We start from the raw sequence: 57,671 nt of genomic DNA on the forward strand, positions 1-57,671 counted from the left end.
GCGGCGCAGCTCGGCCGTCAATGTGGCAAGCGGGCCCTCTTCGTGCGAAAGCGGATAGCTGTCCAGGTCGACATCGGCAAACAGCACGGCATCGTAGCCGCCAGGACGCAAAACCGACGCATCGGCAAGCGACACGAAGCGCACTTGTGCCCGTGGCGTGCGATCGACCTCGTAGGTCGCGTAATCGTAAGCGGTACTGCGCTTGTCCACCTTGGTTCGAACGCCGTCGAGAACCGGCACGGTCGCGGCCTGCGACACGTCGAGCGCGCGAGCATCATTCATAAGGATGTCGATGGCATGGCGCAGCAAAGCCGTCTCCGCCTGGCGACGGGCCTGGCCGTCAAGACCGCCTAGAGCGCGATCGGGCAGCGCCTCTGCAACGGCGAGCATGGCCTTGAGCGCCGTCACGGGTTTGTCGCGCCACAGCGCCTGAAACACGTCCGAGACCACGCATGGCACGTTCTTAAACCAGTTTTCTTCGCTGGCGGCCTTGCGGGCGCCCCTCACCTGGCCCTGCACGCTCTGCAGCAGGCTCTTGACGCCCGCAGTGGTCTTGCTGCGCGACAGGCGCATGTTCTTGTCGAAGCCGCGGGCGCTCGCGGCGTCAGTACCCGAAAGCGGGCTATAAATCCAGTCGGTAAGCTCTGGAGCGGGCCACCACTCGGTCTTGGAAGCGGTGCCCTCGTCGGCGGCTTTCATACGCTCGATCAGGTTGGCGAGCGCCGTAAACTGCCTGCCCGCGATGGACTGGGAAAACGCCGTGAACTCGGTCGTCTCGGACGCAATGTGACGCGCCGCCAGACGAGAGGCGAGCTCACCGAACAGCTGGGATGCCCGAGCAGAAACAACGAGCACGCGCACAGGGTCGGCGGGCGTTGCAGTAGCTTTATCGGCCTTGGACTCCTTGTGCGCTTTCACCAACTTATCGATGGCGTCCGCATAGACATGAGCACGGGCATGGGGGCCGGCGACCTCAATAAAGGCAGGCTGAGCGGCGGCCCCGCAAGCGACATCAGACGCGACGGCGTCCTCCCCCAGCGGCGCAATCTCAAACAGCACACCGCGGGCATCAAATGCCGTGGCAAGCTCCTCGCGCATCGCCGCCTGCTCGCGGTCAAGTAGCACGACGACCTCTCCCCCATTGTTCGCCACGGCAGACAGCAGCTCGAGCAGACCGTGCGTAAACGACGTGATACCGCGCACGCATACGGCGCGGGCGCACGCCGGCAGGCTATCGGCCAGGGCACCGGCCATAATGTCGGCTGCCTCGCAGGGCTCGACCATATCTCGACGGTCCAAACCGCCCGCGTAGGCACGCAAAAGCTCGAATACGCGAGCCTCGGCGTCGCTCTTGGGATCGGGACGGCAAACGTCGCCGCAGCAGCGCTCGGCACCCGTCCCCGCTACGCCCGGCAGCACATCGCGGGCCATGCGCGCGAGCATGCGCACCGTGCCCTGGCTGCGCGAAAGCGGCTGCAGGTCGGCATCATCGAGGCGCGTGACCATGTCCGAAAACAGCATCTGGCGCTGCAGGTTGTCGACGAAACCGCGCCCGTCGCCCAAAAGCTCCCAAAGCGAGCGAAGCCACGATGTGGGCGTCTTGTAGTCGATACCCAGCGAAACGCCGGCTTCCGCCGCATCATGACGGCACAGGTCGAGCTCGGCAAACGTTGGTGCCAGCAACACGGCACGCCCGTGACGGGCAATAAGGTCGGCAAGCAGCGCCGACTCGGCATCGCTCAAATCCGTGCCGGCATTGGTGGTATAGATTCGAACAGGCATGGTCCTCCGCTCAAACTGTTCGCAATAATCAATGCATCCATCCTACCCGCCCACGCGGACAGATTTGCCCCACGCCAACAGATTTGATCCCTTGGGGACGGAGGAAAATGGATCACAGTGGGGGTCAGTCTAACCCGGTGATCCGTTTTCCTCCGTCCCCAAGGGATCAAAAAACCGCCCCCGGAGGGACGGTTCTTCGTAATTCAATGTTGTCGCTGGCCTACTCGCCATCCTCCAACTTAATGAGGATCTTGCGGTAGCCACCGTACTCGCCGTTCAGCGCCTTTGAAACGCGGCTCACCGTGGTGGACGAAGCGCCGGTACGGGCCTGAACCTCAACATAAGGCTCGCCCTCGTCCAAATAGCGCGCAACCTGCAAACGCTGAGAAAGGTCGCAAATCTCGCGCGGCGTGCAGATATCGGTCAAAAACGCTTGGATATCCTTCTCGTCGTCCAAAAGGCTAAATGCGTGGACCAGCTGCTTGACATCAGGCTTGTCAAACATGTTCTCGATATTCATCGATCACCGCCAAACCCGCCAAAAGGCATCGAAGTTGATACTGACATCGGGCATCGTTCACCCGTTCTATGCAATAGGGCAACGCCTGTGGCTTTTGCCCGTAGCAGTGTAGCACACCACCAAACTAAAGCGACAAGACTCTCTGCCAGCGGCGCGTTTTTCAGGACGAACGCCGTTTAGAAACCATATGCGCACGTAAGCTCCACGAATATTTGAGACAATGGGCGCCCAAACACCGCGGCGCGCCCGCGCAACCATCCAGGTCGCCGCCGTAAGCCGCTTCACGCGACGCCAGCAATCCCGGCGCAAGAAAGGATTCACGCCATGCGCTTTATGCTTAACTGGCTCTTCACCTCGATCGCCATCGCGATCGCCACGTTCCTCGTCCCCGGTATCCAACCCTTCGGCTTTGCCGAGACCTGGGTCTGCTTTGCCTTTGTGGGACTGTTCCTGAACATTGTCGATTCGTTCGTCAAACCGTTCCTGACCGTCATCTCACTGCCGCTCACTATTATTACGCTTGGTGTTTTTCAGCTCGTAGTCAACAGCTTTATGCTCGAGCTGGCCAGCTACCTGTCGGTCAATCTGCTGGGCGCGGGCATCTCCATCGCCAGCTTTGGATCGGCCTTTATGGGCAGTATCCTGGTATCCATCACGCGCAGCATCCTCGACAGCATCGCCGAGGACTAAAACGGCCATTCCGGCCGTGCCCGTCTCAACAGCCCAAAACGAAGGCCGCCCATCGCAAAAATGGGCGGCCTTCTTATTTGTCAAGTCTCAAAGGGCGAGAGAATCTACCATTTCTACCCCGTCCCCAAATGGCAGGTGTGGGTTAGATGACGTAGTCGTAGCCATGGTTGGGAGCGACAAGTTGATCGAGTGTCACACCGTCGAGGTAGTCGTTGATGAGCTTGTCCAGGTTCTTCCACACGTCGAGCGTGGGGCACTCATCCGAGCGTGAGCAGCCCTTGCAGTCGCCATCCAGGCATGCAACCGGTGCCAGACTGCCCTCGGTCAGGCGCAGGATCTCGCCCACCGTGTACTGCTCGGGCGGGCGCGTGAGCACGTAGCCGCCGCCCTTGCCGCGCATGCCCGAAAGCATGTTGGCGCGCACGAGCGTAGCCAAGATGTTCTCGAGATATTTCTCGGAAATCCCCTGTCGCGCCGCGATCTCTTTGAGCGGGATGCGACCGGCCGCCTGGTGCTCGGCCAGATCGACCATAACGCGCAGGGCATATCTGCCCTTTGTAGAAACCAACATGTATAGTGCTGCCTTTCGGTCATTTAGTCCGTAGAAATTCTAGCCGAAAAATTGGTTTTGAAAATACCCGTTCCGGTCAAGATGGTTAATCAGCTCGTAATAATCTTCTATTTCCTATTGCATTACTAGGCTTTAGTGTCTAGTATGCTTCCCAACAGCTAAACGAACAACCTATAAGGTTTATGGGTTTAGCTGCTACACGCACCGTGAAACCACACGGCAACCAGCAACTTGAACACTTTGGAGGTTCACCATGAGCAAGGTTTACACGTCCATCGATCAGCTTATCGGCCACACCCCGCTCCTGGAGCTCACTCATTTTGAGGCCGACGAGGACCTCAAGGCTCGTGTGCTCGTCAAACTCGAATACTTCAACCCCGCCGGGTCAGTTAAAGACCGCGTCGCCAAGAACATGATTGACGAGGCCGAGAAGGCAGGCAAGCTCGTGCGCGGCGGCGACTACACCATCATCGAGCCCACGAGCGGCAACACCGGCGTCGGCATCGCCTCGGTGGCGGCCGCCCGCGGCTACAAGGTGATCATCACCATGCCCGAGACTATGTCCGTCGAGCGCCGCAAGCTTATGCAGGCATACGGCGCACAGCTCGTGCTCACCGACGGCTCCAAGGGCATGAAGGGCGCCATCGCCAAGGCTGAGGAGCTGCAGAAGGAGACCCCCAACAGCATTATCGCCGGCCAGTTTGTGAACCCCGCCAACCCCGCCATCCACAAAGCCACGACCGGCCCCGAGATCTGGGATGACACCGACGGCAAGGTCGACATCTTCGTCGCCGGCGTCGGCACCGGCGGTACCGTGACCGGCGTGGGCGAGTTCCTCAAGGAGCAGAACCCCGAGATTCAGGTCGTCGCCGTCGAGCCCGCCACCTCCCCGGTGCTCTCCAAGGGCCAGGCCGGCCCGCACAAGATCCAGGGCATCGGCGCCGGCTTTGTGCCCGACGTCCTCGACACCCGAGTCTACGACGAGATCATCCCCGTCGAGAACGAGGACGCCTTTGCCACCGGCCGCGCCGTGGGCCACAAGGAGGGCGTGCTCGTGGGCATTTCGTCCGGCGCCGCCGTGTGGGCCGCGCTACAGCTGGCCAAGCGCCCCGAGAACGAGGGCAAGACCATCGTGGCGCTGCTCGCCGATACCGGTGAGCGCTACCTGTCCACGGCACTCTTCCAGGGCTAGGGCCCGTCGCCCATAGGTTGAGCCCAGGGCGAACCGGTCTCCCCTCTCCCGGTAGCCTGAGCCCATCCCATCAGGGTGTCCCACGAGACGTCCGAACTTGCTACAATGTCTGCGGCGCGGAACCAGCCTCCCGCGCCGCTTTTCTTTTTTGGCCACATGCCACCAAGGAGAACCTCCCCATGCACAACAAGCGCGTGCTCGTCGCCATGAGCGGCGGCGTCGATTCCAGCGTGACTGCGTACCTGCTCAAAAGCCAGGGCTACGAATGCGTCGGCGCCACCATGCGCCTCACCTGTCCCGCGCCCGATCCCGTCACGGGCATGAGTAAGGTCGATCGCGACATCGCCGATGCAAAGGCCGTCGCCGAGCGCCTGGGGATACCCCACCATGTGCTCGACCTACAGCAGACCTTCGACCGCAATGTTATCGAGCGCTTCGTGACCGCCTACCAGGAGGGGCTGACGCCCAACCCGTGCATCATCTGCAACCGCCATATTAAGTTTGGCGCGCTGCTCGATGCGGCACTCGATATGGGCTGCGACTACATCGCCACAGGCCACTATGCCAAAACGAGCCAGGCGCCCGACGGCACCTGGCAGCTGCATCGCGGCGAGGACCCCAAAAAGGACCAGAGTTACTTTTTGTATTCGCTCACGCAGGAGCGGCTGTCGCGCACGATCTTTCCGCTGGCCGGGCTGGACAAAGAGCGCGACGTGCGCCGCATTGCCGCCGAGCAGTGCTTCATCAACGCCAAGAAGGCCGAGAGCGAGGACATCTGCTTTATCGCGGACGGCGACTACGCAGGCTATATCGAGCGCCGCTGCGGACATCCCGCTGCACCGGGCGACATTGTGTGGCGCGACGGCAGCGTGGTCGGACGCCATAACGGCGCGCTGCGCTATACCATAGGCCAGCGCAAGGGCCTGGGCGTCGCGATGGCGCACCCCGTGTACGTAACGGGCGTCGACGCCGTCAACAACACCGTGCATCTGGGCGAGGCAGAGGACCTGACCGCCGCGGCGCTCACGGCCAATGACTGGATCTGGAGCACCCCTGCCGATCGCATGGAGGCAGAGCTCACGTCCGGTGGCATTCGCGTAGGTGCCAAGTACCGCTACCGTCAGAAAGACCAGGCAGCGACCCTTACGCGCGGCGAAGACGGGCAAATGCTGCTGACTTTTGACGAGCCGCAGCGAGCCATCGCCCCCGGCCAAGCAGTCGTTATCTACCGCGGCGACATCGTCCTGGGCGGCGGCACCGTTACGGCAGCTATCAAGTAGTCCCATCCCCTTCATAAGTTGCGGTGAAATAGGGACTGTTTAAGCGTTTAAAACCGCCAAACAGTCCCTATTTCACCGCAACGCACAAGAGCGCCCCTGCCGGCAACGTTATACCGGCTAGGACGCTCTTAACTTGCCACGCGCTATAAATGCGTCTAGCGCTGAACGTAGGCGCGAACCAGCTCGTAGGTGTTGCGCACACCGTCGATGTGGCTGCGCTCGTAGTTGTGGCTCGCGTACACGCCGGGACCGATCAGACCGTGACGGATGTCGTAGCCGGCAGAAAGCGTGGCCTCAACGTCCGAGCCGTAATGCGGGTACACGTCGATGGCGTAATCAAGCTCGAGCTCGCGCGCGATATTGGATAGCGTGGTCACCAGGTCGTAATTGTACGGACCGCCCGAATCCTTGGCGCAGATCGAAACCATGCGCTCGGTGCAGCCTAGGTCGTCGCCCACGCAACCCATGTCCACGCTGATCATCTCGCGCGTGTCGGCCGGCACAAAGGCACCACCGTGGCCGACCTCCTCGTACACGGTAAAGAGCAGCGACACCTTGCGCGAAAGCGTCACCTCGCCAGCGGCGACGGCACGCGCCAAGCCCAGCAGAATCGACGCCGACAGCTTGTCGTCCAAGAAGCGACTCTTAATGTAGCCGCTCTCCGTCACCGTGGTACGCGGATCCATGGCGATGATGTCACCAGTCTGAATGCCCAGCTCAAGCACGTCGTCCTTGCTGTCGACATTCTCGTCGAGCAGGATTTCCATGTTCTTCTCGATGGTCTTGACCGGCTCATCGGCCACATGCGCCGAAGGCTCGGTGTTAAGAACCACGCCCGTGTAGACATTGCCGTCGCGCGTGTAGACGGTGCAGTTCTCTCCATCGGCCGTAGACCACTGGTGCCCGCCGAGCGTCGTGGGGCGCAGGCGACCATTGTCCTTAATGGAACGCACCATGGCGCCCAGGGTATCGACATGGCTCGCCAGTACGAGCGGCTCACCCTCGCCACCAAGCTCAACGAGCACGTTACCCTTATTGGAACGCTCGGGGCCAAATCCCATATCGCGCAGGGTCTCCATTAGATAATCAGTCGCCGCACGGGTATAGCCGGTAGGCGAAGCAATAGAAGTCAGCGTCTTAAGCTGTCCTGCGATATAGGAGAGCGTCTCCCCTAGAGAAGCATCAATATTAGAAGTCATATGCATCCTTCCAAGTAAAACTAAGACCGAGTCCCGATTTTAACCGTTCTGCACGTGCAATGCCCCAGGAGCCGAGCCGCCTCCAGACGTCCCCGCACCGGTTTTGTGCACGTGCACGGTTTACAATCCCAATCTTGCATAAATCCTATCGGTATTTGCATAGAAATGAGACATCTTTTTGCTTCGTCTCAGGGTGCCCCACCTTGGACCGTGCAAAAAACGGAGTATTCAGCACCGTGGGCCCCAACGGCCCCATCACGAACGACAAAATGAAGCGGTTACAACAGTGTTGCAGGTTGTCGCAAAGCAGAAACTCAGTAACAACCCCCTCCACTCATCGATAGCCCGCCCACAATGGCTGTCGATGGGCGCCTGCGGGCCACTCGGCCCATTCACAATGTTATGCATTTTTAAGAGCTTGCTGAATACTCCCAAAAATGCACGCTGGAAAGTGCACCACCTATCCGTAGCGGGCAGTACGCCTTGGTTTTGCCCGTCTCAGGACATTGACGCAGCACAAAAAGCCCCGCCGTGCGTAGCACGGCGGGGCCAGCGGCAAGTCAAAAGACCATACGCCTACGGGCGAAGGACCACCAAACTGGGTTAGGCAGCCGGGCAGATCTTCTTGAAGAGCTCGATGACGTCGTCGAGCGTTGCCTCGCGCGGGTTACCCGGGAAGCAGGCGTCGGCCATGGCGTCCTTGGCCAGGACCTCGATCTCGTCAGCCTTCATGGCCTCGCAGACGTGCGGGATGTTCACGTCGGCGGAAAGCTGCTTGACGGCGGCGATAGCGGCGTCGGCAGCCTCGTCGGTGCTCATGCCCGTGGTGTCAACACCCATGGCAACGGCAACCTTGGCCAGGCGCTCAGCGCAAACCGGCTTGTTGAACTCCATGGCAATCGGCAGCAGCATGGCGCAAGCGACGCCGTGCGGGGTGTCGTAGTGAGCGGACAGGGTGTGAGCCATGGCGTGGTCGATGCCCAGGCCAACGTTGGAGAAGCCCATGCCGGCGACATACTGGCCAAGGGCCATGCCCTCGCGGCCGGAGCCGGGCTGACCGGACTTGGCCTCGGCGACGGAGTCACGCAGGTTCTCGCTGATCAGCTTAATAGCCTCAAAGTGGAACATGTCGGAGAGCTCCCAGGCACCCTTGGTGGTGTAGCCCTCGATGGCGTGGGTCAGAGCGTCCATGCCAGTGGAAGCGGTCAGGCCGGCGGGCATGGAAGCCATCATGTCAGGATCGACGACGGCGACCTCGGGGGCGTCGTTGGTGTCGACGCACACGAACTTGCGGACCTTCTCGGGGTCGGTGATGACGTAGTTGATGGTCACCTCGGCGGCGGTACCGGCGGTCGTCGGCACAGCGATGGTGAACACGGCGTGGTTCTTGGTGGGAGCAACGCCCTCGAGGCTGCGGACATCGGCGAACTCGGGGTTGTTGATGATGATGCCGATGGCCTTGGCGGTGTCCATGGAGGAGCCGCCACCGATGGTCACGATAGCGTCAGCCTCGGCGGCCTTGAAGGCCTCGACGCCGTCCTTGACGTTCTGGATGGTGGGGTTGGGCTTGATCTCGGAGTAGAGGCTCCAAGCGATGCCGGCGGCGTCGAGCTCGTCGGTCACCTTGGCGGTAACGCCAAACTTGACCAGATCGGGATCGGAGCAGACGAAGATCTTCTTGTAGCCGCGACGCTGGAGCTCGCCGGGGATCTCCTTGATGGCGCCGGAACCATGATAAGAAATGGTGTTGAGAACGAAACGATTAGCCATTGATAGCCTCCCATCGTGTGCGGGGCGCCCATTACGCCCACGCTATGAGTCCCATCCTAACGCTTTTGAAACGAAAAACACGTGAGAACGTCAAATTTGTTAAAGCGTTTCAACAGATGATGAAAAATATTGCGGCAAAGGGACAGCCCCTTTGCCGCATTCGGTTACTTTCGACAGCCCTCTTTCCAAGCCTCGGCCGCAACCTTCCAGCGTAAGCGCAAGTCGCGCTCGCGGTCGATGAACATGATGGCAAACGCGACAAACAGCAGCAAGCTCGCCACGACGATGGCGTGCAGGCCCATGCGCTCAATACACCAGTTGCCCAACACGGCGCCAAACACAAAGGTAAAGATCACGCCAAAGTACAGCAGGCCGTTTTCCAAAAAGCCGCGCCTGTGGGTGATGATGTAATCGTCCACGTTTTGCAGCGCGTTGCGCAAGTTGCCGATGCACATGGTCGTAGCGATGCCGTGACCGTGGATCTTGCGGAAGCTCTCGACCTGCATACCGCAGGCAAACGAAGTGAGGCAGTTGGCGAGCAGGTTGTAACCGCCACCGGGGATAAAGCTCACGCCCAGCAAGATGACGGCTTCAAAGAACACCGTCACCTGGCGCCAGTGAATCACGCTGCCAAACCGTTCGTGTACCAGGTCGGCAAGCATAATGCCCACGGCAAACGACACCACAGGGAAGAAGTAGCGCCCCGCAAGTGCCCAATTGCCCTCCGAGATGCTCACGCCCACCAGCAAGATGTTGCCCGTCTGCGCGTTAGCGAAAACATGGTCGCGCCCAATGTACGAATACACATCCATAAAGCCGCCGGCGAGCGCCAGGATAATGCCCAGTTCGATGGACTCCGATATCTGTTTGGCACGCTGCATCGTCGTGCATCCTCCTTGTTGACGACCCTCTCGTGCGTTGGCGGAAACATAGCCGCCGTTCATACTGTAACCCATTGACAACATGGCGTGCGCGCGAGACGGCCCCTTCGACACGGGGATACACAGTCTGGAAACAAACGGCACCCGCATCGACACGCCGATCCGCCAGCCCATGTACTCCACCAGTCTTTTTAGCCCCGTCCCAAAAAGACTGGTTACAATTACGTGCAGCATACAAACACCGGGAGGGATCGTGGCAAAAAAGCCTCAGCACGCTCAGAATAACCAGCGCAGTCAGCAGGGCAAACAGGGCCAGCAGCAAAAGCGCGGCGGCAAGGCCCAGGGCGGCCACGCCGCTCATACCCCGGCAGCGCCCGCCCGTCCCTGGCGCCCGGGCCGCGATAAGTTCCTCCCCGTCAGCCGCGCCGATATGGATGCGCGCGGCTGGGACCAGTGCGACTTTGTCTACATCTGCGGCGATGCCTACGTGGACCATCCGAGCTTTGGCATGGCTATCATCAGCCGCGTACTCGACGCGCACGGCTACAAAGTGGGCATCATCTGCCAGCCCGACTGGACCGACCCCGCCAGCATCACTGTGCTCGGCGAGCCGCGTCTGGGCTTTCTCGTCAGCGCCGGCAACATGGACTCCATGGTCAACCACTATTCGGTGACCAAGCACCGCCGCCACACCGACGCCTATACCCCCGGCGGCGAGGAAGGTCACCGCCCCAACCGTGCCGTCACGGTCTACGGCAATCTCATCCGTCAGACGTTCAAGGACGCTCCCATCATTATCGGCGGCATCGAGGCGAGCCTGCGTCGCCTGGCCCACTACGACTACTGGCAGGATAAGCTCAAGCGCTCGGTGCTGCTCGACTCGGGCGCCGACATCCTCATCTACGGCATGGGCGAGCACGCAATCGTCGAGATCGCCGACGCGCTCGACGCGGGGCTGCCCGTCGATCAGATCACCTATATCAACGGCACCGTTTACCGCACGGGTTCGCTCGACGAGGTCTACGACTACGACCTGCTGCCCAGCTGGGACGACCTTACCGCCGACAAGCTCAACTACGCGCGCAGCTTTAACGTACAACAGCAGAATATGGACCCCATCACCGGCCATCGCCTGGTAGAGCCATATCCCAACAGCGTGTACGTGGTGCAGAACCCGCCGTCGGCAACACTCACCACCGACGAGATGGACGAGGTTGCCGAACTCCCCTACGCACGCGATTGGCATCCCGATTACGACGCAGCGGGCGGCGTGCCGGCCTTTGCCGAGATCAAGTTTTCCATTAGCTCCAACCGCGGCTGTTTTGGCGAGTGCTCGTTTTGCGCCCTCACCTTCCACCAGGGTCGCGTACTGCAGATGCGCAGCCACGATTCGATCATGCGCGAGGCCGAGCTGCTCACGCGCGATCCCGAGTTTAAGGGCTACATCAACGACGTGGGTGGACCGACGGCCAACTTTAGCCGTCCCGCCTGCGATAAGCAGCTCAAGCACGGCGTGTGCAAGAACAAGCGCTGCCTGTGGCCGAGCGTGTGCAAGAACATGGTGGTCGACGAAAGCGGCTACACGCAGCTGTTGCGCGACCTGCGCCAGCTGCCGGGCGTCAAGAAGGTCTTCGTCCGCAGCGGCATCCGTTTTGACTACACCATGGCCGATGCCTCGGACGAGTTTTTGCGCGAGCTGCTGGAGCACCATGTCTCGGGCCAGCTACGCGTGGCGCCCGAGCATGTGAGCGACGCGGTGCTCTCCGTAATGGGCAAGCCGAGCCGCGCCGTCTACGATGCGTTCTGTCGCAAATTTGAGCGCTTGAACCGCGAATACGGACTCAAGCAGTACGTAGTGCCGTATCTGATCTCGAGCCACCCCGGCTCGACGATGAAGGAAGCCGTGGACCTTGCCGAAGCCGTGCGCGACATGGGCTACATGCCCGAGCAGGTGCAGGACTTCTACCCCACGCCGTCCACCATGTCGACCTGCATGTACTACACTGGCGTGGATCCGCGCACCATGCAGCCGATCTACGTGGCGCGCGACCCGCACGAAAAGGCCATGCAGCGTGCGCTCATCCAGTACCGCAAGCCCGAGAACTACAAGCTCGTGCGCGAGGCACTGGAAAAGGCTGGCCGTCGCGATCTGATCGGCTACACCAAGCATTGCCTGATTCGCCCCGTAGAGCCGCGCCCGGGCGAGACGTCTGCTGGCGGCGGACATGGCGCCGGCAAGAAGGGCGGCAAGGCCCACGGTGGCGCCGCCGGCAAGGGACCCAAAGGCAGCAAGGGCCACGGCGGCATGTCGCGTGCGCAAAACACCGCAGGGCGCAATCGCGCGGCCCAGGGACGGCAGGGCGCCAACGGAGGCGGACGTCGCAACTAGGGCAGTGGTGCGCTCGCTGCGTCCATCCCGCACGCATGGCGCAGCGAGCGCATTGTCTCAACGAGGATGACGCCGGCAATAGAGACCGTGACTACCGCGTCGAGCGGCGTGCTCACAAACCATAGCAGGCCCATGAGGTACGAGCCGGCATTAAAGGCAAAGTGCAACAGGATCGTGTAGCGGAGCTTTCCGGTCGTCACGAGCACCCAGCCAAAAATGAGGCCGGCAGCGCCCGCATAGCAGCCCTGCACCCAATTCATGTGCATAAAGCCGAAGACCGCCGCCTGCAGCACGATTGCCGCGGCGACGCCCCAGGTACTCGGGGCCGCCCAGGGCACTATGGTGCCGTCTTGCGCGTTCACGCGGCGCCGACGTTTCCAGAGCGGATGGCATTGTGGATTAAACGCACGCAGTGAGAACTCAAAGATGATGCCGCGCACCAGGAGCTCTTCGCAAAATGGCGCGCCAATCACCGTGGTCAGAACGGCCAGATAGCTCGTGTCGCCTATGCCTGTTTCCTCGACGAGCTCGCTATAGTCTGCCGCGACCTCGGGCAGCAGCGACAGCACGCCGTCGCATAGGTAGCTAATGACCACCTGCATGGATAGGCCGATCACGACAACGCAGGCGATGCGCTTCCATGCAGCATTTGCTCCCCCGCCGAATGGGCGCTCGCCTTGACGGCGCGCTATAAACGAGCGCGGCCACAGATAACGCCACCACAGCAGCGCCATCAAAAACGACGCCGCCTGAGCGGCAGCCTGGAACCATTGGATATCGAGATTGTCGATCGGGTAGCCCGTCAGCACCGACAAGGCATCGAGAGCAGAAAACAGAACCACGCTCAGGGCTATATCGGCAGCGACAACGCCAAAACAGGCAAGCGCCCAAATCATCGCATTGAGCATGCCAACCTCCTCAAAACCGTTCCCTAGTTCTACCACAACTCGGCGGAGAGCTAATCCCGTGGGGACGGAGGAAAACGGATCACTTATTGATGAGAATCGGGCGCAGTGCCAAAGGCCCCGCTGGGCGAAATGTCGAACGGAAAGGTGCCGCAGCGATTGAACGCGGCGATAAACATGCGGATGGCGTTGGACGGCGTGGTGCCCACGAGCTGAGTTGCCGCCGCGAAGGCCGCCTTTTCCTCGGGCAAGACCTTCGCGACAACCGGGGTCATGTGTTCTGCCATGGCGCTTCCTTTTTGAAACGACGGTGGTGCGGATAGATGCGGGCCACGCGGCTGGGCGACGGGCTGTGAAGGCAACCCGATTGGCCCGCATCTGGAGTTTGTTTCTACGGCGTTGGTATTACTTGGTATTCCTAAGTATTACCCCGCAGATAGAATACCATACCCGCCCCTATGGGGACGGAGAAAAAACGGATCAATTTGTTGCTGAGTAAGTCTTTAGAGCGTGATGATGTCCGAGATATTGAGGGCCTGAGCGTCGACGGCATCGTGCGTAGCAAGCAACAGCATGCGGCCGTCGAGCAAGTCGAGCACGACCTCGGCGCATGCGTCGCGCGCAGCGGTATCTAGGCCGGTAAAGGGCTCGTCCAGAATCACCGCGTCGCCTGGGCACAGCAGGGCTCGGGCAATCTCGACGCGACGGCGCTGCCCGCCCGAGAGCTCGGCCACGCGGGCATGCACATCGATCCCCGGTACCAGCAGGCGCAACAGGGCTGCGGCACTCGAGGCGTCCACGCGCGCGTCGGCGCACACCAGCACGTTATCCAAAGCCGAGGCGCCCTCTACCAGGCGCACATCCTGAAACACCATGGAGCACGGCGCGCACTCCCCCGCCGCCAGCGCAAGCAGCGTCGACTTGCCCACGCCCGAGGTGCCCATCACACAGATACGCCCACCCGCAGGCACGTTGAGCACCAGACCATCCAGCGCCGGCGCCCAGGGCGCGCGATCGCCCACGGCAAGCGCAAGCTCCGCCGCAACCCCGCCGCCAGCAGAGCCGCCCGCACGCCCATGCGCCCGCACGGCCGCGCCCCACGCCACGGGCCCCGAAGCCCGCAGCAGCCACACCAGCACGCGCTCACACGCCCACGAGGCGGCAACGACCAGCACGGTCCACGCCAGCAGGTCAGCCGTCTCGATGAGCAGCTTCGCCTGATAGATGCACTCGCCCACGGTGCCCGCCGCCATGCCGATCAGCTCCGCCGCCACGCCGGCCTTCCAGCTCATGCCAATCACGGCACGGGCGCACGAAAGCACAAACGGCAGGACTTCGCGCCAGGTGTGGGCGCAAAACAGTCGCCAGCCCCGCACGCCATGCAGGCGAAACATCTGCTCCAGCGGTTTATTCACCTGTGCCAAGCCCTCGACCAGTGAGAAATACACGCCCGGCAGCGCCATCAAAAAGACCGCCGCAATGCTCACGCGCGCCGACCCCAGCCAAATAAGCAGCAGGACCACCACGCAGGCGACCGGCGTCGCCTTTACAAACGACAGCGCCGGAGCCACCAGGCGGGCAAACGTCCGCGACCGCACCGAGACTCCCGCCAGCACGCCGCCGCATGCCGCGGCAAGCGCCAGCCCGCCTAGAATCCGCGCACCCGAGCCCGCCAGAATCGCCCACGTGCCGGCATCGCACGCCAGCCGCAGCAACGCCACCACGACAGCGCCCGGCCCCGGCAAGATCAGCGGCTGCGCCACCAGCGCCGCCGCGAAGACCCACACGGCAAGCCAAAAGGCGGCAACGACACCTGCTGCCGCCACCGCCTTCATACGCTCTGTCATTTGTCGAGCAAACGCACGCACGGGCTACTCCATGTAGTAGAAATCATCGGCCGGGAGTTTGCCGCCCACGGCGCTCGCGTCCGCATCGGCCAGCACCTGCAGGTACCCACCGAGCGCCGCCTTCATATCCTTCCCCGTCTGGCACACGAGCATGCACCCGGGAATCGCCTTTTCGGCAATCGTGGCGTTGTCCACGATGCCCGCATCGACCACGGCCTGCGCCCAGTCTGCCGGCGCCGCATTGACGGCCTTCACGCTCGCCTCATGGCAGCTCAGGAATTCCGCCACGACCTCGGGATGTTCCTCGGCAAACGCGCGGCGCACCACGGTCACACCCGTCAGCAAGCGCGAGCCCGTGTCTCCTGCCAGCTCATCCCACACATCGGTCAGACTTACCGGCGCCGACAGCTTGCCTTCGCTCTTGGCGATGGCAGCGGTCTTGAACGGCTCCGGCAGCACGCCCACGGCGGACGGGTCGGCAAGCAGGGCCGACAGCACTTCGGTGGGCTCGCTCTTAAACTCAAGCGCCACCTGCCCTGTCAGGCCCGCGCGCTCCAGCAGGTAGTTCATGACGTACTCCGGTGTGGTGCCCTTGCCCGTCATGTAGACGGTGCAACCCACCAGGTCGCCAAACGAGGTCACGCCCGCGTCGCCCGTCACCACATTCAGCACGCCCAGCGTGTTGATGTCGATGACCTGCACTGCACCCTCGGTCTTGTTGTAGAGAACGCTCGCCACGTTGGCGGGCACCAGGGCAATGTCGACATCGCCCTTAATGACCTTGGGCACGACCTCGTCGGCCGCGGCGCTGATCGCAAAGTCGAACTCGTTGTCCGTGGCACCGTCGGCCGCCTGGTCCATAAACTGCACCAGCCCAATCGAGGTCGGCCCCTTGAGCGAGGCGACGTGCACCTCAACCGGCTCGGCAGCGGCACCGTCAGCGGCAGACCCAGTAGCCGAGCCCGCAGCAGACCCGGCACCGGCAGCCCCGCCGCCACAGCCCGCGAGCGCAAGTGACAGGGCGCCCGCGGCGAGCGCCGAGGCAAACCCCCGGCGCGACATTTCAACATCAAACGCGCGCATCGCTAGCACGTCCCCTCGTTAGGCATCGTCCATGCGTGATGGTCGGTATGCAGCAGCTCCTCGGCCAGCGGCGAGAGCGGCTCGCCCAAGAGCTCGCGATAGCACGCCTGGACATCGGGATTCTCGTGCGAGAAGCGAATCTCGGCGTTCGCATCGAGGCCCCAGAGCACCTGGCCACGCTCGGCAGCCAGCTCGCAACCGTCGTGGATGGGCTGACCGCCACCACCGACGCAGCCGCCGGGGCACGCCATGACCTCGACAAAGTCATAGCTCACACGACCGTCGCGAATTGCGTCGAGCAGGCGGGCGGCATTGCCCAGCCCGTGTGCCACGGCGACGCGCACCTTGGTGCCATCGATATCGGCCACGGCTTCCTTCCAGCCGTCCAGGCCGCGCACGTCGGTAAAGAAATCGGCGTCGGGGTTCTTGCCCGTCACCAGGTAATAGGCCGAGCGCACGGCGGCCTCCATCACGCCGCCCGTGGCGCCAAAGATCACACCCGCGCCTGTGCCAAAGCCCAGCGGCGTATCGAGCGGCTCCTCAACCAGCGTGTCCACGCTCACGTGGCTCGCGCGGATCATGCGCACCATCTCGCGCACCGTCAGCGCAACGTCCACATCGGGTGCGCCGCCCTCGCCCACCATGCTCGGCAGCGCGCACTCAGCCTTCTTGGCCGTGCACGGCATAACGGACACCACGAACAGGCGCTCGGGCTCCACGCCCAGCACCTTGGCGTAGTAGGTCTTGGCGATGGCGCCGAACATCTGCTGCGGCGACTTGGACGTGGACAGGCTGTCGACAAACTCCGGATAGCGCGCCTTCACAAAGCGCACCCAGCCCGGGCAGCAGCTCGTAAACATGGGCCAGCCGCGGCTATCGTCCTCACCCTTAGCGGCGGCACCCAGGCGCTCGAGCAGCTCGGAGCCCTCCTCCATAATGGTGAGATCAGCCGAGAAATCGGTGTCGAACACGTACTCAAAGCCAACGCGACGCAGCGCGCAAGCCAGGCGTTCAACGGTGGCCTCCTCGCGCGGAATGCCGAGCTCCTCGCCCCAGGCGCTGCGCACGGCAGGCGCGATCTGCACCAGTACGATCTTGTCGGGATTAGCGAGCGCGTCAAACACGGTCTCGGTATCGTCGCGCTCGCGCAGTGCGCCCGTCGGGCAATGCGTAATGCACTGGCCGCACGCGACGCAATCGGTCTTGCCGATCGGTGCGCGCCCGCGGGTACCCACGGCGGTATGCGTGGCGCGGTTGGTCAGGTCCCAAATCCCTAGGCCCTGCACGCTCTCGCACACCTTGATGCAGCGCATACATTTGATGCACTTGTCGTTTTCGCGGATGATGGGAAAATCGAAATCCCAGCCCTCGCCCGCCAAATGCCTTTGATACGGCAGATAGAAAATGCCCAGGTCGTTGGCGATGGTCTGTAGGTTGCAGTTGCCGCTGCGCACGCAGCTCGTGCACTGCGAATCGTGCTGGGACAGCAGCAGCTGCACGTTGGTGCGACGGGCCTCGCGGGCCTTGGGGCTGTTGGTGTGGACCACCATGCCATCGAGCACGTAGTTGTTGCAGGCGGCAACCAGCTGGTCGCAGCCCTCAACCTCGACCACGCACACGCGGCAGCCGCCGATCTCGTTCAGATCGCGCAGGTAGCACAGGGTGGGAATCTGGATACCGACGGACTTGGCCGCGTCCAGGATCGTGGTGTGCTCGGGCACCACGACTTCGCAGTTATCGATAATGAGCCTGACCATGTTGTGCGCTCCGTTTTCGTTGTTGTCGCCGACGGTGGTTTTGTTGGGCTCTACCATTCCAGGTTCCTCCCTCCGCGGAACGCGCCAAAGCCAAAGTGGTCGCAACGCAGGCAGCGGCTTGCCTCCTGGCGCGCCTCCTCCTCGGTAAGGCCCTGCTCGACCAGATTCCAATCGTGAATACGCTCGCCGGCCTCGCGCTCGCCCAGCTCGCAGCGGCCGCACTCGTGCTTGCCCTTAAACTGAACGGTCGGCAGCTCCACGTCGAGCTTAATCTTGTGGTCGAAGCCCAGGTAGCGGTCGATATTTGCCGAAGCCACGCGGCCGGCGTTGATGGCGCGGATGACGGTGGCGGGGCCGGTCTGGCAGTCGCCGCCGCTAAAGAGGCCATCGAAACTGGGCACGGCGCCGTCCGAATCGGTGACGACGCGACCCCACTTGCAGGCGATTCCCATGTCCTCAAATGGCTTGGAGTCGATGTCCTGTCCAATGGCAACGAACACGCGCTCGCAGGGAATGACCTGCTCGGGCGTGGCGGCGGCACGCGGGGCCGGACGACCGCGACGGGGCTCGCCGATAATCTGCGACTGCACGCGCAGGCCGTTCACGCGGCCGTCCTCGCCCGTCTCGATGGCGAGCGGGGCCGTCAGCTCCAGCACCTCGCAGCCCTCGGCCTGGGCACCGGCAATCTCGGCGTCCTGAGCCGTCATATCGCAGATGCGGCGGCGGTAGACGATGCTTACCTTTTCGGCACCGCAGCGCACGGCAGAGCGCGCCACGTCCATGGCCACGTTGCCGCCGCCGATGACGCACACGCGCTGGCCGCTCAGGTCGGGCAGCTCGTCGTCGCCGATGGCACGTAGCATCTTGACGGCCGACTCCACGCCGGGAGCCTCTTCGCCCGGAAGGCCGAGCTTCTTATCGCTGTGGGCACCAATGGCCAGATAGACGGCATCGAACTCGTCGCGCAGGCGAGCGAGCTCCTCGCCGTTGACGGAGTGGTCGAGCTCAACGTCGATGCCGGCGCTCAAGATCCAGTCGATCTCGGCCTGCAGACGCTCGCGCGGCAGACGATAGCTGGGGATGCCGTAGCGCAGCATGCCGCCCAAGTGGTGGCGCTGCTCAAAAATGGTCACTTTGTGGCCCATCACGGCCAGGTAGTAGGCGCAGGAAAGACCGGCCGGGCCGCCGCCGATCACGGCGACGCACCTACCGGTGTCGTCCACTACATGCGGTTTGTGGTCGTTGAGGTCGCTGTGCTCAACGGCAAAACGCTTGAGGGCGAGGATGTTCATGGGGTCGTCGACCATGCCACGGCGACAGTGCATCTCGCAGGGATGCTCGCACACCAGGCCGCAGACGAGCGGCAGCGGGTTGTTCTTGCGGATGACCTTGACGGCATCGGCATAGCGGCCGGCCTCGACGAGCGAGATGTAACCGGGAATGTCGACGTGCGCCGGGCAGCCCGAGACGCACGGGACGCGGGCCTCGCGGTCAAAGCCGCAGGAGTGCTCGCGAATGTGGTGCTCAAAATCATCGCGGAAGCCGCGAATGGCCGTGAGTGCCATGGCGCCAGCTTCGTAGCCGATGGCGCAGTCGCTCGAAAGGTAGATGGTGCGGGCCGTGCGCTCAATCAGGTTGAGCGTGGACTCATCGGCGCGCCCTTCGAGCACATCGGCAAGCAGGTCGCTCAGCGCGCTCAGGCCCACGCGACAGGGCGTGCACTTGCCGCAGCTCTGGGTGGAGCACAGGTTGACGAGCGCTGCCGTAAACTCCACGGGACACGGGGCGAGCGAGCTCACCGCCAGACGACGTCCGAGCGCATCGTGCAGGTCGTCCATGACGGCCTGAGCGTGGCTGCGTTCCATTACATGCAGTCGAGCCATAAGATCCCCTCTCACATGGCAGCCCGGAGGCGAGGCCGGGCGAAATTGCTACACGCACAACACTGACCTAAAAAGTTGTTAGGTCTCCACGCAGTTCGGCAGGCGGCATGAAATGTCACCCTCAGCGGTGAAATAGAACGTTACCGCAGATAAATGCGATATTTGATAAAACGCGTTACCAAATGACAATGCCCCGCCCACGCAATCACGTGGACGGGGCATTGCTCCAGGCATGCGGTCAGCGACCCTGTTGCTTTTACTTAAGCTCGGGCCAGAAGTCCTTGTTGGCCTCAATCATGTCGTCAAGAACCTCCTTGGCGACCTTCATCGACGGCACGGTCTTGTTCAGCGTAAAGGCCTTGAGCGCCTTCTCGTACGAACCCTCGATCGTAGCCTCGACCACGAGCTTCTCGGAGTTCAGCTGCTGCATCATGAGGCCCTGCTGGAACAGAGGAATGTTGTCGCGGCTGATGACCTCGGGGCCGTTCTTGCCAATGTAGGCAGGCAGCTCGACCATAGCGTCGTAGGGCATGTTGGGGATAGCGCCCTTGTTCTCGCAAATGACCAGGAAGCGCTGCTTGGTGTCGTTCTTCAGAGCGATGGCCAGATCGGCAATCCAGTCGCCGTGGCTGCCCGCATAGAACGTGCTCTCGTCGATCTCGCCCGTCTTCTCGTAGTGATCGATACCATCGAAGAGGTTCTTCTCGCGCGTCTCCTCAACCTCGTTAGCACGGGTGCGCTCGGGGTTGGAGTGCTCGACGAACTCCTTCTGCTGCAGGTAGTAGTTCAGATACGTGTTGGGCAGGTACTCCGGGAAGCACTCCATGATCTCGTACTCGCCCTTCCAGACGTAGTACCAGCTGCCCTTGGTGTGGCGATTCTGCTCGGGGTGCTCGTCAGTGGCCTCCTCGGGCTTCTTTGCCATGAGCGAGCCCATGCCCTTGAGGTAGGAGTCGGGCAGCAGGATCTGGTGCTCCTTGATGTACTCGCGCAGCTGCGGGAGCACCTCCTCGCCCTTGTGGCGGATCGAGGTGAACCAACCAAAGTGGTTGAGGCCAAAGTAATCGTACTCGACATCCTTCTTGTCGATATCGAGCGCGGCGCAAACCACGTCGATAATCGCGATCGGCATGTCGCAGATGTTGATGATGCGAGCGTTGGGACGCAGCACACGGCAGCCCTCGGAGACGATGGCGGCAGGGTTGGAGTAGTTGAGAATCCAGTAGTCCTTCTTGGCGTACTTCTCAACGTCATCGATCAGCTCGACCATGGGGAAGATGGTGCGCATGCCGTAGGCAAGGCCGCCGCAACCGCAGGTCTCCTGACCAACGCAGCCGTGACGCAGCGGAATCTTCTCGTCCTGCTCGCGCATGGCGTAGCCGCCCACGCGCATCTGGGCAAACACGAAGCTCGCGTCGGTAAAAGCCGTCTCTTTGTCGGTGGTCACCGTGAGCTTGATGTCCAGGCCGAGGTCCTCGTGCAAAATCCAGTCCACGAGCACGCCGATCTTGCGCTGGCGCTCCTCGTTGATGTCGTACAGGCGAATCTCGTCAACGTCGAGCTCGTCCTTGCGCAGGGCAATGGACTTAACGATGCCAGGGGTAAAGGTGGATCCGCCACCGCACAGAGTAATGATCATTGTTTACTGCTCCTTCTCAATTGCGTTTTCGACCTTGTCGCGCATCTCGGCGACCTTCATGCCAAAGATGATCTGAATATTGTTGCCGTTGCGGTTGATGCCGCTGTTGGGCACGTGGTTGATGAGGTTCTCATCGATGAGGTCCGGGTTCTTAACGTTCACGCGGAGACGCGTAAAGCAGTTCTCGAGCTCCTCGATGTTGTCCTTGCCGCCAAGACCTGCGACCAGGTCGGCAATACCTGCATCGACGCCCTCTGCGGGAGCTGCGGAAACAGCGCCCTGCTTCACCGCGACGGACGCGGCGGCCTCGCCCTCGGCAACGGACTCGGCGAGCTCGGACTCCTCCTCGCGACCAGGCGTGTGGAGGTTGAGCTTCTTGATGAGGAAGGTGAAGAGGAAGAAGTACAGAGCGGCGTTGACGACTCCAAGCACCAGCATAACCGGCCAGTTGGTCTTATCGACACCGAGGACCAGGTTGGAAACCACGATGTTGATAATGCCGCCTGCAGTCGAAGCAGGCACGGAGAGAACCTTGAGCAGGACCAGGAAGATGCCGGAAAGAACCGAGTGAACGACAAAGAGCACGGGAGCGGCAAAGACAAAGAGGAAGTCCATGGGCTCGGTCACGCAGGAGAGTACGGCGGTGATGATCAGCGGGATAATGACAGCCTTGGTCTTGTCCTTGTTTCCCTTGTAAGCAGTGAAGATAAAGGCGAGACCGATACCGATGTAGGGCCACAGGTTGTTGAAGGTGTAGCTGTTGAAGTAGGTGCTATCGGAGAAGGGCTGGCCCGTCATTGCCATCTCGGCAACACGGATGGGATAGGCGCCGGCGATAACCTGATCACCCAGCGTCAGGGTGCCACCCACATCGGAGAACTGGAACGGAGTGTAGATGAGGTGGTGCAGACCGGTGGGAACGAGCAGCTTGTTGAGCATGCCGTAGATAAACAGACCGATGTTGCCCGACTCCTTAATGATGCCGGCGACGGAGGAGATGGCACCCTGAACCGGAGGCCAAACGATGCAGAAGCCAGCGCCCATGATCCAGGAAATGATGATCATGATCAGGAACGGGAAGCGAACGCCCGAGAACATCGAAAGGGCAATGGGGAACTGCTTGTTCGAGTACTTGTTGAACACGGCACCGGTGATGCAACCAAGGATGATGCCGCCGAACACGCCGGTATCGAGCACCTGGATGCCCATAACGGTGGCCTGGCCGGTTCCGGTAAGACCGAGCATGCCGTTCGCTTCGGCAAGAGAGCCGGTGGCGTTGAGCACGATGTTGTTAGCCTGCAGGAACAGGAAGAACGACATCAGGGCGATCAGCGAAGCATGGCCCTTGTTCTTCTTTGCCATGGCGCCGGCGATGCCCACGCAGAACAGAATCGAGAGGTTGTTGATGATAAACATCAGCGACTGGTAGACAACGGCGCCCACGAGCTGGAACGGACCGAAGCCCAGCACAGGGACCATGGCGCAGATGGTCTTGTTGGTCAGAATGATGCCCACGATGAGCAGGATGCCGGCAACCGAGAGATACATCATCGGCTGGACGATTGACTTCGCGAACACCTCCAACGGCGCTTTGAAATTGAACTTCTTTTTTGCGGTCATAGCGGTACTCCCCTTCCTTTTCCGCAAATTAAGACAGATGTGCCCTGGACAAGGCCGTGAGCCTTGCCTTATATCAATCGATGTGTGGGCACGTTATGCCTAGAGACCAGGTTCTCCAAGCAGGTTAACAATGTGATATGCGAGATAACTCTTCTCGGCATCGGTAACGACAACGTTATAGGTAGACGACAAGTGGGCGGCTATGGCGTCCGCGCACGAGAATGCACGCGGATACGCCGTTTCATCGATTCGGAACAGCGCGTCTCCGTTGATTTGCCCGGCCGTAGGATCGAGCGCTCGCTGTGCAAAAAATTGCAGGTGACGAACGAAACGTTCGTAAGGCAGCGAGGTGTCGTCGAGGGTCGTGGCATAGCGCTCGGAAACAATCGCAAGCACGTCGCGAACAAGCTGGACCGAAACAATCAGGCGGTCAGAGCGCTGCGGCATGGTGGCGTTGACGATATGCAAGGTAATGAAACCCTGCTCCTCCTCGCTCATCTGGATGCCCAGATAGTCCTTGATGATCTGAAGGGCACGGCCCGCAAGCGCGTACTCCTTGCGATAGAACTGCTGGATCTCGAGCAGCAGCGGGTTCTCGCAGGAAACGCCTTTGCGCTCGCGATCGAGGGCGAGGCTGATATGGTCTGCGAGAGCGATAAGAATCTTGTCATTGATATCGACATTGAGCTCTCGACGAAGCATCTGAACGATGTCCTCGGAAATCACGAGGTTGACGGTGGGGATGGACTCCAAAAGATGTGCCAAGCGGTCAATCGTACGCGAATCCTGAGAAGTTCCCTCCTGCAACGCGTAGGTCTTTTCGACCGACGCCTCGTCGATGGCATCGCCGGCATGGCGACCAAAGCAGAGGCCTCGACCGATGACGATGAGCTCGGAGCCATCGTCCGAAGTGACCATTGCGACGTTGTTGTTAAAAACTCGCTTGATAACCACGGTACCCACCACAAGAATTTACTCGGAAAGCCAGATGACAGGCTCTTTAACAGCAACAGGGCCGGAAGCATGCTCACGAAGAGTCGAGTTCTCCGAGCGCTCGCACACGATAACGAAGACCGTGGGATCGAAGCCGGCAGCGCGAACCACGTCGAAATCGACCTCGACGAGAGGCTGACCTGCGTCGACATGGTCACCTTGGGCAACAAGCGCATGGAAGCCCTTGCCCTCAAGTTTAACAGTGTCGATTCCGATGTGCAGCATCACCTGAGCAGAGCTGTCGTCGGACATAATGCCCAGCGCGTGCTCAGTCGGAAACAGCGCCGCGACGGTACCGGAAACAGGAGCGCACACGGTCCCCTCTTGGGGAACCACGGCAACGCCATCGCCTACCGCGCGACTGCTAAAAGCGGGGTCATTGGTATTTTCTAGATGAACAAGCTCGCCGGAAACGGGAGCGAGGATTTCGAACTCGGAAGCCGCAGTCGTCTGCTTATCCGAGCCCCCCCATAAGGCGAAAAAGAAACCCATGGTGGCATGTCCCTTCATAAATATAGCCCAACCAAAATCAAGCGAATGCATCCATAGAGACACACCCGTTCAAAGACTTTGGTTAGGCCCACGTCCGAGGGACTCGGTAACCTTCCGCATTTCTTTTTACGTGAGCTATTGTAGACAAGCCCAAAGCCAGAATAGTCATTATGACCGGTGAGCGGTATTTTTTCTTCGATAAACGGTATTTAGGCGGCACTTAGGGACGTTCCTTTCCCGCCGGCACCCAGGGGCACTCCTTGCAGCAATTTCGTATGCGCTAGATGAAGAGCTCGCATTCCTTCCGCGCGACGCAAACCTTGCTCAGCATCTGGGAAACAGCGGATAGCTTGTTGGGATCAAGCTTGCGAGCGCCTCGCGGACATACGGCGATGCAGCGCATGCAGGAGATGCACGCCTTGCCAGCTGCTCGCTTGGGGTCACCCTTGTCGATAGCACAAACGGGGCACGCCGCGGCGCATGCACCGCAGGAGACGCAATCCTCTGTTGCCTCGGGTGCCATGCGATGACCTCCAGCTTGTTTATAAGGACGATTGCCGGGAACAGAGGGCTCAGATGCATCCTCAACCAACAGCTTTTGCTGAATTTGCTGCGCAAACTCTGCGAGCTGCGCCGCATCCTGCGCATCCGGTCGCCCAGCAGCAAACTGACGAGCAACGGAATGCTCAGCAATAGCAGAAACCGCTGCAACCACCCTAAATCCGGCGCGCTTCGCAACGTCCTGCAGCTCTACGAGCGTGTCCTCAAACGCGCGGTTTCCGTATACACAAACTAAAACAGCCCGAGCCCCGTTGCCGCGCACCATGCCCAACCGGTCAGCCACCACAGCCGGGATTCTACCGGCATACGCCGGCGCAGAGATTACGGCCACGTCGTCCTCAGTCATCGAGACAGCGCTGAAATCTAGCCCGCTATCGGTCAAATCGACGGTAACGGTATTCTTGTCCAGCGCCCCGGCCACAAGGCCAGACACCTTCCGCGTTCCGCCCGTCGGACTAAACACAATTTCGAATACGTCCATCGAGGCACCCTCCCCCTACGCCTGGCAACGCGTCAAGCCGCTTTCACATCCAGCCAGAGTATACGGTACGTGGGATCCCCGTTTTGGTGCACCAAACACCCCAATACACCCACCCTACGCTGTCTGCCTCTTCGTTTTGTATAAATTACGGTACAGATTGTATATATTTACGGGATACCGCCGTGTTCTCCTGAGGTACCCCATCCTGGCCCGTGCAAAAAACGGAGTATTCTGCAACGTGACCGCGCCAGCACCGCCGCGGGCGGGCAAAACTGTAGGGCGCTGCGTCATTTAGGGTTCCGACATAGCGAGAATGACGTACCTTTGCTTCGAAAAACGGCGAAATCTAACTCAAAACGCTCATAGGGGGTATCTAAAGGCCACCGTTGGCAATACCGAATCGTATGCAGCCAACTAGAGCTGCTGAATACTCCAAAAAATGCACGGCGCACCCCATGGGACCCATTGCTGCATGGCAGAAAATAGGTCCTCGGCATCCCCCAGATGCATTCCCGAGAACATCACGTTTGAATTAGCGATGGACACGGCAAACAAAAGGGCCCGAGCGTTGTTTGCTCGGGCCCTTAGCTTGTCTCACGCTAGCGTGCGATGCGTATGTTACTTGCGCTTGCCGCCGCCGTCACCGGGGCGGCGGGAGCTGCCGCCGCGCTTGCCACCACGACTATTGCCATAGCTGCCACGGTTATCGCGGCCGCCGGCACGGCCGCCACGGGAGCCGGCCTGGTTGCCGCCACGCCCGCCACGATAGCCGCCACGACGCTCCTCGCGGGTATCGTCGTAGTTGCGCCAGTCATCGCGACGATCGCGGCTGGCACGCGGATCACGACGATCGCGCGACTCGCTAGAACGGCCAGCGCCGCCGCAGCCGCCATTGCCGCGAGCACCCTCGCGACGCTCGCCGCCGCGGCTACCGCGCTCTTCAGAGCGCTTGCCGCCACGGGGCTCACCGCCACGGGCACCTCGCTCACCGCGGCCCTCGCCGCCGCGACGCTCATCACGGCCACTGCGCTCGTCATCACGACCGGAACGACGGCGGTCGCCCGCACCGCGCTTGCCACCGCGCGAACCGCGGCCCTCGTCCTCGCGCTCGACACGACGACGGCCGCCACGGTCCTCGTCCTCACGACGACGGCGGTGTGCCTCGCCCTGGAACTGCTTGGCACGACGCTCGGCACGGTTGCCGCGCGCAGGCTGCTCAGCGGCACCAGCACCAGCGCGCTCCTCGGCAGCCACCTCGCGAGCCACGCTCTCCACAGCCTCGTCCACGCGAGCCTGAACGCCCTCGCGCACGCGGGTCTTGCCACCGCGCTTGGGACGGCCCGGACGCTCGCCATCGCCACGGCGCTCGTCGCGACCGCGGTTGGAACGACCGGCCACATCACCGTAATCGTCGCCGTTGCGCTTGCCGTCGCGACGCGCCTGCTCAAGCTTCTTCTTGCTCTTGGACTTGCCGCGCTTAGTCTTCTTCTTCACCTTAAAGGCCGCAGGGTCGCGCTCGGGATCAACCGCGGGCGGGTTGGGACCCACATGCAGGTCGCCGGCCTCGTAGATGTCGGCGGTCTTGTCCATGAGCTTCTCGATCTCGTAGAACTCGTCGACGTCCTGCTCGGTCACAAACGTAATGGCCCAGCCCAGCTCGCCGGCGCGGCCCGTACGGCCAATGCGGTGGATATAGTCGGTCGGCTCGGCCGGCACGTCAAAGTTCACGACGTAGCGCACGTCGCTAATGTCGATGCCGCGGGCGAGAACATCGGTTGCCACCAGCACGTCGACGGTGCCGTCGCGGAAGGCAGAAAGCGCGCGCTCGCGCTGGGCCTGGCTACGGTTGCCGTGAATCGCGGCGGCCTTGATGCCCTTACGCTCCAGACGACGGCAGCAGCTGTCGGCGCGATGCTTGGTGCGCATAAAGACGATGGTGCGCTCCGGGCCCTCCTTCTTGAGGAACTCGGGCAACAGGTTGTTCTTGGCCTCGATGGACACCGGGAACACAAACTGGTCGACAGTGTCGGCGGTCGACGTGGCGGGCGCGATCTCCACGCGAGCCGGATCGCTCACCAGGTCGGTGATCTCGCCCACGGCCTCCTCGTCGAGCGTCGCCGAGAACAGCAGCGTCTGGCGCTCGGCCGGCGTCTCGCGCACAATGCGGCGGACGGCGGGCAAAAAGCCCATGTCGAGCATGCGATCGGCCTCGTCGAGCACCAGGACCTTAACCTCGTTCAGGTGGCAGGCGCCCTGCTCGATCAGGTCGACCAGACGGCCCGGCGTGGCGACCAGGATATCGCAGCCGTACTTGAGTGCCGCGGTCTGCGGCTTGTAGCTCACGCCACCCACGACGGTCACGGCGACATGGCCGGTGACGTCGGCGATCTTGCTCGCGACCTCGTCGATCTGCTGGGCAAGCTCGCGCGTGGGGGTGATGACGAGCATCACGGGGCCGCGGCCGTTGCCCTCGGGCTTCTTGGCACCGCGACGGCGGTTGCGGCCGCCGCGCTCGCGCACGGGTTTGGGCGGAGCAATGTGCTCCAGATTGTTCATGGTCGGCAGCAAAAAGGCGGCCGTCTTGCCGGTGCCGGTCTGAGCGGCGGCAAGCAAGTCGCGGCCCTCGAGCACCACGGGGATCGAGCCGGCCTGCACGGGCGTCGGCGCCGTGTAGCCTAGGTTCTCGATGGCACGGAGCATCTCGTCGGAAAGGCCCAGCTCGTCAAAGGCGGGCAGACTCTGGGTAGCGGACTCGACGGCCTGGGCGGCACTGGCCTCATCGGCGGCATCGAAGGCGGCCTGGGTCATGGCCTCGCGGGTCTCGTCCAGAATCTCGACGTCGGTAACGTCGGATACAGAATTACGCATATGTTGTTGTTCCTTATCTGCACGCGCAATGGGCACGGCATGCGGCCGCGCGGGCGTGCTTGGTAGTGCGCTAATACATACAAAAACAGGTGCGCACAGAGAGGACGTTGCTCAGCACGCTGGCGATCGCTTTGGCAGCCCTATCACGCGCCGTCCAGACGCAGCAGCTCTAAGCGATGGAGCAGATTCGCCGCCGGTTAGTATACCCGTACTCCGTATGCCCCCACGTAAACCACAGATGACGAGGCGGACGGGGCGGGCCTGGCCGATTGTCTCAATCTGTAACAGCTGCGGGACAAAACCGGGTCCTAATTGTTATAGATCAAGACAGAGGGGGATTTCCGTTCAGTCCAACCAAAATCTCTCGGTCTTCCTGCAATTTCGAACATGTGGCCTATAATGTTGCTTTGGTTACGCTATATATTGCGCAGCCATTTAATACGTCGCCCACCGGGGGCCATTAATTCCTATCGCCATATTGGCTAGGAAGCAACCAAAGGAGGTATCCGTGGCAGCAGAGACGCCTTGCTCGGTCCTCTATAACGATATTCGCTCGTTCGGCGGTCTTAAACATCTCGAGATCGCCCGAATGCTTATCAACGGAAACTCTTATCTCGGCAGTACCCTGCTCGAGAAGTGCTCTTCCAACCGCTCGTATCTCACCCGTTACATCGTCCATCGCAAGCCTGACCAGTGCGCGCCCTCCATCTACAGCGACTTTACTGTCACCACGCTCAACCTTTCCTCGGCAATCTGCAGCAAGCTCGGCGGCGGCGAGTCCGCCTATCGGGCAATCGCCGAGCACTATCGCGGTCCGGCCGCCAACGAAATGATGTCGGCTCTCACCAGCTACAAGCTGGACAGCCGCCTATATGCAAATGCCCTCAATCGCATCGACAACTTTGACGGCAATGCCGTGCGCGAGAAAAGCACGCTTTACCTTATGCTCTTTGTGGCAACGGGGGCGCTCGCCGATCCCGTTCAGGGCGTGGCCACCGTCGAGCGCTTTTGCGACAGCAAGACGGGCGAGCACTTTGGCACCACCGAAACTACCGTCGGACGTGGCTTTATGAGCAGCCTGGAGCAGCCGCGCACCGTCGCCCCCAACCTCGGTCTGCTCAGAACCCATGCCGACAACTGCGCCGACATGCAAATCCATCCCCTCACACGCGATCCGCGCGGCACCGTGATTGGTTCTTTGCCCAAAACCTCGCCCAGCATCACCGATGTGGGCGCCGACGCATCGCGCGAGCATCTTCGCATTTGGCTTGAGGGTGAGCACTGGTACGCCCAGGGCCTTGGATCGACCAACGGCACGGTACTCGAATCGGGTGCAGGCGACGGCGATATTGTGATTGAGCCGCCACGCGACCAACGCGAGCCCGGCAAGATCTATCCCCCAGTGGAAATCGAAAACAGCGACAGGCTCCATCTGGGTCTCTACACGACATTCCTTGTCATTGTGGACTAGCACGGACGGCGATCGAAAGACGGTCGCCGTCCGTCTTTCGTCTTCTACCTTCTGCGTCGTAAACGACAATGCTCAGCGGTATACGTGGGCAGTGCGGCTATCATGATACTTTACCGATATCCGCACTGCTCACGTATACTTGCGGCAACCCATGCCAGACAAAGGAACGCCATGGATACTACCGATAGCGCCTATGGCGACAAACTCATCCGTCTCGATACGTTCGATACCGCCGTGGCGGTCGACCCCAGCGCCGAGGACGACGCCAAACGTCGGTTTATGACGCTTATTCTCCAGACGGCCCACCGCAACAACGGCAACATCGGGCACGTGCTGCGCGCGACCAACACGAGCGGCGAGGTCTTTGCCGTCAAGCTACTCAAGGACAACGCTATCCTTTCCGGCCAAGCCCCCGACCGCTCCGCCGAGCAATCGGCCGCGCACCTGGCCAACACCGCTGCGCTGTTCGAGGAGTACCGTCATCTGTGTACCGTCTCGCACCTGCGCGGATTTCCGCGCGTCTATGGCTACGGCTCGTGTGAGAATGACCCGCTCATCCTCATGGAGTGGGTCGAGGGCACCTCGCTCAAGCAGGCGCTGCCCCTGCTTCCGCACGACGCCTCGGGCGGGCTGACCACCCAGATGGTCGCCGCCGTCGGAAACGCCGTGCTTCGTGCGCTCTTGATGACCCAAGGCCTCGTGAATCCGGTCATCCATCGCGACCTGTCGCCTGCCAATATCATGTTCCGCACCACCAGCCGAACGCTCGAGCAGCAGATTGCCGATTGCTCCTTTGACCCCTGCCTCATCGACATGGGCTCCGCGACCATGGCCCTCGGCGACGACACGATCACCCGGCGCGCCGACATCTGGCGCTTTGCCACGCCCGCATACGCCGCGCCCGAGATGCTCACGCAGGATATCGAAGGCATCGCGGCCCTTCGCCGTTCGCCGGCAATCGATGTCTACGCGCTTTCGAGCATTCTGTACCAGCTCTACAGCGGTCGCAAACCGTTTGACTTTGAGTCGACGGACGCCGCTGCAACCGGCTCGTTCTATCTCGTAAAGACCAAGACCAAGCCGGCGCCGCTCGAGCCGCGCTGCGAGGGCGATGAAGCGCTCGTCCAAATCATCATGAAGGGTCTCTCGGTCGAGCAGTGCGATCGTCCCACCGAGCAGCAGATGCTCGAGGTGCTCTCGACATACCTCACCGACGCCGAATCCGAGGGCCGCGAGGGCGCGGGCAGTGACGCCGCAATCGACATCGACTCCGGTACGCACCTTAAGATCGACGTCGCCGGCGAGCGCGCGCGAGAGATCCTGGAGCAGGCCCGGCACGATGCCATGACCCGCCGCCGGTTTATTATCGGTGGCGTCGTTGCAGTCGTTGCGGGGCTCAGCGTCGTTGGCGCGGCGACCCATGGCTTTGGCATCCCCGACTACCTGGACGGCATCCGCGGTTCGCTTGACGACTACACTTGGGATCAGCTGCAGGAGATTTCGCTCAAGATTAAGGCCGCCGAGACCCGTAGCGAGGCACGCGAGATTGCCAAGCGCTACCACCTGCTCGACGCTGATGGGCATATCCCCTATCCGTGTACCAAGCGCGTGAAACTCACCAACGGGCTGCAGGTTGGCGCGCAGCTTGTGGGCATCCGCCACGATGAGCTTCTGGACGGGACGGGCAAGGCCGGACTGACGTTTATGTTCGATGCGGGTATTGCCGAGCGCAACGCTGCGGTTGAACCGCCGAGCGCCGGCTGGGCAGATTGCGAGCTGCGGGAATGGCTCGACGGTGACGGCCTTAAGCTGCTGCCCAACGAGTTGCGCGCACTCATCAAATCTGTCAAAAAGATCTCGAATAACGTTGGCGCCGCCAACAGTGCATCGTGTCTGAGCGAGTTGCCCGCAACCCTTTGGCTGCCCGCCATGGTCGAGTTGTGCGGTACACAACCGCCCGATTCGTTTGCCGAGGGCTATCACTACCTGGCAGACATCTACAACGGCGAGGGCAAGGAGTATCAGCTCTTCCGCGAGCTCAAGGTGAGCCCGTATTCCACGAACGAGACGATGGTCCGCCAGTGGAAGGGCAAGGACACCTGCTGGTGGGAGCGCACGGTGAGCCCCGACTCATCGGAGACCGAAGGCACGCTCTACATAAACCGTGTGGGCCACGACGGCGACGCCTTTACGTACGCAACGCCTACGGACAAGCCAAACAAACGAACCTGTGTGATCCCCGGATTCTGTATCTAGAGAGCGGGCGTCTTGCCGTGACGAGACCCCACCCCGGCAATTGTCTTGATCTGTAACAGTTAGAGGTCATTTTCCCTGCTAGATATTACAGATTGAGATGATTGGTTGGGACGGTCCATCGGCCAACCATCCATCCTCATCTGTAACGAAATCTCATATATTATTTCTGTACTGGACACCCCCAGGGGGTATGGGTGTATAGTATCGGTAGGTTAACATTTCCAACACTACACCATAGAAAGGAGAAGCCATGGCTCAAGATAAGTTTGACGTGGGCGGCATGACGTGCGCCGCTTGCCAGGCGCACGTGGACCGCGCCGTCAGCAAGCTTGACGGCGTCCAAAGCGTCGCGGTCAACCTGCTCGCCGGTTCCATGATGGTCGACTATGACCCCGCGCAGGTCTCCCCCGACGATATCTGCACCGCCGTTGACCGCGCGGGCTACTCGGCCTCGCCCGTCAGTACGGGCACCGAAGCCGCCCCAAACGGCAGCGCGCAAGCCAGGTCAGGCGCCGCTCATATGGAGTCGCCTACCAAAAAGTTGGAGGCCACCGCCTCCGCCATGCGCACCCGTCTCATCATCTCAATCATCTTTCTCATTCCGCTGTTCTACATAGGCATGGGGCACATGCTCGGCTGGCCGCTGCCCAGCGTCTTCACCGACCACACCCACAGCATGACGTTGGCGCTCACCGAGCTCGTCTTGCTCATCCCCATCGTCTACGTCAACGACGCGTACTTTATCAACGGCTTCAAGTCGCTCGTGCACGGCGCACCCACCATGGACGCTCTCATCGCCGTCGGTGCCACCGCGTCGATCGCCTGGTCGCTCTACGCTATGTTCATCATGGCCGACCAGCTGGCCGCAGGTCAGGTGCACGAGGCCATGATGACGAGCATGGACAACCTGTATTTTGAGAGCGCCGGCACCATCCTGTCGCTCGTCACCGTGGGCAAATACCTCGAGACGCGCAGCAAGTCCAAGACCGGCGGCGCTATCGAGGCGCTCATCGACTTAGCACCCAAGACCGCGACCGTCGTGGCAGAGGACGGCAGCGAGGCCACCGTCGACGTCGATACCATTCTGCCCGGCCAGGTGCTGCGTGTGCGCCCCGGCGAGTCCATCCCTGTCGATGGCGTGGTGCTCGAGGGCAGCTCGGCCGTGGACGAGAGCGCGCTCACCGGCGAGTCCATCCCCGTGGAAAAGACCGCCGGCGACACCGTCAACGCCGCCACTGTCAACCGCACCGGCTCGTTTACCTTCCGTGCCACACGCGTGGGCGCCGACACGTCGCTCGCCAAGATTATCCAGCTCGTCGAGGACGCCAACGCCACCAAGGCGCCTATCGCCCGCATGGCCGACAAAGTCGCCGGCGTGTTCGTGCCCGTGGTGTTCGTGATCTCGGCTGTGACCTTTGCGGCGTGGATGGCACTGACCGGCAGCATAAACGAGGCGCTCACCTCCGCCGTGGCCGTACTGATGATCAGCTGTCCGTGCGCATTGGGTCTGGCCACGCCCGTCGCCATTATGGTCGGCACCGGCAAGGGCGCCGAGATGGGCATTCTGTTCAAGAGCGCCGAGGCGCTGGAGAATCTGCGCAGCGTGGGCACCGTGGTGCTCGATAAGACGGGAACGGTCACTCGCGGCAAGCCTGCCGTGACCGATATCGTGGTAGCCACGCGTGCCGACGGATCGCCCGCCATGAGCGAAAAGGCGCTGCTCAAGCTGGCCGCTGCGCTGGAGCGCTCAAGCGAGCACCCGCTGGCCGAGGCGATTATGGCCGAGTGCGAGGCGCGCGGAATCGTCGCACGCATGGTCGAGGACTTTGCCGCCGTGCCCGGGCGAGGCGTTACGGCACGCGAGGGGCAGAATGTCATCGCCGCCGGCAACGTGCGTCTGATGGACGAGCTGGGCGTGAAGGTTCCCGCCGGCCTTGCCGAACAGTTCGCGGCCGAGGGCAAGACGCCGCTGTTCTTTGCCAAGAACAGCGAGCTTGTCGGCACCATCGCCGTGGCGGACGAGGTCAAGGAGACGAGCGCCGGGGCCATCGCCGCACTGCGCTCGCTTGGCGTCGACGTGCGCATGCTCACCGGCGACAACCGCGCGACAGCCGAAGCGATCGCCCGCCGCGTGGGACTGAGCAGCGAGCAGGTCATCGCCGACGTCCTCCCCGCCGACAAGGAACGCCACGTGCGCGAGCTGCAGGATGCGGGCAGCAAGGTCGCCATGGTGGGCGACGGCATCAACGACTCCCCCGCCCTGGCGCGCGCCGACGTGGGCCTTGCCATCGGTACCGGCGCCGACATCGCCAAAGAAGGGGCAGATGTGGTTCTCATGCGCAGCGACCTCATGGACGTCGCCCGTGCCATCGAGCTGTCGCGCGCCACAATTCGCAACATCAAGCAGGACCTGTTCTGGGCGCTGTTCTACAACGGCATCGGCATTCCGCTGGCGGCGGGCGTGTTCTTCCCCCTCACCGGTTGGCAGCTCTCGCCCATGTTTGGCGCCGCGGCGATGAGCCTGTCGAGCGTATGTGTCGTGTCCAATGCCCTGCGCCTGAAATCCTTTAAACCCAAAGTGGCAAAATAAGCTCACCATTAAGTCCATTTAGAACGGGTTTTCCAGGTGCCCGAGATTGACCTGAAAGAGGGGCGACGCGTACTTTGGTACGCGAGCGACGGCTTGAAGGTCAAGGTCGGGTGCCTGGGAAAGCCGACACAACAGAGAGGAATATCCATGCGTTACACAATCAAGACTTCCGGCCTCATGTGCGGCCATTGCGATGCCACCGTCGAGACCGCGCTGCTCAACGTGGTCGGCGTGACCGACGCCGATGCCGATCACGAGACTCAGACCGTACAGGTGGAGTGCGCCGACACCGTGACCGCTGAACAGCTCACTGCCGCCGTCGAGGGCGCCGGCGAGAAGTTCCACGCCCTTTCGGTGACCGCCGCGTAGCAGACGCTGCCTACTCAATCCTCAGAAGTTGCGGTGAAATACGGACTGTTGTGCCGCCCTAGGCCTTTGAACGGTCCGTATTTCACCGCAACTGACGGGGACATCCGAAAGATCGACCAGAAACGAGGACCCGCCATGATGGCAGACCATAAATCGGTAACCCGCATGCTCAAGACGGCACGTGGTCAGATCGACGGCATCCTGCGGATGGTCGAGGAGGACCGCTACTGCGTCGATATTTCCACGCAGCTCATGGCCACACAGGCGCTCCTCGCGCGCATTAATGCCGACGTGCTCAAAGCGCATATCGAGGGCTGCGTGACTTCGGCAATCGAATCGGGCGACGAAGACCTCAAAGCTGCCAAGCTCGCCGAGATCGAACGCGTCGTCGACAAGCTCTCCAAGTAACTGGGGCATTAGGGACAGACTTCTTTGCACCGTCTTGGTGTTCCGGGGACAGGTATGTTTGCACCACATTGGTGCAGATTAACCTGTCCCCCTTGCTCTAAATCGGGTATAAAGGCGTGCAGCATATCGAACGAAAGGCAATTTGCATGAATGACTTTATGAAGGGTCGCAATGGCGCCGACGAGCTCACCATCGTGATGGGTTTTGCCGGCATCGTCATCGCGATGATCGGATCGATAGCCCGCATCCAGTGGCTCAGCTGGATTGCCATCGCCGTAATCGTGATTGGCGTGCTGCGCGGCCTGTCCAAAAATATCGACGCACGTCGCAAGGAGAACGAGGCCTTTGTCGCCGCGACTGCAAACGTACCCGGCTTGGGCAAGTTTGTAGCTAGCTTGGGCGGCGGAGCTGCAGCGGCCAACGCCTCGCGCGCAGCCGGTACTAGCAAGGAAGACTTTGAACGTGCCAAGCGCACAGCCAAGAAGATGTGGAAGGGCCGCAAGACCACAGCCTATCTCAAGTGCCCCAACTGCGGCCAGATGCTCTCCGTTCCCAAGGGCAAGGGCAAGATTCGCGTCACCTGCCCCAAGTGCCACGCCAAGATGGAGACGCGCTCCTAGCCGTCATACCATGGGACAGAAAAAGCCGAGGCCTCGCACTGGGACCTCGGCTTTTTTGAATGTGACAAGGGGACCGTCCCTTCGTCACGCCTACGCCACGCCGTCGCGGGCCAGCTCCTCGGCAAGCGCTTCGGCTGGCATGGCCATAATCGCGTCGAGCTCGGCGTCCACCTCGGGAATACGCTTCACCTTGAGCTTGCGCACCAAATCGCCACGGCACATCACGTGCGTCGGCTCACGCAGTGCGCACAGGTCATCGAGCGGGTTCTTGCGCGTCACCAAGATATCGGCGGCCTTGCCGCACTCGATTGTGCCAGTCTCGCCGTCCAGCCCCAGCAGCTCGGCGTTGACTTGCGTAGCCGTATGCAGTGCGAAGGCGTTGCTCACGCCGACATGCTTGGCAAAATAGGCCACCTCACGCCACATGTCGTACTGCGTCACGAACGGGCAGCTCGAGTCCGTGCCCAGGCCCACCTTAACGCCAGCTTCCAGTGCGGCACGGGCGCTCTCGATAATGCCCGAGCACACGATGTCGCCGTTCTTCTTTTGCGTATCGGTCGAATGGGTCTTTTTCGGGTCGAGCAATACAAACGGCAGCGCCGGGCTGATAGTGCAGGTAACGCTGGGCGCGCGATCCTCAAGCTGCGTGCCCGCGGCGCCGCGGTACAGTTCCAAGATCTCAGGAGTCATCGGGGCACCGTGCTCGATCGTGTCAACGCCGGCCTCAAGCGCGGCCTTCACGCCTTCGGTGCTCTCGACATGGGCCATAACCGGCAGGCCCACCTCGTGCGCAGCCTTGCACGCCGCCGCGGCAACCTCCACCGGCATACGCAGCACGCCCGGCTCGCCCACCTCGGTCGCATCGAACACACCGCCCGTTACGAACAGCTTAATGACGTCGGCACCGCGCGCATACAGGTCGCGCACCTGTTCGGCTGCCTCGGCGGGGCTGTTAGCCACCTGGGCGAACAACCCAGCACCGTGACCACCCGGCACCGTGACGCCCGTTCCCGGCGCTACCAGGCGCGGACCCTGATACTTGCCGGCGTCGATGGCGTTGCGCACGGCGATATCGGCAAACAGCGGATCGCCCGCACCGCGCACCGTGGTCACGCCGCTTGCCAGCTGCTGTTGGGCGCTGCCCTTGAGGATGTGGCGAACGATGGCGCGGCCCACCGGATTATCGAGCTTCTTCATCAGCGCGCCGGCATCTCCCGCCGAAACCGGCTTGCCCGAACCACACAGATGCACATGCATATTGATGAGACCTGGCATGAGATACGCCCCTGCCAGGTCGATGACCTCGGCACCTGCAGGCGCCTGCGCCACAGCACTCGGCCCCATCCACGTGATGAGACCGCGCTCAACGGCCACGGCCATGTCGGGCTGCGGCTCCATATGTTCCGAACCATCCAGGACGGTCGCATTGATAAACAACGTGGAACGATCGGCAGACGCCATATCGAGCTCCTCCCCCTCAGAAAACTTGAACATCTGTCCATTATTATCCAGTGTAGCCCGATTGCCACAGACATATCGGTTAACGGAGGGAAGAGGGGATGTGGGGGACGGAATACGCTGCAGTCCCACCCCAGCGACACCAGGGAAGTGTCTCGATCTGTAACAGGTACAGGGTTATTGGGCCCCTTGATGTTACAGATCGGGACATTCGGTCGACGTTTCACCGGTTTGTCTCGATCTGCAACAATTACGAACTCAAACAACTTCTAAACGTTACAGATCGAGACAAAACCTCTCAGCGCCCATACCACTGGCGTCTCCACTCCTCAGCCAAATCGGGCCGTCGCGGAATACCCGCCAACCTCATTTTCTCGACCAGCTTCCCCGGGTCTTTGAGTTCGTTAAACGTAAACCGAAGCACCTTGTGCCCGAGCATTGTCAGATGAGACTCCCGTTGACGTTCTGCCACGAATGGGTCGACCGACTCCCGGCCCTCGCCGTTCTGCAAGGTGTACTTCACCTTTCCGTCGAGCTCGCCGATGACACACGTCCCGTCCTCGAGCCGCCAAAAATAGTCGACGCGAAACACCTGGCTCGGATCGAGCGGGTCGCGAAACTCCGCCTGCAGCTCCGGAACCGGAAAGCCGTACGCAATAAAGAACACTCGGAACCGAGACTCGCCGCCGTTTTCGGACAGCCCGTCCGCATACGACGCAATCGCCTGTGCCCTGCGATACCCTCGCCTGCCCTCGCAATCGGCGCGGAGACGCTCGCACAAATCCCCACGTGATACGCCCTTCGCCCGCAATGCAGAATCGGCGATCGCCAGACCATACGAAAACGGCGCACGCAGCAGACAATCCTCCACCGTGCGCCAAAACGACGTCACCCGCACGCCGTCGACGCGCTCAAGCGCTCCCGCCATCTGAGGACGCAACAACCTGCACCCGCTGCTCAACGTCACCGAACAACCCGTCTTAACAAGAAAACGCGGCCCGAGCAGATCATTCGGCACCTCCAGACCCCACAAAAGTGCCGCGTCATAACCCCAAAACGCCCAATCGGGATGAAATTCCGCAAGCCCTTTGATAGTCCTCAGCGCTCGCTCTGCAGGCGTCAATGCATCCCAATCATGCTGAAAACAGAACAGGTACGGCTCGGGCTCCGCGATATCGTCGGTTCCAACATGGCGTCGCAGCCACATGAGCTCGGTATTGTCATGCGTTGCGAGCAGCGCACCTTGCTTGGCCGTCTCCGTGAGCCGCGCGAGCATCCTATTCCGCGCCAACGTGTTGCGAGTCGCATGTTTGTGTTTGAGAACGGTATTAGACACTTTCATCACCACCACGTCAGACAAATGGACCATCGTCACCGTTGCCTCCGCTGGCAAATGTCTTGATCTGTAACAGGAAGACAGTCTTTGAGCCTCTAGTTGTTACAGAGCAAGATCTTTCGACACCGCGTCCAGCCTTTGTCTCAATCTTTAACAGGAAGGTCGAAATTGGGCCTGTAGATGTTACAGATCGAGACATTCTCCCAACCCGTTGCCGAACATCTCAATCTGTAACAGTTACGGGCCCAAACAGCCGCCAAACGTTACAGATTGAGACAAAGTCAGGGCTGTAGGGCGGCACCAGTCACATCCCCTACTCCCATTCTTGTTCGTAGATGTTGAGGGACTTTACGTAGCGCCCCTGGGCGCCCATGATGTCGCGGACCAGGCGCAAAAAGAAGCTGACGCACGAGGTGTCAAAGCCGTCCTGCAGATCCTCGGGATGCACCGCACCCGGTCCATCGACCGCCGTGTCACTCAGGCGCGCGATGTCATACAGATAGAGCTGTCCCGCCGTCAGCCAGACATCGTCGACGCAGGCGAGGCGCACCGCGATCGCGCCGTCGCTCCAATGCTCCTTTTGCACGATATGCGGGTCGTAGACATCAAAGCGAAGGTCGGCGCGCGTATCCTTCAGCGCAACCATGCCGTTCGCAGGATCCTTGTCCAAAATGCCAAAGCGCGAGAAATACTGTGTGTCGCGCACCTGCTCGAGCCGCTTAAGCGAGGCAGGCGAAAGCGATGCCGGCGGCTCGTCAACATACAGCTCGAGCAGCGTCTTGCCATGGCGATAGGAGCGCTCGAAGAGCAGCCAATCGGTAAATGCCATGTTGTAGGCCATGATTTCGTTTTGCGAAGGCTCGGTGCGATAGCTGAGCCACGGGTCGACAATGATCTCAAACTGCTCGCGCGCCGGCTCCAAAAACTGAAACTTCCGCAGCATCCAAAAATGGGCCATGTCGGCAATATCGTTGCCGACGGCTTCAGCCAGATGCGCTCGATCTAAAGCGTGATCAGTCATGGCATCCTCCTCAAACTGATGGACCTCAATTTGAGCTTACGAGGAGGGTGGGCAGTCACGACCAGCGCGGGCAAAATAGGCCTCCGGCTGCAAACCAGATGCTGACCAAACACTTGACGAAAAGCTTGACCGAAAATGCGCACCGCAACAAAACCGCAGGTAAACATAGACGGCCAACCCGCCCTTTTGAGCCAGATACCCGCAGCCACCACAGAAACAACAGGTGACCACAGCCCAAGAAGTCGACAAATGAACACCCGTACGTCGACAAACGAACAAATCGGTCGCAAACCCGCAAGGAGTGTCCCCGAATGCCGGCACATAAGGAACGTCCCCAGCTGCCGGCACTTGGGGACGTTCCTTTTGGGCCGGCCGTTGGGGACAGCCCTTGACGATTCAGCTGTGGACAGCCGCCTTACAGCTCCAGCGCGTCGGCGACTTCGGCAGCGCAGGCCAGGGCGTCGGCCATAGCGTTCACCACGAGCGAGCTGCCGTTGCGAGCATCACCCGCCACATACACCGGTGCGGCATCCGCGGAGACGCCGTCGACACGTGCCGCGAGGTGCGAGCCCTCGGCAGCCATCACAGGCAGCGGACGACCAGCGGTGGCAACAGGCACGCCTACCGCATCGAACACGCCATGCTCAGGACCCGTAAAGCCGCAGGCGATGAGCACCAGCTGGGCCGGCACCTCGTGCTCGGAGCCCGCGATGCGCTCGGGCTTGCCAGCCGACCAATCCAGATCGGCCACGCGCAGGCCCGCGGCCGCGCCCTTCTTGTCCAGCAGTACCTCGAGCGTATCCACGCCCCAAGCGCGCATCTCGCCGCCCATGGCAGCGATGGCCTCCTGCTGGCCGTAATCGGTCTTCTTAACGTTGGGCCACTGCGGCCAGGGGTTGCTCGCCGCGCGCGCATCAGGCGCCGCCGGCAAGAACTCAAACTGGCGCACGCTGCGCGCACCCTGACGTACCGCGGTGCCCACGCAGTCGTTACCGGTATCGCCGCCGCCGATGACCACGACGTCCAGGCCGCGTGCATCGACGACAGGCTCGCCGCCATCGAGCACCGAGACGGTCGAGGCCGTCAGGTAGTCCACGGCATACACCACGCCGGGTGCGTCAATATTCTCAGCAGCCAGTCCACGCGGAGTGCGAGCGCCGGCAGCCACCACGACGGCGTCAAAGCCATTGAGCTTGGCCGCCACCGCAGGGTTCGTAACGTCAGCACCCAGCTCGAACACAATGCCCAGCTCGCACATAAGTGCCACGCGACGCTCGACCACGGACTTCTCGAGCTTCATGTTGGGAATGCCGTACATGAGCAGGCCGCCCGGGCGGTCGTCACGCTCAAACACCGTCACGCGGGCACCGCGACGCGCAAGCTCCCATGCTGCCACCAGACCAGCAGGACCGGAGCCCACCACGGCAACCGTGGGCGCGCCCTCCCCTGCCGGCTCAAAGCGGCGCGGACCGCCGTTGGCCCACTCATGGTCGCTGATCGCACGCTCGTTGTCATGGATCGTCGTGGGTTGGCCATCGACCGAACCCAGGTTGCACGCGGCCTCGCACAACGCCGGGCACACGCGACTCGTAAACTCGGGCATGGGCGAGGTGAGCGACAGGCGCTCGGCAGCCTCATCCCAGCGGCCGCGGTACACCAGCTCATTCCACTCGGGAATCAGGTTGTGCAGCGGGCAGCCGCTCGGGCGTGCCTTGCCAAAGCTCGCGCCCATCTGACAAAACGCCACACCGCACATCATGCAGCGGCTCGCCTGGGCACGGCGCGCATCGTCGTCGAGCTCCACGTACAGCGGATCGAAATCGCGGTTGCGCTCCTCCACGGGGCGCAGCTCGTGGGTCACGCGATCGATATCAAGAAAAGCACCGGGCTTACCCATGGCACTTACGCCTCCTTCTTGGTCGAAGCAACAGAGCTGGCAGCCACGGACGCAGCGCCCGCGCCAGCAGCACCACCCGCCACATCAAAGCGAGCGACATCGGCGGCGTCGGCGCGACCGGTCACAATGTCAAACGCCAGCTCCTCGGCCTGCGCATGCGTCTTGCCGACGGCCTCGGCGGCGGCGACAATCGCCAGCACGCGCTCGTACTCGGTTGGAATGACCTTCACAAAGTGCTTGCTCATCGTCTCAAAGCTGTAGAGCAGCTTAATGCCGCGCGGGCTCTGCGTCGCGTCCACGTGCTCCTGGATGAGCTCGCGAATCTGCGCCAGCTCACCGGCCGTCGGGGCTTTAAGCTCAACGCTCTCGTGGTTCACACGGGCATCGAGCGTGCCGTACTGGTCAAAGACGTAAGCCACGCCGCCCGTCATGCCGGCGGCGAAGTTCTGCCCGACCTCGCCCAGGATGAGCGCCAGACCTCCCGTCATGTACTCGCAGCCATGGTTGCCGCAGCCCTCGACCACCACGGTGGCACCGGAGTTGCGTACGCCAAAGCGCTGGCCGGCCAGGCCGTTAATGAAGCCGCGACCGCTCGTAGCGCCAAAGAAGGCCACGTTGCCCACGATGATGTTCTCGTCGAACTTGTAGGTCGCATGCGGGTTGGGGCGCACCGACACCTCGCCGCCCGAAAGGCCCTTGCCAAAGTAGTCGTTGGCGTCGCCGCACACGTTGAGCGTAATGCCGCGCGGCAGGAAGGCGCCAAAGCTCTGACCGGCCGAACCATCGCAATCGATGGTGATGGAGCCGGCGGGCAGGCCCTCGGGATGCGCCTTGGTCACCGCGTTGCCCAAGATGGTGCCCACGCAGCGGTTGACGTTGGCGATATCGGCGCGAAAGCGAATCGGACGCAGGTGCGCACGGGCATCGGCCGTATAGGGCACAAACAACGTGGAGTCGAGCGTCTTATCGAGCTCGCTGTCCGCAGCCATCTGGGGCAGGAAGTGACGGCCGTCGGCGCCCGGGATGTGGGCACCAAACTCACAGGTCGCGCTTGCCAGCACGGGCGACAGATCGAGCAGGTTGGCCTTGCGGTTGCCCGGGACCTCGATCTGGCGCAGGCACTCGGGATGGCCGACCATCTCGTCGACGGTGCGGAAGCCCAGGCTCGCCATGACCTCGCGCAGCTGCTCGGCAACAAAGAGCATAAAGTGCTCGACGTGCTCTGGCTTGCCGCGGAAGCCGCGACGCAGGCGGCAGTTTTGCGTAGCGATGCCGGCCGGGCAGGTATCCTGCTGGCAGTCGCGCTGCATGAGGCAGCCCATGGAGATGAGCGGCATGGTCGCAAAGCCAAACTCCTCGGCACCCAGCAGGCAGGCGACGGCGACGTCGGTGCCGTCCATGAGCTTGCCATCGGCCTCGAGCACCACGCGTGAGCGCAAACCGTTTTGCAGCAGCGTCTGCTGGGCCTCGGCAAGGCCAAGCTCCAGCGGCAGACCCGCGTGCCAGATAGAGTCGCGCGCAGCGGCACCCGAGCCGCCATTGTGGCCGCTGATCAAAATCTTGTCGGCAGCGCCCTTGGCCACGCCGGTGGCGATGGTGCCGACGCCGGCCTCGCTGACCAGCTTGACCGACACGCGCGCGCCGGGGTTGGCGTTCTTAAGATCGAAGATCAGCTCTGCCAAGTCCTCGATGGAGTAGATGTCGTGGTGCGGCGGAGGCGAAATCAGGCCGATGCCGGGCGTGGACTGACGGACCTCGGCAATCCAGGGGTAGACCTTCTTGCCGGGCAGGTGACCGCCCTCACCGGGCTTGGCGCCCTGGGCCATCTTGATCTGAATCTCGAAGGCGCTGCACAGGTAGCGGCTCGTCACGCCAAAGCGCGCGCTTGCCACCTGCTTGATGGCGGAATTCTTGGAGTCACCGTTGGCCAGCGGGGTCTCGCGACGCGGATCCTCGCCGCCCTCGCCCGAGTTGGAACGACCGTGCAGGCGGTTCATGGCGATGGCCATGCACTCGTGTGCCTCTTTGCTGATGGAACCGTACGACATGGCGCCGGTGTTAAAGCGGCGGACGATGTTGAGCGCGGGCTCCACCTCGTCGAGCGAAACCGGCGTGCGACCGTTGGCATTAAAGTCCAGCAGGTCACGCAGGCGCACGGCACGGCCGGTGCGGTGCAGGCGGGCGCTGTACTCCTTAAAGGTGTCGTAGCTGTCCTCGCGGCAGGCGGTCTGCAGCAGGTAGACGGTCTGCGGGTCGATAAGGTGATCCTCGCCGCCGAGCGGGCGCCACTTGGTCAGACCCAGCGTGGGCAGCTGATCGGGAGCCGGGCTCTTAAGGATAGCGAGCGCGGCGTCGTAGCGCTCATTCTGCTCGCGCTCGACGTCCTCGACACCCATACCGCCCACACGGCTCACCGTGCCGGCGAAATACGCGTTGACGAACTCCGGAGTGAAGCCCACGGCCTCGAAGATCTGCGCCGAATGGTAGCTCTGCACCGTGGAGATGCCCATCTTGGACATGATGGAAACGATGCCGGCGGTCGCAGCCTTGTTGTAGTTGGCGATGCCCTGCTCGGCCGTCACGTCCAGGTCGCCGCGTGCCGCCAGATCGCGGATGCACGCATGTGCGTTGTACGGATAGATGCCGCTCGCGGAGTAGCCCACCAGCGCCGCAAAGTCGTGCGGAGACACGGCGTCGCCGCACTCCACCACGATGTCGGCAAAGGTACGCACGCCGGCGCGGATCAGGTGGTTGTGCACGCAGCCCACGGCGAGCAGCGACGGCACGGGCACCTCACCCGCAGCGGCGCGATCGCTCAACACCACGATGTTCACGCCGTCGCGGACCGCAGCCTCAACATCCTCTGCAAGCTGCTTGAGCGCAGCCTGCAGCGCGCCCTCGCCGGCGTCGCGGCGGTACACGGCACGGAAACGGCGGGTCTTAAAGCCCACGCGGTCGATGGCGCAGATACACTCGAACTCCTCCTCGCTCAGCAGCGGACGCTCCAAGCGCACCAGCTGGCAGGCCGTGCGGGAATCCTCGAGCAGGTTGCCGTGGTTGCCCAGGTAGAGCGTGGTCGAGGTGACCATATGCTCGCGCAGGGCATCGATCGGCGGGTTCGTGACCTGGGCGAACAGCTGATAGAAGTAGTCGAAGAACGAGCGCGTCTTCTTGGACAGGCAGGCCAGCGGCGCATCGATACCCATCGAGGCGAGCGGCGCCTTGCCCTGCTGGGCCATGGGACGCACGACTTCGTCAACGTCATCCCAATGGTAGCCGAGCTTGGCCATACGCACGGCGGCGGGCACCTCGGCGTCCTCGGCGGGCGTTGTCGCAACGGGCTCATCGAGCGCGTCGACGGTCAGCGTCTCCTCGGCAATCCAGTCGCGGTAGGGTTTTTCCTTGGCATAGCGGGCGCGCAGCTCATCGTTGTAGATCACGCGGCCGCGGGCAAAGTCAACCTCGAGCATCTGGCCCGGTCCCAGACAGCCGCTCGTCAGGATGTTCTCGGGGCTCACCTCGATGGTGCCCACCTCGCTTGCCAGCATAAAGCGACCGTCGCGCGTCACATAGTAGCGGGCGGGACGCAGGCCGTTACGGTCGAGGGCGGCACCCAGCGTGCGACCGTCGGTAAAGGCGATGGCCGCCGGGCCATCCCACGGCTCCATGAGCATGGACTGGTAGGCATCGTAGGTGCGGCGCTCCTCGCTCAGACTGTCGTTGTGGTCCCACGGCTCGGGCAGCAGCATGGATGCGGCACGCGTGAGCGGACGGCCGTTCATGACCAAGAACTCGAGCACGTTGTCCAGAATCGCGGAGTCGGAGCCCTCGCGGTTGATGATGGGCATCACACGCTCAAGATCGTGCTGCAGCACGGGGCTGTACAGGTTGGGTTCGCGGGCGCGAATCCAGTTGACGTTGCCCTTGAGGGTGTTGATCTCGCCGTTGTGGATGATAAAGCGGTTGGGGTGCGCGCGTTCCCAGCTGGGCGTGGTGTTGGTGGAGTAGCGCGAGTGGACGAGCGCCACGGCCGTCTTGACGGCGGCGTCGTTGAGATCGATGAAGAAGCGGCGCATCTGCGTGGCGACCAGCATGCCCTTGTACACGATGGTGCGCGAGCTCATGGAGCATACATAGAAGATTTTGTCGCGCAGGGCAAACTCAGCGTCGGCCTTCTTCTCGATGGTGCGGCGGCACACGTACAGGCGGCGCTCGAAGGCATCGCCGGCGGGCGTGTCGTCCGGACGGCCCAGGAAGGCCTGCAGGATAGTGGGCATACAGGCGCGGGCCGTCTCGCCCAGGTCGTGCGGGTCAACCGGCACCTCGCGCCAAAAGAGCAGCGGCACGCCGGCCTCGGCGCAGCCCTCCTCAAACACGCGACGGGCATCCTCTACGCCCTTGTCGTCCTGCGGAAAGAACAGCATGGCCACGCCATAGTCGCCCTCTGCCGGCAGAATCTGGCCGCACTTTTGAGCCTCTTTGCGAAAAAAGTGATGCGGAACCTGGAACAGGATACCGGCACCGTCGCCGGTGTTCTTCTCGAGTCCCGTGCCGCCGCGGTGCTCCAAGTTGACCAGAATGGACAGCGCGTCGTCCAGAATCTGGTGATGGCGCTCACCGTTGATATCGGCAAGTGCGCCGATGCCACATGCATCGTGGTCGAATTCGGGGCGATAAAGGCCCTGCTGTTGAGCGGAATCTGCCTGCATCGCGATCCTCCCCTAGATATTTAGACAGTCAGTTGAATAGGCATAGTAGGAGCATCAGGGCATCGTTGTGTTTCCCGCCCGTTTCGAAACAATCGCGTAACGCACACCTTACGAGTGGGCACCGCCGACCTCAAGGGCGGCAACAAGGCGCCCAAGTTCGGCTTGTAAGCTCACCGCTTCAAACATCTCAATCTGTAACAGGAGGAACCGATTTTGGCGCCTAGATGTTACAGATTGAGATTTTCTGCGGGACGGTTTTGGTTTGTCTCGATCTGTAACACGAAGGGTCGGTTTTGGCGGCAAACTGTTACAGATCGAGACATTTCGGCAGCCCCCTTTCACCATCCCATTCAAATACAACAATTTTGTTAGTCTTGGTTAACTTTTAAGCTTAAAACGGGTATCCTTTGCGGCGTCAAGCAAACGGCACGCACACCGTGCCAGATCAAGGAGGCCCCTATGGCGCACCAAGCAGACCAGCAGACGATGCAACTCGTCCTCATCCGTCACGGAGAGTCCGAGTGGAACAAGCTCAACCTGTTCACCGGCTGGACCGATATTGAGCTCACCGACACGGGCCGCGAAGAAGCCGCAGCAGGCGGTCGAGCCCTCAAAGAAGCCGGTTTCGACTTTGACGTCTGCTACACTTCGCGCCTCAAGCGCGCGATCCACACCCTCAACATCGTGCTCGGCCAAATGGATCGCGAGTGGCTGCCCGTCATCAAATCCTGGAAGCTCAACGAGCGCCACTACGGAGCGTTGCAGGGTCTCAACAAGGCCGATGCCGCGGCGGAGCACGGCGACGAGCAGGTGCTCATCTGGCGCCGCTCCTTCGATATCTGCCCGCCGGCACTCGAGCCGAACGACGCGCGCGATCCCCACACCCAGGAGCAATACCGTGATGTCGCGCCCGATCAGCTGCCCTATACCGAATGCCTCAAGGACACGATCGCCCGCGCCTGGCCCTATTTCGAAGACGAGATTCGCCCCCAGATGCTCGCCGGCAAGCGCGTACTCATCGCCGCACACGGCAACTCCCTGCGCTCACTCGTCATGAAGCTCGAGCACCTCACGCCCGAGGAGATCCTCAAGGTCAACATCCCCACCGGCGTGCCGCTCGTCTACACCTTCGATACCGATTTCAATGTCCTCGACAAGCGCTACATCGGCGACCCGGCGACCATCGCCGCCAAGATCGACGCCGTGGCCAATCAGGGCAAAGCGCACAAGTAGCCCCAACCCAAATCCGACGCGTGGCGCCGCACGACCCAGATGCGACGTCACGCCGCCCATACGCAGGAGCGCACCATGCTCAACCATCTCAAACAACACTTTGGCTCCCGACGCACCGGTGGTCACGGAGGCCTAGACATTGCGCGGCATATCGGCCCCGGGCTGCTCGTGACCGTCGGCTTTATCGACCCGGGCAACTGGGCCTCCAATATGGCCGCGGGCTCGCAGTTTGGCTACGCGCTGCTGTGGATCGTCACGCTGTCCACGATTATGCTCATCGTGCTGCAGCACAACGCGGCGCACTTGGGCATCGCCACGGGCGCCTGCCTTGCCGAGGCCACGACCCGCTTTCTCCCCCGCATCGTGGGACGCGCGGTGCTCGGCAGCGCCTATCTCGCGACCATCGCCACCGCCATGGCCGAAGTCCTGGGCGGCGCGATTGCCCTTCAAATGCTCTTTGGGCTGCCCGTGCGTGCGGGCTGCGTCATCGTGGCGGCAGTATCGATGGCGATGCTCATGACGAACTCCTACAAGCGAGCCGAACGCTGGATCATCGCCTTCGTAGGCGTGGTAGGACTCTCGTTTTTGGCCGAGCTTGCACTAGTCAAGGTCGACTGGCCGCAAGCCGCCGCAAGCTGGATCACGCCCAGTATGCCCACTGGCTCTGCCGCGATTATCGTGAGTGTCCTGGGTGCGGTCGTTATGCCACACAACCTTTTTCTGCACTCCGAGGTCATCCAATCCATGCACTTCGAAGGCCAAGGCGAGCAGGTTATCGAAGAGCGTCTGCGCTACGAGCTCTTCGACACGCTCATTTCGATGGGCGTGGGCTGGGCAATCAACTCGGCCATGGTCATCCTGGCCGCAACGACCTTCTTTGCGCACGGCATGGTCGTAGACGACCTCGCCGTCGCAGCGGCCACGCTCTCCCCCATTCTGGGCCCGGCGAGCTCGACCATCTTTGCGGTAGCGCTGCTGTTCGCGGGACTATCGAGCAGCGTGACAGCGGGCATGGCGGCGGGGACCATCACTGCGGGCATGTTCGACGAGGAATACGATATCCACGACCGACATTCCTCGATCGGGGTGGCGGCCTGTTTCGTCGGCGCAGTGACGGCGTGCCTGGTCGTCCCAAATCCTTTTGAAGGTCTCATCTGGAGTCAGGCACTGCTGTCGCTTCAGCTACCGATTACGGTCTTTGTGCTCATACGGCTCACCAGTTCACCCCGCGTCATGGGCAAATACGCCAATTCGCGTCCACTCAACGCGCTGCTCGTAGGGATCGGTGCCATCGTGACGATTCTCGATGTCGTGTTGTTGACAGGGATGTAATGGGGCGGGGCACCTACTCAGGCAAACGTCTCGATCTGTAACATCTAGACCCGCTTTTGATGTCTAGATGTTACAGATCGAGATCATTCCGAGGGTCAGCTCCGTTTGTCTCAATCTGTAACAAGTGGGCCAAATTTCCACCGTTAGATGTTACAGATTGAGACAAAAGGTCGGCCGGACTCACAACAGACAGGATCGGCCAACAGCAACCGCGATCCCTTGGGGGCGGAGGAAAAGGGCCCCGGGCGAGAATTCGACCGAGGCCCTTGGACAGAGCTATGTTCGGCTTTCGCCGTGTGTCTGCGAGCTACTCCTCGACGAGCTCAAACTGATCGGGACCGACGCCGCAGACCGGGCACACGTAGTCCTCGGGCAGCTCGGGCGTGTCGACCTCAACCTCGTAGCCACAAACGATGCACACGAACTTATACGTCTTCTTCTCCTCAGCCATGATGTTCTCCTCTCGAACGCGACTGGTGATGTACTTCGCTTATTAGTATATGTTATCAATAATATAATGCAAGTATTTTTAGAACATTTCTAGCCTTGATACGAGGACGCCTTCGGAGGCGTCTTGCCCTTCAGGACCTTATGGTAGTAATCGTAGGTGAGCGGCGTCTCGTCGCTCAGGTGCTCGGCATCCTCGACCTCGCCGATAAACAGTAGATGCGTGCCCACATCCACAGTGTCGATCAAACGGCAGCTAAACAGGGCCGTCGCGTGCTCGGGCACATAGGGCATGCCCAGAGCCGTCTCGCGGGTCTCGTATTTGGCAAACTTGTCATAATCGCTGCTGGTGCGGAACCCAAAGTTACCGATGTAGAGCATGTCGGCGGTCTGATCGATCACGGTCAGCGCGAACGCTTTGGCCGATGCGATGACGCCCGAGGTGACGTTGTCCTTGTTCACGGCAACCGAAATGCGCGGCGGCATGGACGTCACCTGCACCGCAGTGTTGATGACGCAGCCGGCGCGCAGCCCGTCTGCCGCGGCGCTCACCACGTACAGACCGCTCGGCATGGTAAAGAACGCAGTTTTGTCCATAACGATCACTCCCCTAACCCGGGTTGGAACCTCATGGATGTATGTACCCACAAAAAAGGCGGCGCCCATAACGGATGCCGCCTTTGAGACATATGTGTCAGAACAGTAAGAAAGATGAGACGCCCGCAGTTGCGGTGAAATAGGGACTGAATAGCCCCTCAAACAGGCAAAACAGTCCGTATTCCACCGCAACTTATACAGAACGCCTAGCGATTGTGCTCCTTGAGGGCGCGGTCGATCTCGCGCTGGACATCGCGCTTGGCCATATCCTCGCGCTTGTCGTAAAGCTTCTTGCCGCGGCCTAGGCCCAGCAGCAGCTTTACGCGGCCGTCGGTATTAAAGTAGAGCTCCAGCGGCACCAGCGCATAGCCGCGGTTGCGCAGCTTACCGTCGAGAAAGTCAATCTCCTTGCGGTGCAGCAGCAGACGACGGCGGCGATCAGGGTCGCGGTTCCACACGCCACCATGGCTATAAGGGTGGATATGCAGGCCCACGAGCCAGCACTCGCCGCCACGAATCAGTGCAAAGGTATCGGTAATCTGGCACGCGCGCTCGCGAATCGACTTGACCTCGGTACCGCTCAGCTCAATACCGCACTCAAACGTCTCATCGATAAAGTACTCGTGATGAGCCGAGCGATTCTTGGAAATGAGCTTGCGCTTACTGGGCATCGCCGGCCTCCTTGGCGCCATCGGCGTTTGAGCCCGCAGCCTCGCGCTTTGCCTTGCGCTCGGCGTTAAGCTCGGCATCACTCTCGCGCACCAGCTTGATAATCGCCGCGCACGCCTCTTCGCCCACCAGGTCGCGGGCACGGACCGTCAGGCGCGTAGCCTCCTGCTTGTCGCCGTCGCTCGCAGCGTCGGTCGCACACATGATCAGGCAGATGGCAATCTCGGCCGAAGGCGAGGTCGGCACGCCCTGCAGGGCGAGCTCACCCATCACATGGTCGTCACTCTCGTCCGCGGCATCCGGATAGGTGGTATGGATCTTGTTGAGCAGGCGCGTCGTATGCGCATCGTTGGGCGCCAGGCGCAGCGCCAGACGCGCGCAGCCCACGGCAGCCGAAATGTTCTCGGTCTCGGGCTCCAAGAAGTACTGACCCAAGTTGGTGTAGGCGCGTGCGGCGCACTTACCGTCGCTCGCGCGCTCCAGCACCGAGAACGAGAGCGATGCCCACTCCTGCTTGTCCTCGAGCGCGCGGAACAGCTCGGCCAAGTCCAAGCGATAGTTGCAGTTCATGGGATCCCAACGCACGGCCTGCATCAGGGCATTCCGAGCACTCACATAATCCTGCTGGCGGATGTAGGCAAACGCCATGTCGGAGTACAGGCGGTCAAAGGGAACCTCGACCTGCACCAGCTCGCGCGGATCCTTCTCCACGCGGCGATAGGCCAGGCGCTCAAACTTGCTGTCGAAGCTAAAGTACTGGCGCTTCTCCTCCGTCTTGCACTCAGCGTCGATATACTCCTCGGCGAGCTCCACCAGACGCTCAAGCAGCGGCGTCGCCGTAGCCAGGTCGCCCTGCGCCAGATAGTTCTCGGCATACGTGATGTCTTCCAAGCTGATAGGCAGGTCCATGACAACTCCTCGGTCCGGGCGGCAGACTCAACGCGCGCCTTAAATATCGGTCAATACACAAAACCCGGGTCTCTTACGAGGCCCGGGCGTTCAATTTTGGTAGCCCGTACCAGATTCGAACTGGTGATCTCCGCCTTGAGAGGGCGGCGTCCTAAACCGCTAGACGAACGGGCCATATGTAGCAAATGCAATGGCTGGGATGGAGGGAGTCGAACCCCCATTGACGGAACCAGAATCCGCTGTCCTGCCATTAGACGACATCCCAATGACTGCATCGCTGCGCTCGGCTGTGCCTTTGCGCAAGAAAGAAATATACGGGAAGTCCGGCCGTGACGCAAGCCCCAATTTTGAATTTTTTGAAATTCAGTCAAATACGGCCGACACGTGAAGGACCTGTGAAGTCGACCGCTGCACACGAAGGGCAAAACGCCGCGAGCGGTAGCCGTCAACCGTTGGCAGATTCTACCGCGAAAACGATAGCACCAGGCAACACAATCGAAGTATCAATGATCACGTAGATATCGAGGCGCCATGGACGAAGAGCTTGATTACCTATGGGAGACCCTGGGCCTCGAGATCACTGCTGACCTTTGGCCCGAACGGGACAAAATCCATCCCACCCTGCGCCCCGCCATCACGGTGATGCAGGCAAAATACCGCCGTGCATCCTTTTTGATCATGCGGATGTCATGGCACGCGGGACTCCCCGACCTTAAGCGAATCCAGGCAAGCCTCGTCGAGCTGTCCGGTATGCCGACTGTCATATCCGAGGCGCACCTGGAGCAGCGACAGCGCGAGCGACTGCAACAGCAGCGGATTCCCTTTATCTGCCCCGGTGTTCAGGCATATCTGCCCTTTATGGACGAGGAGTACTGGAGCGGCAAGCCCAACAAGCACGTAAAGGTCTACAATCCGCACGAATGGGCACAGCTCGAGGATTGAGCCGAGCGAGCCCGCCGATGGAAAACACGTCCCACCCTGAGCACTCAAAACGGGTCGCGCTTTCCGCAGCCGCTACAGCAACGCCTCGGCCCAAGCCGATTCCCTAAAGCCGGGAATCGCAAAGTCGTCGCCCACCAGCAGTGGGCGCTTAACCAGCATGCCGTCGGTCGCCAGCAGCTCGTAGCACTCCTGATCCGTCATGCCCGCATCCAGACGCGCCTTCAGACCCAGCTCTCGATATTTCATGCCCGACGAATTAAAGAAGCGCCGCACCGGCAGCCCCGAACGAGCAATCCAGGTCGCAAGCTCATCAGCCGTGGGATTGTCCAAAACGATATCGCGGTCGATATACTCTACCCCGTGTTCGTCCAGCCATGCCTTGGCCTTCTTGCAGGTCGAGCACTTGGGATATTCAACAAACAGTACGGTCATGGGAATCCTCCGAATATAGATCGGCCAACGCAGGCACACGCCACACGAGGCGCCTTCGTATGATGGGCCAATTGTAGCCCACGGGTCACACGCTAAACGAACCGTACCCCGAATCCGCGTTTGATGAACGGCAGCAGCTCCATTGCCTCGGGCGTGATATGGCCCGCAACGTTCATGCGCTCGCCACCGGGAAGATCGACCCGCGCAATCTCAAGCTCGCCTTCGTAGCGCCCATAGCCGCTATTACTCACAGCGATCGACCCCGCCTTTCGCGGCAGGCCGGCTCCGGCATCCGTCGGCACGGAATCCGGCTTAAGCGTCGTGCGCGACTCCTGAGACCTAAAGATGAGGACGCTCGAATCGGGCCGGTCGTGATGAATCTGCCCACGTACATAGGCATAACCGGACTCAAGCTCGCATTGCAGGTCCACGTATCCGGCGGAAACTTGAGCAAACTGCGCCCAGCCCGCATCGGAAAGATCGGGGTCGCCGACCAACACAATGTCGCAATCGGCGCCATGTGCGAGCTCAAGCATGTTGAGGGCAACCTTTGACGCGCGACCGCGATGTGCCTCGACCGTCGGAAGTCCCTCGAATACCGGCCCGCGAACGTTGGCATCACCCGGCACAAAAGCCATGATTTCGAATCCAAGCGCCGCAAGACGAAGATTCGTCCGAGCAATGTCCTCCAGAGCTAAACCGGTATAAGGCTTAGGGTAAAAATTGTGGCAGGCGGCAAAACGAGTCACATCGGCACCGGCCTCACGCCACGATGCGATTTCATCAGAACTCACCGTCGATGCATTGACCACAATGCGAAATACACCGGACAGCTCCGCGACCCGCCGGGCGCTAAAGCCATAGTCCAAACGAAGGTATTCCAACCCCAGATCGCGCAGGTCCTCGATGCGCTCAAGCCCGAGCAAATCGCACGTGCGCGGTCCCACATCGGCAATGAGCGCAATGCCGCGGGCGGAAAGCAGCGACAGTACATGACGGACCTTATCGGCATACGCCGCTCCCCCATCCTCGGGAATATGCAGCGAGGTGAACGCATAGCGTGCACCCGCCGCGGCGCCACGCTCAATCGTTCGCTCAATATCCTGCAGAGGGCTGGAAAGATAAATCGAAATACCCGTTTTCACGCTTCAACGCTCCTTTAAAAAAGGCCGGCGGAGCAGTTAGCCCCGCCGGCACAACCATAGCATCAAGAAATCTGCTGCGCGCCGCGAGCTCTGAGCAACACGGCTCGCGATATCAAACTACTCGCCAAAGAACTCGTTGATCTTCTGCTCGTCGACGCCAAAGAACCACGTCAGGACAAAGCCGGCGGCATAGGCAAGCAGCATAGCGGCAACGTAGCCGAGCTGCTGGCCAGGAACGACGATCAGCAAGCCAAACAGACCGGAAACGCCCTGAGAAACCGTGCCGATGTGAAGCAGCGCCGCGAGCGCGCCGCCAAATCCGGCACCCAGGCAGGCCGTCACAAACGGGCGAACGAGCGGCAGCGCAACAGCATACATCAGAGGCTCGCCCACACCCAGGATTCCAACGGGAATGGACTCGGCGACGTACTTCTTGAGCTTGGCGTTCTTGGTCTTAAAGTACAGCGCCAGACCGGCACCGACCTGACCGCCGCCAGCCATCATAAGGATGGGAAGCAGGTAATTGATGCCCTTGGTAGCGCCGTCGGGATCGTTGAGCATAGCGTGGATCGGCGTGAGCGCCTGATGCAGGCCGACAGACACCAGTGGCAAGAAACCTGCCGACAGGATATAGCCGCCCAGGACGCCCAGCTTCTCGAAGATAAAGGTCAAAACGCTAAAGATGGCAGTCGTCAGCCATGCGCCAACCGGCTGGATGACGAGCATCAGAGCAAAGGCGCCGATGATGAGCACCAGCAGCGGGGACAAGAACGTGTCGAGTGCGTTGGGCATAACCTTGCGAATCTGACGCTCCATCCAGGCAAAAAATGCGCCGGCGATAAGAGCCGCGATCATGCCGCCCGCTGCGGGGTTGTACTGCGCATTGGTGAGCGGCAGCAGAATGGCAGTGGCAGGATCGGCCGCGCCAGGCGCAAGCAGGGGCATGGCACTGTTGGCGATACACATCATGCCGGCGATGCCGCCCAGCGCAGCGGAGCCACCAAACTCACGTGCCGCGTTATAGCCCACCAAGATGGGCAGATAGGCAAACAGGGCCCAGCCCATGGAACGAATGCCCTGGTACCACCACTCGCCTGCAAGCGCGCCTGCCGTCGAGACGTTGATGACGTTGCAGATACCGTTGATGAGGCCAGCCGCAATGATGCCGGGAAGCAGGGCGACGAAGACATTGGAAATCTTCTTGAGGAAGGCCTGAACCGGCTTAGACTCGTACTTGGCCTTCTGCGCGGCCTTGTTTGTGGCCGCAGCGTCAACCACGCTCTCGTCGGCAACGCCTTTCGCAAGGCCAGTGAGCTTGGAGAACTCCTCGAGCACCTTATTCACCTTGCCCGGCCCCAGCACGATCTGCATCGTGTCGTCCTCGACCAGGCCCATCACGCCGTCGAGTGCCTTAATACCCTCCGTGTCGACGTTGCCCGCGTCTTTGACGGTCACGCGCAGGCGCGTCATGCACGCCGCGTTTGCGAGCACGTTGTCTTTACCGCCCAAAAGGTCCAGCAGCTTTTGAGCCAGCTCTTTGTTCGTCATAACTCCTCCTTGTATTGGGTATCTCGTCTGGATGTCATATCAGCTCACGCCGCGCACCTATCGGGCGTCGGCATTGCTCTTCTCATGGCCACTCACCGCAGCACGGACATGGCCTCGCGCCCGCTCAAGAGCTACCGCGGCCTGCTCGGCATCGCAGTCCAGCAGCACCGAGACAATAGCGGTTTTTACGTGGCCGCCGGCATCTGCAAGCGCCTGAACAGCGCGCTCGCGCGTGCAGCCGGTCGCCTCCATCACGATGTTCTGGCCGCGCACCACCAACTTCTCGTTCGTCTGCTGCACATCGACCATCAGGTTTTGGTATACCTTGCCGATCTTGACCATGGCACCGGTCGAAATCATGTTGAGAATGAGCTTTTGAACCGTTCCCGCCTTGAGCCTCGTTGAGCCGGTCAGCACCTCGGGACCGGGCACGGGCTCAATGGCAAGATCTGCGCTCTCCCCGATCTTCGACCCTTGGTTGCAGGCAATTGCAATGGTCTTGCACCCAGTTGCCTTGGCGTACACAAGGCCGCCCACCACATAAGGAGTACGACCGCTTGCCGCCAGGCCAACGACAAGATCCTTGTCCGAGAGTCCACGCTCTCGCAGGTCGTTCGCGCCAAGCTCCTCGCTGTCTTCGGCACCTTCGACAGCCCTGATAAACGCCGTCTCGCCTCCGGCAATGAGCCCGACAATCAGATCGGGTGACACGCCAAACGTGGGCGGACACTCCGAAGCGTCGAGTACGCCCAGACGACCGCTGGTGCCTGCGCCCATGTAAAAGACGCGCCCGCCGCGCTCGAGTGCCTCAGCAGCCCAGTCGATTGCTGCGGCAACCTGGGGCAAAACTTTCGTGACCGACTGGACGGCACGAAGATCCTCATCGTTCATCGTCGTGACGATTTGCAGCGATGTCATCGTATCGAGGTCCATTGACCTTTGATTACGCTGTTCGGTCGTGAATTTTGTTAAATCGAGCATTTCATTCACCTCATCTTTCCTGTTTCTCGATGTAGTTTTGCTTAATGACATGCGTCGCCCGTTCGTAGTCGCTGGCAACGTAAGCAGCGTACAGGGCATCGACAACCATAAGCTGGGCCATACGCGAAGCCATGGCACCGCTGCGGACCAAGGGTTCACTCGCGGCGACGCCGAGCACGGCATCGGCCATGGTGGCAAGCTTGGATGATCCATCTACTTTGGTAACGGCCACGACGGGACAGTTGTGACGTTGAGCCTCGGCGGTGCAGTCCAGCACCTCTTGCGTCAAGCCCGAGTAGCTAAAGGCGATTGCCATATCGCCCTCATGCATGTTCTTGGCACACAAGAGCTGATCATGCCAGTCGTCGTACAGATGGCACTCTTTGTCGACACGCATGAGCTTTTGCGCCAGATCGTGTGCGACCAAACGAGAGGCACCAATACCGAACAGATTGACCGCGCGTGCCCGCTTAAGACGGGCCGCGCATCGCTCCAAGACGGTGTAATCGAGCGTTCGCGCCGTCGCCTCGATCGTTCGCACGTTGCTTTTCATCACCTTCCCCACGATACGTTCGACGCTGTCATCCATGGAGATGTCCTCGAGGGCAACGTCTTTCTTGTCACCTAAGAGCGCCAGCTCGGCAATCAGTTCGCGCTGGAACTCCTTGTAGCCCGCAAAACCCAAACGCTTGCAAAAGCGCAAAATGCTCGAGGGCGAGGAGAACGTGACATCGGCAAGACCGCGGACGGACAGCCCGACCACCTCGTGCGGATGAGCGCTTACATATGCGATGACATTGCGTTCCGCCGGGCTCGCGCTGAGCTCACGCTCGCGAAGCCGCAAAAGCAATCCGTTTGCCATCTCAAACACCTCCGTTGAGAAGAATTAAAGACCAAC

The 57,671-nt window shown here is 61.4% G+C and carries 45 protein-coding genes and 2 tRNA genes (1 of these 47 only partly in view); 13 read left to right on the top strand and 34 right to left on the bottom strand.

The window, feature by feature from the left end; genetic code table 11:
• Both ABCP74_RS02295 and ABCP74_RS02300 read right to left on the bottom strand, forming a co-directional pair.
• Positions 1 to 1,782, bottom strand: the 5' portion of a protein-coding gene (locus ABCP74_RS02295; protein WP_217108003.1) for a PD-(D/E)XK nuclease family protein. It extends 1,317 nt beyond the left edge of the window; only the first 1,782 of its 3,099 coding nucleotides appear in the window; its start codon is at positions 1,780 to 1,782; its stop codon lies off the left edge, out of view.
• 220 nt (positions 1,783 to 2,002) lie between these two features.
• Positions 2,003 to 2,302 (bottom strand): YerC/YecD family TrpR-related protein, encoded by a 300-nt coding sequence (locus tag ABCP74_RS02300; protein ID WP_022094855.1) that lies wholly within the window; start codon positions 2,300 to 2,302, stop codon positions 2,003 to 2,005.
• Between the two features lie 324 nt (positions 2,303 to 2,626).
• Here ABCP74_RS02300 and ABCP74_RS02305 point away from each other — a divergent pair, with 324 nt between their 5' ends.
• The gene (locus tag ABCP74_RS02305; RefSeq protein WP_196032327.1) at positions 2,627 to 2,992 is read left to right on the top strand and encodes a phage holin family protein; all 366 of its coding nucleotides are present in this window, start codon (positions 2,627 to 2,629) and stop codon (positions 2,990 to 2,992) included.
• Positions 2,993 to 3,134: 142 nt separating this feature from the next.
• Here the strand turns inward: ABCP74_RS02305 and ABCP74_RS02310 are convergent, their stop codons facing one another.
• Complete coding sequence (locus ABCP74_RS02310) at positions 3,135 to 3,563, bottom strand: RrF2 family transcriptional regulator (protein WP_022094857.1); 429 nt, start codon at positions 3,561 to 3,563, stop codon at positions 3,135 to 3,137.
• A gap of 253 nt (positions 3,564 to 3,816) precedes the next feature.
• Between ABCP74_RS02310 and cysK the strand changes: the two genes are divergently transcribed.
• The gene (gene cysK, locus ABCP74_RS02315; RefSeq protein ID WP_217108004.1) at positions 3,817 to 4,755 is read left to right on the top strand and encodes a cysteine synthase A; all 939 of its coding nucleotides are present in this window, start codon (positions 3,817 to 3,819) and stop codon (positions 4,753 to 4,755) included.
• Positions 4,756 to 4,772: 17 nt separating this feature from the next.
• On the top strand, positions 4,773 to 6,035 hold the full coding sequence (gene mnmA, locus ABCP74_RS02320) for a tRNA 2-thiouridine(34) synthase MnmA (protein ID WP_226790536.1): 1,263 nt from the start codon (positions 4,773 to 4,775) through the stop codon (positions 6,033 to 6,035).
• A gap of 155 nt (positions 6,036 to 6,190) precedes the next feature.
• Here mnmA and ABCP74_RS02325 read toward each other — a convergent pair whose 3' ends face one another.
• The 3 genes from ABCP74_RS02325 to ABCP74_RS02335 form a co-directional block, all read right to left on the bottom strand.
• On the bottom strand, positions 6,191 to 7,234 hold the full coding sequence (locus ABCP74_RS02325) for a M42 family metallopeptidase (protein ID WP_226790537.1): 1,044 nt from the start codon (positions 7,232 to 7,234) through the stop codon (positions 6,191 to 6,193).
• A 603-nt stretch (positions 7,235 to 7,837) separates the two neighbouring features.
• Positions 7,838 to 9,004 carry a lactaldehyde reductase gene (gene fucO / locus ABCP74_RS02330; RefSeq protein ID WP_022094861.1) on the bottom strand — a complete coding sequence of 389 codons (1,167 nt, stop codon included), beginning with the start codon at positions 9,002 to 9,004 and terminating at the stop codon, positions 7,838 to 7,840.
• Positions 9,005 to 9,168: 164 nt separating this feature from the next.
• A complete protein-coding gene (locus ABCP74_RS02335) occupies positions 9,169 to 9,885 on the bottom strand; it encodes a YoaK family protein (protein WP_118377270.1) in 717 nt (238 codons plus the stop codon).
• A 253-nt stretch (positions 9,886 to 10,138) separates the two neighbouring features.
• On the opposite strand from ABCP74_RS02335, the gene ABCP74_RS02340 reads away from it, so the two are divergent.
• On the top strand, positions 10,139 to 12,274 hold the full coding sequence (locus ABCP74_RS02340; protein WP_343000676.1) for a YgiQ family radical SAM protein: 2,136 nt from the start codon (positions 10,139 to 10,141) through the stop codon (positions 12,272 to 12,274).
• Here the strand turns inward: ABCP74_RS02340 and ABCP74_RS02345 are convergent.
• The 12 genes from ABCP74_RS02345 to ABCP74_RS02400 all read right to left on the bottom strand — a co-directional run bounded on the left by ABCP74_RS02345 (position 12,271) and on the right by ABCP74_RS02400 (position 28,403).
• Positions 12,271 to 13,182: a CPBP family intramembrane glutamic endopeptidase gene (locus tag ABCP74_RS02345; protein WP_343000675.1), complete on the bottom strand. Its 912-nt coding sequence runs from the start codon at positions 13,180 to 13,182 to the stop codon at positions 12,271 to 12,273. The genes ABCP74_RS02340 and ABCP74_RS02345 overlap by 4 nt on opposite strands.
• 83 nt (positions 13,183 to 13,265) lie before the next feature.
• Positions 13,266 to 13,466 (bottom strand): type II toxin-antitoxin system RelB/DinJ family antitoxin, encoded by a 201-nt coding sequence (locus tag ABCP74_RS02350; RefSeq protein ID WP_035137368.1) that lies wholly within the window; start codon positions 13,464 to 13,466, stop codon positions 13,266 to 13,268.
• A 216-nt stretch (positions 13,467 to 13,682) separates the two neighbouring features.
• Positions 13,683 to 15,047: an ATP-binding cassette domain-containing protein gene (locus ABCP74_RS02355; protein ID WP_343000674.1), complete on the bottom strand. Its 1,365-nt coding sequence runs from the start codon at positions 15,045 to 15,047 to the stop codon at positions 13,683 to 13,685.
• Positions 15,048 to 15,050: 3 nt separating this feature from the next.
• Positions 15,051 to 16,109 (bottom strand): ABC transporter substrate-binding protein, encoded by a 1,059-nt coding sequence (locus ABCP74_RS02360; protein ID WP_343000673.1) that lies wholly within the window; start codon positions 16,107 to 16,109, stop codon positions 15,051 to 15,053.
• Between the two features lie 2 nt (positions 16,110 to 16,111).
• Positions 16,112 to 17,923 carry a [FeFe] hydrogenase, group A gene (locus ABCP74_RS02365; protein ID WP_343000672.1) on the bottom strand — a complete coding sequence of 604 codons (1,812 nt, stop codon included), beginning with the start codon at positions 17,921 to 17,923 and terminating at the stop codon, positions 16,112 to 16,114.
• Complete coding sequence (locus tag ABCP74_RS02370) at positions 17,917 to 19,749, bottom strand: NAD(P)-binding protein (RefSeq protein WP_343000671.1); 1,833 nt, start codon at positions 19,747 to 19,749, stop codon at positions 17,917 to 17,919. Before ABCP74_RS02370 ends, ABCP74_RS02365 begins: the two co-directional genes overlap by 7 nt.
• 256 nt (positions 19,750 to 20,005) lie before the next feature.
• Positions 20,006 to 21,388, bottom strand: coding sequence for a 6-phospho-alpha-glucosidase (locus ABCP74_RS02375; protein WP_343000670.1), 1,383 nt, complete (start codon positions 21,386 to 21,388; stop codon positions 20,006 to 20,008).
• A gap of 3 nt (positions 21,389 to 21,391) precedes the next feature.
• Complete coding sequence (locus ABCP74_RS02380; protein ID WP_343000669.1) at positions 21,392 to 23,008, bottom strand: PTS transporter subunit EIIC; 1,617 nt, start codon at positions 23,006 to 23,008, stop codon at positions 21,392 to 21,394.
• 99 nt (positions 23,009 to 23,107) lie between these two features.
• Positions 23,108 to 23,962 (bottom strand): PRD domain-containing protein, encoded by an 855-nt coding sequence (locus tag ABCP74_RS02385; RefSeq protein ID WP_343000668.1) that lies wholly within the window; start codon positions 23,960 to 23,962, stop codon positions 23,108 to 23,110.
• An 18-nt stretch (positions 23,963 to 23,980) separates the two neighbouring features.
• Positions 23,981 to 24,493, bottom strand: coding sequence for a PTS sugar transporter subunit IIA (locus ABCP74_RS02390; protein ID WP_343000667.1), 513 nt, complete (start codon positions 24,491 to 24,493; stop codon positions 23,981 to 23,983).
• Positions 24,494 to 24,773: 280 nt separating this feature from the next.
• A complete protein-coding gene (locus tag ABCP74_RS02395; RefSeq protein ID WP_343000666.1) occupies positions 24,774 to 25,535 on the bottom strand; it encodes an EFR1 family ferrodoxin in 762 nt (253 codons plus the stop codon).
• Between the two features lie 618 nt (positions 25,536 to 26,153).
• Positions 26,154 to 28,403, bottom strand: coding sequence for a DEAD/DEAH box helicase (locus ABCP74_RS02400; RefSeq protein ID WP_343000665.1), 2,250 nt, complete (start codon positions 28,401 to 28,403; stop codon positions 26,154 to 26,156).
• A 508-nt stretch (positions 28,404 to 28,911) separates the two neighbouring features.
• Between ABCP74_RS02400 and ABCP74_RS02405 the strand changes: the two genes are divergently transcribed.
• The 6 genes from ABCP74_RS02405 to ABCP74_RS02430 all read left to right on the top strand — a co-directional run bounded on the left by ABCP74_RS02405 (position 28,912) and on the right by ABCP74_RS02430 (position 36,117).
• Positions 28,912 to 29,874, top strand: coding sequence for an FHA domain-containing protein (locus ABCP74_RS02405; protein ID WP_343000664.1), 963 nt, complete (start codon positions 28,912 to 28,914; stop codon positions 29,872 to 29,874).
• A gap of 171 nt (positions 29,875 to 30,045) precedes the next feature.
• Positions 30,046 to 32,130, top strand: coding sequence for a protein kinase domain-containing protein (locus ABCP74_RS02410; protein WP_343000663.1), 2,085 nt, complete (start codon positions 30,046 to 30,048; stop codon positions 32,128 to 32,130).
• Positions 32,131 to 32,380: 250 nt separating this feature from the next.
• Entirely contained in the window at positions 32,381 to 34,720 is a 2,340-nt protein-coding gene (locus ABCP74_RS02415; protein ID WP_343000662.1) for a heavy metal translocating P-type ATPase, read from the top strand.
• A 147-nt stretch (positions 34,721 to 34,867) separates the two neighbouring features.
• Entirely contained in the window at positions 34,868 to 35,089 is a 222-nt protein-coding gene (locus ABCP74_RS02420; RefSeq protein WP_343000661.1) for a heavy-metal-associated domain-containing protein, read from the top strand.
• A 138-nt stretch (positions 35,090 to 35,227) separates the two neighbouring features.
• Complete coding sequence (locus tag ABCP74_RS02425; RefSeq protein WP_226812542.1) at positions 35,228 to 35,497, top strand: metal-sensing transcriptional repressor; 270 nt, start codon at positions 35,228 to 35,230, stop codon at positions 35,495 to 35,497.
• A gap of 146 nt (positions 35,498 to 35,643) precedes the next feature.
• The gene (locus tag ABCP74_RS02430; protein WP_117734398.1) at positions 35,644 to 36,117 is read left to right on the top strand and encodes a hypothetical protein; all 474 of its coding nucleotides are present in this window, start codon (positions 35,644 to 35,646) and stop codon (positions 36,115 to 36,117) included.
• A 90-nt stretch (positions 36,118 to 36,207) separates the two neighbouring features.
• On the opposite strand, the gene ABCP74_RS02435 is transcribed toward ABCP74_RS02430, so the two are convergent.
• The 5 genes from ABCP74_RS02435 to gltB all read right to left on the bottom strand — a co-directional run bounded on the left by ABCP74_RS02435 (position 36,208) and on the right by gltB (position 46,538).
• The gene (locus ABCP74_RS02435; protein ID WP_343000660.1) at positions 36,208 to 37,578 is read right to left on the bottom strand and encodes an amidohydrolase family protein; all 1,371 of its coding nucleotides are present in this window, start codon (positions 37,576 to 37,578) and stop codon (positions 36,208 to 36,210) included.
• Between the two features lie 295 nt (positions 37,579 to 37,873).
• Positions 37,874 to 38,950 carry a hypothetical protein gene (locus ABCP74_RS02440; RefSeq protein ID WP_343000659.1) on the bottom strand — a complete coding sequence of 359 codons (1,077 nt, stop codon included), beginning with the start codon at positions 38,948 to 38,950 and terminating at the stop codon, positions 37,874 to 37,876.
• Between the two features lie 274 nt (positions 38,951 to 39,224).
• Positions 39,225 to 39,932, bottom strand: a complete 708-nt coding sequence (locus tag ABCP74_RS02445; RefSeq protein ID WP_343000658.1) for a hypothetical protein — start codon at positions 39,930 to 39,932, stop codon at positions 39,225 to 39,227.
• A gap of 415 nt (positions 39,933 to 40,347) precedes the next feature.
• Positions 40,348 to 41,829 (bottom strand): glutamate synthase subunit beta, encoded by a 1,482-nt coding sequence (locus tag ABCP74_RS02450; RefSeq protein ID WP_343000657.1) that lies wholly within the window; start codon positions 41,827 to 41,829, stop codon positions 40,348 to 40,350.
• A 5-nt stretch (positions 41,830 to 41,834) separates the two neighbouring features.
• Complete coding sequence (gene gltB / locus ABCP74_RS02455; protein ID WP_343000656.1) at positions 41,835 to 46,538, bottom strand: glutamate synthase large subunit; 4,704 nt, start codon at positions 46,536 to 46,538, stop codon at positions 41,835 to 41,837.
• 459 nt (positions 46,539 to 46,997) lie between these two features.
• On the opposite strand from gltB, the gene gpmA reads away from it, so the two are divergent.
• Both gpmA and ABCP74_RS02465 read left to right on the top strand, forming a co-directional pair.
• Positions 46,998 to 47,771, top strand: a complete 774-nt coding sequence (gene gpmA / locus ABCP74_RS02460) for a 2,3-diphosphoglycerate-dependent phosphoglycerate mutase (protein WP_343011723.1) — start codon at positions 46,998 to 47,000, stop codon at positions 47,769 to 47,771.
• 75 nt (positions 47,772 to 47,846) lie between these two features.
• Positions 47,847 to 49,103 (top strand): Nramp family divalent metal transporter, encoded by a 1,257-nt coding sequence (locus ABCP74_RS02465; RefSeq protein WP_124786021.1) that lies wholly within the window; start codon positions 47,847 to 47,849, stop codon positions 49,101 to 49,103.
• A gap of 307 nt (positions 49,104 to 49,410) precedes the next feature.
• Here the strand turns inward: ABCP74_RS02465 and ABCP74_RS02470 are convergent, their stop codons facing one another.
• The 6 genes from ABCP74_RS02470 to ABCP74_RS02495 form a co-directional block, all read right to left on the bottom strand.
• Positions 49,411 to 49,554, bottom strand: coding sequence for a rubredoxin-like domain-containing protein (locus tag ABCP74_RS02470; protein ID WP_117638060.1), 144 nt, complete (start codon positions 49,552 to 49,554; stop codon positions 49,411 to 49,413).
• 89 nt (positions 49,555 to 49,643) lie between these two features.
• A complete protein-coding gene (locus tag ABCP74_RS02475) occupies positions 49,644 to 50,147 on the bottom strand; it encodes a flavin reductase family protein (RefSeq protein ID WP_124786020.1) in 504 nt (167 codons plus the stop codon).
• A 206-nt stretch (positions 50,148 to 50,353) separates the two neighbouring features.
• Positions 50,354 to 50,818 carry an SsrA-binding protein SmpB gene (smpB, locus tag ABCP74_RS02480; protein ID WP_343000655.1) on the bottom strand — a complete coding sequence of 155 codons (465 nt, stop codon included), beginning with the start codon at positions 50,816 to 50,818 and terminating at the stop codon, positions 50,354 to 50,356.
• A complete protein-coding gene (locus ABCP74_RS02485) occupies positions 50,808 to 51,725 on the bottom strand; it encodes a tetratricopeptide repeat protein (RefSeq protein ID WP_117634813.1) in 918 nt (305 codons plus the stop codon). The genes smpB and ABCP74_RS02485 overlap by 11 nt, the downstream gene beginning before the upstream one ends.
• A 97-nt stretch (positions 51,726 to 51,822) precedes the next feature.
• A tRNA-Glu gene (locus ABCP74_RS02490) sits at positions 51,823 to 51,899 on the bottom strand.
• A 17-nt stretch (positions 51,900 to 51,916) separates the two neighbouring features.
• Positions 51,917 to 51,990 (bottom strand) — tRNA-Gln (locus ABCP74_RS02495).
• 266 nt (positions 51,991 to 52,256) lie between these two features.
• Between ABCP74_RS02495 and ABCP74_RS02500 the strand changes: the two genes are divergently transcribed.
• Positions 52,257 to 52,667 carry a hypothetical protein gene (locus ABCP74_RS02500; RefSeq protein WP_124786018.1) on the top strand — a complete coding sequence of 137 codons (411 nt, stop codon included), beginning with the start codon at positions 52,257 to 52,259 and terminating at the stop codon, positions 52,665 to 52,667.
• 72 nt (positions 52,668 to 52,739) lie between these two features.
• Here the strand turns inward: ABCP74_RS02500 and ABCP74_RS02505 are convergent, their stop codons facing one another.
• The 5 genes from ABCP74_RS02505 to ABCP74_RS02525 form a co-directional block, all read right to left on the bottom strand.
• On the bottom strand, positions 52,740 to 53,099 hold the full coding sequence (locus tag ABCP74_RS02505; RefSeq protein WP_124786017.1) for an arsenate reductase family protein: 360 nt from the start codon (positions 53,097 to 53,099) through the stop codon (positions 52,740 to 52,742).
• Between the two features lie 92 nt (positions 53,100 to 53,191).
• Entirely contained in the window at positions 53,192 to 54,244 is a 1,053-nt protein-coding gene (locus tag ABCP74_RS02510; protein WP_161194478.1) for a MupG family TIM beta-alpha barrel fold protein, read from the bottom strand.
• 117 nt (positions 54,245 to 54,361) lie between these two features.
• Entirely contained in the window at positions 54,362 to 55,792 is a 1,431-nt protein-coding gene (locus tag ABCP74_RS02515; RefSeq protein WP_117773337.1) for a PTS transporter subunit EIIC, read from the bottom strand.
• A gap of 57 nt (positions 55,793 to 55,849) precedes the next feature.
• A complete protein-coding gene (gene murQ / locus ABCP74_RS02520) occupies positions 55,850 to 56,773 on the bottom strand; it encodes an N-acetylmuramic acid 6-phosphate etherase (protein ID WP_343000654.1) in 924 nt (307 codons plus the stop codon).
• A 10-nt stretch (positions 56,774 to 56,783) separates the two neighbouring features.
• The gene (locus tag ABCP74_RS02525; protein ID WP_055310345.1) at positions 56,784 to 57,635 is read right to left on the bottom strand and encodes a MurR/RpiR family transcriptional regulator; all 852 of its coding nucleotides are present in this window, start codon (positions 57,633 to 57,635) and stop codon (positions 56,784 to 56,786) included.
• Positions 57,636 to 57,671: the final 36 nt, after the last annotated feature.

It is taken from the genome of Collinsella aerofaciens (genome assembly GCF_039062315.1).
Classification (GTDB): domain Bacteria; phylum Actinomycetota; class Coriobacteriia; order Coriobacteriales; family Coriobacteriaceae; genus Collinsella; species Collinsella aerofaciens_BG.

Excerpts from the sequence above, each read along its gene's own strand:
- ABCP74_RS02360 (WP_343000673.1), bottom strand. The coding sequence starts at position 16,109 with ATGCGCGCGTTTGATGTTGAAATGTCGCGCCGGGGGTTTGCCTCGGCG.
- cysK (WP_217108004.1), top strand. The coding sequence starts at position 3,817 with ATGAGCAAGGTTTACACGTCCATCGATCAGCTTATCGGCCACACCCCG.
- ABCP74_RS02515 (WP_117773337.1), bottom strand. The coding sequence starts at position 55,792 with ATGACGAACAAAGAGCTGGCTCAAAAGCTGCTGGACCTTTTGGGCGGT.
- ABCP74_RS02305 (WP_196032327.1), top strand. The coding sequence starts at position 2,627 with ATGCGCTTTATGCTTAACTGGCTCTTCACCTCGATCGCCATCGCGATC.
- ABCP74_RS02325 (WP_226790537.1), bottom strand. The coding sequence starts at position 7,234 with ATGACTTCTAATATTGATGCTTCTCTAGGGGAGACGCTCTCCTATATC.
- ABCP74_RS02505 (WP_124786017.1), bottom strand. The coding sequence starts at position 53,099 with ATGACCGTACTGTTTGTTGAATATCCCAAGTGCTCGACCTGCAAGAAG.
- ABCP74_RS02335 (WP_118377270.1), bottom strand. The coding sequence starts at position 9,885 with ATGCAGCGTGCCAAACAGATATCGGAGTCCATCGAACTGGGCATTATC.
- ABCP74_RS02445 (WP_343000658.1), bottom strand. The coding sequence starts at position 39,932 with ATGACTGATCACGCTTTAGATCGAGCGCATCTGGCTGAAGCCGTCGGC.
- fucO (WP_022094861.1), bottom strand. The coding sequence starts at position 9,004 with ATGGCTAATCGTTTCGTTCTCAACACCATTTCTTATCATGGTTCCGGC.
- ABCP74_RS02375 (WP_343000670.1), bottom strand. The coding sequence starts at position 21,388 with ATGATCATTACTCTGTGCGGTGGCGGATCCACCTTTACCCCTGGCATC.
- smpB (WP_343000655.1), bottom strand. The coding sequence starts at position 50,818 with ATGCCCAGTAAGCGCAAGCTCATTTCCAAGAATCGCTCGGCTCATCAC.
- ABCP74_RS02310 (WP_022094857.1), bottom strand. The coding sequence starts at position 3,563 with ATGTTGGTTTCTACAAAGGGCAGATATGCCCTGCGCGTTATGGTCGAT.
- ABCP74_RS02395 (WP_343000666.1), bottom strand. The coding sequence starts at position 25,535 with ATGGACGTATTCGAAATTGTGTTTAGTCCGACGGGCGGAACGCGGAAG.
- ABCP74_RS02430 (WP_117734398.1), top strand. The coding sequence starts at position 35,644 with ATGAATGACTTTATGAAGGGTCGCAATGGCGCCGACGAGCTCACCATC.
- ABCP74_RS02435 (WP_343000660.1), bottom strand. The coding sequence starts at position 37,578 with ATGGCGTCTGCCGATCGTTCCACGTTGTTTATCAATGCGACCGTCCTG.
- ABCP74_RS02500 (WP_124786018.1), top strand. The coding sequence starts at position 52,257 with ATGGACGAAGAGCTTGATTACCTATGGGAGACCCTGGGCCTCGAGATC.
- murQ (WP_343000654.1), bottom strand. The coding sequence starts at position 56,773 with ATGCTCGATTTAACAAAATTCACGACCGAACAGCGTAATCAAAGGTCA.
- gpmA (WP_343011723.1), top strand. The coding sequence starts at position 46,998 with ATGGCGCACCAAGCAGACCAGCAGACGATGCAACTCGTCCTCATCCGT.
- ABCP74_RS02425 (WP_226812542.1), top strand. The coding sequence starts at position 35,228 with ATGGCAGACCATAAATCGGTAACCCGCATGCTCAAGACGGCACGTGGT.
- gltB (WP_343000656.1), bottom strand. The coding sequence starts at position 46,538 with ATGCAGGCAGATTCCGCTCAACAGCAGGGCCTTTATCGCCCCGAATTC.
- ABCP74_RS02525 (WP_055310345.1), bottom strand. The coding sequence starts at position 57,635 with ATGGCAAACGGATTGCTTTTGCGGCTTCGCGAGCGTGAGCTCAGCGCG.
- ABCP74_RS02365 (WP_343000672.1), bottom strand. The coding sequence starts at position 17,923 with ATGGTAGAGCCCAACAAAACCACCGTCGGCGACAACAACGAAAACGGA.
- ABCP74_RS02470 (WP_117638060.1), bottom strand. The coding sequence starts at position 49,554 with ATGGCTGAGGAGAAGAAGACGTATAAGTTCGTGTGCATCGTTTGTGGC.
- ABCP74_RS02390 (WP_343000667.1), bottom strand. The coding sequence starts at position 24,493 with ATGGGTTTCTTTTTCGCCTTATGGGGGGGCTCGGATAAGCAGACGACT.
- ABCP74_RS02370 (WP_343000671.1), bottom strand. The coding sequence starts at position 19,749 with ATGGCTCGACTGCATGTAATGGAACGCAGCCACGCTCAGGCCGTCATG.
- ABCP74_RS02345 (WP_343000675.1), bottom strand. The coding sequence starts at position 13,182 with ATGCTCAATGCGATGATTTGGGCGCTTGCCTGTTTTGGCGTTGTCGCT.
- ABCP74_RS02380 (WP_343000669.1), bottom strand. The coding sequence starts at position 23,008 with ATGACCGCAAAAAAGAAGTTCAATTTCAAAGCGCCGTTGGAGGTGTTC.
- ABCP74_RS02420 (WP_343000661.1), top strand. The coding sequence starts at position 34,868 with ATGCGTTACACAATCAAGACTTCCGGCCTCATGTGCGGCCATTGCGAT.
- ABCP74_RS02300 (WP_022094855.1), bottom strand. The coding sequence starts at position 2,302 with ATGAATATCGAGAACATGTTTGACAAGCCTGATGTCAAGCAGCTGGTC.
- ABCP74_RS02475 (WP_124786020.1), bottom strand. The coding sequence starts at position 50,147 with ATGGACAAAACTGCGTTCTTTACCATGCCGAGCGGTCTGTACGTGGTG.
- ABCP74_RS02350 (WP_035137368.1), bottom strand. The coding sequence starts at position 13,466 with ATGGCAGAACACATGACCCCGGTTGTCGCGAAGGTCTTGCCCGAGGAA.
- ABCP74_RS02485 (WP_117634813.1), bottom strand. The coding sequence starts at position 51,725 with ATGGACCTGCCTATCAGCTTGGAAGACATCACGTATGCCGAGAACTAT.
- ABCP74_RS02415 (WP_343000662.1), top strand. The coding sequence starts at position 32,381 with ATGGCTCAAGATAAGTTTGACGTGGGCGGCATGACGTGCGCCGCTTGC.
- ABCP74_RS02400 (WP_343000665.1), bottom strand. The coding sequence starts at position 28,403 with ATGCGTAATTCTGTATCCGACGTTACCGACGTCGAGATTCTGGACGAG.
- ABCP74_RS02450 (WP_343000657.1), bottom strand. The coding sequence starts at position 41,829 with ATGGGTAAGCCCGGTGCTTTTCTTGATATCGATCGCGTGACCCACGAG.
- ABCP74_RS02410 (WP_343000663.1), top strand. The coding sequence starts at position 30,046 with ATGGATACTACCGATAGCGCCTATGGCGACAAACTCATCCGTCTCGAT.
- ABCP74_RS02465 (WP_124786021.1), top strand. The coding sequence starts at position 47,847 with ATGCTCAACCATCTCAAACAACACTTTGGCTCCCGACGCACCGGTGGT.